This is a genomic window from Acidovorax sp. FG60 (genome assembly GCF_057808995.1).
The window spans coordinates 110,566-166,974 of sequence record NZ_JBMDJC010000008.1; the positions used below are offsets into that span (position 1 = coordinate 110,566).

General features: G+C 63.8%; 54 protein-coding genes (2 of these 54 cut by a window edge). 35 read left to right on the plus strand and 19 right to left on the minus strand.

Annotation, left to right across the window (positions count from 1 at the left end; translation table 11 throughout):
* On the minus strand, positions 1-495 hold the 5' portion of the coding sequence (locus ACODS0_RS13710; protein ID WP_199726992.1) for a TetR/AcrR family transcriptional regulator. The gene continues 45 nt to the left of window position 1, outside the view; the window shows 495 of its 540 coding nt (coding positions 1-495); its start codon is at positions 493-495; its stop codon lies beyond the left edge, outside the window.
* A gap of 382 nt (positions 496-877) precedes the next feature.
* On the opposite strand from ACODS0_RS13710, the gene ACODS0_RS13715 reads away from it, so the two are divergent.
* The 9 genes from ACODS0_RS13715 to ACODS0_RS13755 all read left to right on the plus strand — a co-directional run bounded on the left by ACODS0_RS13715 (position 878) and on the right by ACODS0_RS13755 (position 11,735).
* A complete protein-coding gene (locus ACODS0_RS13715; protein ID WP_488835533.1) occupies positions 878-2,623 on the plus strand; it encodes a DUF1302 domain-containing protein in 1,746 nt (581 codons plus the stop codon).
* An 18-nt stretch (positions 2,624-2,641) separates the two neighbouring features.
* On the plus strand, positions 2,642-4,006 hold the full coding sequence (locus ACODS0_RS13720) for a DUF1329 domain-containing protein (RefSeq protein WP_121506340.1): 1,365 nt from the start codon (positions 2,642-2,644) through the stop codon (positions 4,004-4,006).
* A gap of 38 nt (positions 4,007-4,044) precedes the next feature.
* Entirely contained in the window at positions 4,045-5,142 is a 1,098-nt protein-coding gene (locus ACODS0_RS13725) for a WD40/YVTN/BNR-like repeat-containing protein (protein ID WP_121506341.1), read from the plus strand.
* 66 nt (positions 5,143-5,208) lie between these two features.
* Positions 5,209-7,620 carry an efflux RND transporter permease subunit gene (locus tag ACODS0_RS13730; RefSeq protein WP_242421856.1) on the plus strand — a complete coding sequence of 804 codons (2,412 nt, stop codon included), beginning with the start codon at positions 5,209-5,211 and terminating at the stop codon, positions 7,618-7,620.
* Between the two features lie 27 nt (positions 7,621-7,647).
* A complete protein-coding gene (locus tag ACODS0_RS13735; RefSeq protein WP_063460678.1) occupies positions 7,648-8,613 on the plus strand; it encodes a VOC family protein in 966 nt (321 codons plus the stop codon).
* Positions 8,614-8,617: 4 nt separating this feature from the next.
* On the plus strand, positions 8,618-9,457 hold the full coding sequence (locus ACODS0_RS13740; protein WP_488835537.1) for an enoyl-CoA hydratase/isomerase family protein: 840 nt from the start codon (positions 8,618-8,620) through the stop codon (positions 9,455-9,457).
* Positions 9,458-9,487: 30 nt separating this feature from the next.
* The gene (locus ACODS0_RS13745; protein WP_121506342.1) at positions 9,488-10,318 is read left to right on the plus strand and encodes an SDR family NAD(P)-dependent oxidoreductase; all 831 of its coding nucleotides are present in this window, start codon (positions 9,488-9,490) and stop codon (positions 10,316-10,318) included.
* Positions 10,319-10,340: 22 nt separating this feature from the next.
* On the plus strand, positions 10,341-10,853 hold the full coding sequence (locus ACODS0_RS13750; protein ID WP_063460676.1) for a DUF1993 domain-containing protein: 513 nt from the start codon (positions 10,341-10,343) through the stop codon (positions 10,851-10,853).
* Positions 10,854-11,378: 525 nt separating this feature from the next.
* On the plus strand, positions 11,379-11,735 hold the full coding sequence (locus ACODS0_RS13755) for a transposase (protein WP_348649990.1): 357 nt from the start codon (positions 11,379-11,381) through the stop codon (positions 11,733-11,735).
* Positions 11,736-11,748: 13 nt separating this feature from the next.
* On the opposite strand, the gene ACODS0_RS13760 is transcribed toward ACODS0_RS13755, so the two are convergent.
* From ACODS0_RS13760 to ACODS0_RS13780, 5 genes are all read right to left on the minus strand, one after another.
* Positions 11,749-13,383 carry a methyl-accepting chemotaxis protein gene (locus tag ACODS0_RS13760; RefSeq protein ID WP_082753448.1) on the minus strand — a complete coding sequence of 545 codons (1,635 nt, stop codon included), beginning with the start codon at positions 13,381-13,383 and terminating at the stop codon, positions 11,749-11,751.
* Positions 13,384-13,485: 102 nt separating this feature from the next.
* A complete protein-coding gene (locus ACODS0_RS13765; RefSeq protein ID WP_060987193.1) occupies positions 13,486-14,724 on the minus strand; it encodes an NAD(P)/FAD-dependent oxidoreductase in 1,239 nt (412 codons plus the stop codon).
* A gap of 11 nt (positions 14,725-14,735) precedes the next feature.
* A complete protein-coding gene (locus tag ACODS0_RS13770; RefSeq protein WP_060987192.1) occupies positions 14,736-16,037 on the minus strand; it encodes an MFS transporter in 1,302 nt (433 codons plus the stop codon).
* Positions 16,038-16,085: 48 nt separating this feature from the next.
* Positions 16,086-17,279, minus strand: a complete 1,194-nt coding sequence (locus ACODS0_RS13775; RefSeq protein WP_199726993.1) for a thiolase family protein — start codon at positions 17,277-17,279, stop codon at positions 16,086-16,088.
* Complete coding sequence (locus tag ACODS0_RS13780) at positions 17,276-17,674, minus strand: Zn-ribbon domain-containing OB-fold protein (protein WP_060987191.1); 399 nt, start codon at positions 17,672-17,674, stop codon at positions 17,276-17,278. Before ACODS0_RS13780 ends, ACODS0_RS13775 begins: the two co-directional genes overlap by 4 nt.
* A 138-nt stretch (positions 17,675-17,812) precedes the next feature.
* Here ACODS0_RS13780 and ACODS0_RS13785 point away from each other — a divergent pair, with 138 nt between their 5' ends.
* The 5 genes from ACODS0_RS13785 to ACODS0_RS13805 all read left to right on the plus strand — a co-directional run bounded on the left by ACODS0_RS13785 (position 17,813) and on the right by ACODS0_RS13805 (position 22,621).
* Positions 17,813-18,508 (plus strand): SDR family oxidoreductase, encoded by a 696-nt coding sequence (locus ACODS0_RS13785; RefSeq protein ID WP_060987190.1) that lies wholly within the window; start codon positions 17,813-17,815, stop codon positions 18,506-18,508.
* 110 nt (positions 18,509-18,618) lie between these two features.
* Entirely contained in the window at positions 18,619-19,032 is a 414-nt protein-coding gene (locus tag ACODS0_RS13790) for a bacteriohemerythrin (protein WP_233559581.1), read from the plus strand.
* A gap of 66 nt (positions 19,033-19,098) precedes the next feature.
* Positions 19,099-20,085, plus strand: coding sequence for a fumarylacetoacetate hydrolase family protein (locus tag ACODS0_RS13795; RefSeq protein ID WP_063460672.1), 987 nt, complete (start codon positions 19,099-19,101; stop codon positions 20,083-20,085).
* A 124-nt stretch (positions 20,086-20,209) separates the two neighbouring features.
* Positions 20,210-21,841 (plus strand): AMP-binding protein, encoded by a 1,632-nt coding sequence (locus ACODS0_RS13800; protein ID WP_488835542.1) that lies wholly within the window; start codon positions 20,210-20,212, stop codon positions 21,839-21,841.
* 12 nt (positions 21,842-21,853) lie between these two features.
* Positions 21,854-22,621 (plus strand): SDR family NAD(P)-dependent oxidoreductase, encoded by a 768-nt coding sequence (locus ACODS0_RS13805; RefSeq protein ID WP_488835544.1) that lies wholly within the window; start codon positions 21,854-21,856, stop codon positions 22,619-22,621.
* An 8-nt stretch (positions 22,622-22,629) separates the two neighbouring features.
* Here ACODS0_RS13805 and ACODS0_RS13810 read toward each other — a convergent pair whose 3' ends face one another.
* The 3 genes from ACODS0_RS13810 to ACODS0_RS13820 all read right to left on the minus strand — a co-directional run bounded on the left by ACODS0_RS13810 (position 22,630) and on the right by ACODS0_RS13820 (position 26,500).
* Entirely contained in the window at positions 22,630-24,267 is a 1,638-nt protein-coding gene (locus ACODS0_RS13810; protein ID WP_488835546.1) for an AMP-binding protein, read from the minus strand.
* Between the two features lie 3 nt (positions 24,268-24,270).
* Positions 24,271-25,254, minus strand: a complete 984-nt coding sequence (locus tag ACODS0_RS13815; protein WP_488835548.1) for a Bug family tripartite tricarboxylate transporter substrate binding protein — start codon at positions 25,252-25,254, stop codon at positions 24,271-24,273.
* Positions 25,255-25,387: 133 nt separating this feature from the next.
* The gene (locus ACODS0_RS13820) at positions 25,388-26,500 is read right to left on the minus strand and encodes an aldo/keto reductase (protein WP_488835550.1); all 1,113 of its coding nucleotides are present in this window, start codon (positions 26,498-26,500) and stop codon (positions 25,388-25,390) included.
* Positions 26,501-26,637: 137 nt separating this feature from the next.
* On the opposite strand from ACODS0_RS13820, the gene ACODS0_RS13825 reads away from it, so the two are divergent.
* From ACODS0_RS13825 to ACODS0_RS13865, 9 genes are all read left to right on the plus strand, one after another.
* Positions 26,638-27,657 carry an amidohydrolase family protein gene (locus tag ACODS0_RS13825; protein WP_488835552.1) on the plus strand — a complete coding sequence of 340 codons (1,020 nt, stop codon included), beginning with the start codon at positions 26,638-26,640 and terminating at the stop codon, positions 27,655-27,657.
* A complete protein-coding gene (locus ACODS0_RS13830; RefSeq protein ID WP_488835554.1) occupies positions 27,654-28,547 on the plus strand; it encodes a DMT family transporter in 894 nt (297 codons plus the stop codon). Before ACODS0_RS13825 ends, ACODS0_RS13830 begins: the two co-directional genes overlap by 4 nt.
* A 159-nt stretch (positions 28,548-28,706) precedes the next feature.
* Entirely contained in the window at positions 28,707-30,107 is a 1,401-nt protein-coding gene (locus ACODS0_RS13835) for an aromatic ring-hydroxylating dioxygenase subunit alpha (protein WP_060987182.1), read from the plus strand.
* 37 nt (positions 30,108-30,144) lie between these two features.
* Positions 30,145-30,714: an aromatic-ring-hydroxylating dioxygenase subunit beta gene (locus tag ACODS0_RS13840; RefSeq protein ID WP_063460664.1), complete on the plus strand. Its 570-nt coding sequence runs from the start codon at positions 30,145-30,147 to the stop codon at positions 30,712-30,714.
* 33 nt (positions 30,715-30,747) lie between these two features.
* Complete coding sequence (locus ACODS0_RS13845; RefSeq protein WP_060987181.1) at positions 30,748-32,028, plus strand: cytochrome P450; 1,281 nt, start codon at positions 30,748-30,750, stop codon at positions 32,026-32,028.
* Positions 32,029-32,181: 153 nt separating this feature from the next.
* On the plus strand, positions 32,182-33,492 hold the full coding sequence (locus ACODS0_RS13850) for an amidohydrolase family protein (protein WP_060987180.1): 1,311 nt from the start codon (positions 32,182-32,184) through the stop codon (positions 33,490-33,492).
* Between the two features lie 132 nt (positions 33,493-33,624).
* Positions 33,625-34,467: a zinc-binding dehydrogenase gene (locus ACODS0_RS13855; RefSeq protein ID WP_488835558.1), complete on the plus strand. Its 843-nt coding sequence runs from the start codon at positions 33,625-33,627 to the stop codon at positions 34,465-34,467.
* 184 nt (positions 34,468-34,651) lie between these two features.
* The gene (locus ACODS0_RS13860) at positions 34,652-36,052 is read left to right on the plus strand and encodes an aromatic ring-hydroxylating dioxygenase subunit alpha (protein ID WP_063460928.1); all 1,401 of its coding nucleotides are present in this window, start codon (positions 34,652-34,654) and stop codon (positions 36,050-36,052) included.
* A 42-nt stretch (positions 36,053-36,094) separates the two neighbouring features.
* Positions 36,095-36,631, plus strand: coding sequence for a 3-phenylpropionate/cinnamic acid dioxygenase subunit beta (locus tag ACODS0_RS13865; protein WP_063460663.1), 537 nt, complete (start codon positions 36,095-36,097; stop codon positions 36,629-36,631).
* Between the two features lie 14 nt (positions 36,632-36,645).
* On the opposite strand, the gene ACODS0_RS13870 is transcribed toward ACODS0_RS13865, so the two are convergent.
* Entirely contained in the window at positions 36,646-37,386 is a 741-nt protein-coding gene (locus ACODS0_RS13870) for a DUF2889 domain-containing protein (RefSeq protein ID WP_063460662.1), read from the minus strand.
* Positions 37,387-37,508: 122 nt separating this feature from the next.
* Between ACODS0_RS13870 and ACODS0_RS13875 the strand changes: the two genes are divergently transcribed.
* A complete protein-coding gene (locus tag ACODS0_RS13875) occupies positions 37,509-38,309 on the plus strand; it encodes an SDR family NAD(P)-dependent oxidoreductase (protein ID WP_060987175.1) in 801 nt (266 codons plus the stop codon).
* Positions 38,310-38,326: 17 nt separating this feature from the next.
* On the opposite strand, the gene ACODS0_RS13880 is transcribed toward ACODS0_RS13875, so the two are convergent.
* The gene (locus tag ACODS0_RS13880; RefSeq protein WP_060987174.1) at positions 38,327-39,958 is read right to left on the minus strand and encodes an ATP-dependent acyl-CoA ligase; all 1,632 of its coding nucleotides are present in this window, start codon (positions 39,956-39,958) and stop codon (positions 38,327-38,329) included.
* A gap of 143 nt (positions 39,959-40,101) precedes the next feature.
* On the opposite strand from ACODS0_RS13880, the gene ACODS0_RS13885 reads away from it, so the two are divergent.
* Positions 40,102-40,881, plus strand: coding sequence for a TetR/AcrR family transcriptional regulator (locus ACODS0_RS13885; protein ID WP_199726994.1), 780 nt, complete (start codon positions 40,102-40,104; stop codon positions 40,879-40,881).
* 35 nt (positions 40,882-40,916) lie between these two features.
* On the opposite strand, the gene ACODS0_RS13890 is transcribed toward ACODS0_RS13885, so the two are convergent.
* Positions 40,917-41,936, minus strand: a complete 1,020-nt coding sequence (locus ACODS0_RS13890) for a universal stress protein (protein WP_207373863.1) — start codon at positions 41,934-41,936, stop codon at positions 40,917-40,919.
* 218 nt (positions 41,937-42,154) lie between these two features.
* Between ACODS0_RS13890 and ACODS0_RS13895 the strand changes: the two genes are divergently transcribed.
* The 10 genes from ACODS0_RS13895 to ACODS0_RS13940 all read left to right on the plus strand — a co-directional run bounded on the left by ACODS0_RS13895 (position 42,155) and on the right by ACODS0_RS13940 (position 50,353).
* Positions 42,155-43,243 carry an amidohydrolase family protein gene (locus tag ACODS0_RS13895; RefSeq protein WP_119014728.1) on the plus strand — a complete coding sequence of 363 codons (1,089 nt, stop codon included), beginning with the start codon at positions 42,155-42,157 and terminating at the stop codon, positions 43,241-43,243.
* Positions 43,240-44,085: a fumarylacetoacetate hydrolase family protein gene (locus ACODS0_RS13900; RefSeq protein WP_060987171.1), complete on the plus strand. Its 846-nt coding sequence runs from the start codon at positions 43,240-43,242 to the stop codon at positions 44,083-44,085. The genes ACODS0_RS13895 and ACODS0_RS13900 overlap by 4 nt, the downstream gene beginning before the upstream one ends.
* A 19-nt stretch (positions 44,086-44,104) precedes the next feature.
* Positions 44,105-45,010, plus strand: a complete 906-nt coding sequence (locus ACODS0_RS13905) for a 3-hydroxyacyl-CoA dehydrogenase (protein ID WP_119014729.1) — start codon at positions 44,105-44,107, stop codon at positions 45,008-45,010.
* Positions 45,007-46,182 (plus strand): thiolase family protein, encoded by a 1,176-nt coding sequence (locus tag ACODS0_RS13910; RefSeq protein WP_121506352.1) that lies wholly within the window; start codon positions 45,007-45,009, stop codon positions 46,180-46,182. Before ACODS0_RS13905 ends, ACODS0_RS13910 begins: the two co-directional genes overlap by 4 nt.
* Positions 46,179-46,712 carry a carboxymuconolactone decarboxylase family protein gene (locus ACODS0_RS13915; RefSeq protein WP_294639179.1) on the plus strand — a complete coding sequence of 178 codons (534 nt, stop codon included), beginning with the start codon at positions 46,179-46,181 and terminating at the stop codon, positions 46,710-46,712. Before ACODS0_RS13910 ends, ACODS0_RS13915 begins: the two co-directional genes overlap by 4 nt.
* On the plus strand, positions 46,709-47,257 hold the full coding sequence (locus tag ACODS0_RS13920; protein WP_060987168.1) for a glutathione peroxidase: 549 nt from the start codon (positions 46,709-46,711) through the stop codon (positions 47,255-47,257). Before ACODS0_RS13915 ends, ACODS0_RS13920 begins: the two co-directional genes overlap by 4 nt.
* A gap of 4 nt (positions 47,258-47,261) precedes the next feature.
* Complete coding sequence (locus ACODS0_RS13925) at positions 47,262-48,440, plus strand: MFS transporter (protein ID WP_121508678.1); 1,179 nt, start codon at positions 47,262-47,264, stop codon at positions 48,438-48,440.
* Between the two features lie 67 nt (positions 48,441-48,507).
* The gene (locus ACODS0_RS13930) at positions 48,508-49,086 is read left to right on the plus strand and encodes a glutathione S-transferase family protein (protein WP_060987195.1); all 579 of its coding nucleotides are present in this window, start codon (positions 48,508-48,510) and stop codon (positions 49,084-49,086) included.
* Between the two features lie 60 nt (positions 49,087-49,146).
* Positions 49,147-49,923, plus strand: a complete 777-nt coding sequence (locus ACODS0_RS13935) for an SDR family oxidoreductase (protein WP_060987167.1) — start codon at positions 49,147-49,149, stop codon at positions 49,921-49,923.
* 1 nt (position 49,924) lies between these two features.
* On the plus strand, positions 49,925-50,353 hold the full coding sequence (locus ACODS0_RS13940; protein WP_060987166.1) for a dihydroneopterin aldolase: 429 nt from the start codon (positions 49,925-49,927) through the stop codon (positions 50,351-50,353).
* Here ACODS0_RS13940 and ACODS0_RS13945 read toward each other — a convergent pair.
* The 7 genes from ACODS0_RS13945 to ACODS0_RS13975 all read right to left on the minus strand — a co-directional run.
* A complete protein-coding gene (locus ACODS0_RS13945) occupies positions 50,347-51,573 on the minus strand; it encodes an MFS transporter (protein WP_060987165.1) in 1,227 nt (408 codons plus the stop codon). The two genes, ACODS0_RS13940 and ACODS0_RS13945, sit on opposite strands and share 7 nt — an antisense overlap.
* Positions 51,574-51,628: 55 nt before the next feature.
* Complete coding sequence (locus ACODS0_RS13950) at positions 51,629-52,465, minus strand: SDR family NAD(P)-dependent oxidoreductase (protein WP_060987164.1); 837 nt, start codon at positions 52,463-52,465, stop codon at positions 51,629-51,631.
* Positions 52,462-52,887 carry a hypothetical protein gene (locus ACODS0_RS13955; RefSeq protein ID WP_063460654.1) on the minus strand — a complete coding sequence of 142 codons (426 nt, stop codon included), beginning with the start codon at positions 52,885-52,887 and terminating at the stop codon, positions 52,462-52,464. The genes ACODS0_RS13950 and ACODS0_RS13955 overlap by 4 nt, the downstream gene beginning before the upstream one ends.
* 259 nt (positions 52,888-53,146) lie before the next feature.
* Entirely contained in the window at positions 53,147-53,497 is a 351-nt protein-coding gene (locus ACODS0_RS13960) for a nuclear transport factor 2 family protein (protein WP_060987163.1), read from the minus strand.
* Between the two features lie 15 nt (positions 53,498-53,512).
* Complete coding sequence (locus ACODS0_RS13965; protein ID WP_060987162.1) at positions 53,513-54,544, minus strand: hypothetical protein; 1,032 nt, start codon at positions 54,542-54,544, stop codon at positions 53,513-53,515.
* A gap of 20 nt (positions 54,545-54,564) precedes the next feature.
* Complete coding sequence (locus tag ACODS0_RS13970; RefSeq protein WP_060987161.1) at positions 54,565-55,854, minus strand: cytochrome P450; 1,290 nt, start codon at positions 55,852-55,854, stop codon at positions 54,565-54,567.
* A gap of 47 nt (positions 55,855-55,901) precedes the next feature.
* Positions 55,902-56,409, minus strand: partial view of a phytoene desaturase family protein gene (locus tag ACODS0_RS13975; protein WP_488835569.1) — the 3' end only. The gene runs 1,070 nt beyond the window's last position; 508 of the gene's 1,578 nt are visible here — the last part of the coding sequence; the start codon falls outside the window, past its right edge — the gene reads right to left on this strand; it ends in the stop codon at positions 55,902-55,904.

Below are 56,409 nucleotides of genomic sequence, written 5' to 3' on the forward strand. Positions count from 1 at the left end.
GCGCTCGACAACTTGCATGCGGCTGGCGCTTGTTTCGCCAGTCAAGGCGTCACCGACAACACCACGGAGCCCTCCAAGCAGAAAGTCGGCGGTGACTCCTGGATCGACGACGAACCAGGCACCCGCTTCTGTGCCAGCCCCGAGCAATTCCTCGAGATGCTTGCCGATCGCGTTTGGCCTTTTGTCCGGAATGTGCGGGAGAGCATCGAAAAACATGCTAACCAACGGCCCATCGTCAAGAAATCCCGTTGCGGCAGCCTTGACCCAAGCGCCGAGCTTGCCGCCCCAATCTGTTCCAGGCCATTGCCCAGTCGCCCGATCCAGGTTGCCCACATGCAGGGCATGGAACCGCTCGGCCAATGCGATATGGATGTCTTCCTTGGATGAGAAGTACAGGTAGAACGAGCCCTTCGCCACTTCCGCGCTATCAGTGATCTCCCTGATCACGGTAGCGCCCACCCCCTTCTTCAGGAACAACGCCTGGGCGGCATTCATGAGTTCTTCTCGCCGTGCTTCCGGCGGTTTCGTTCGTGGACGTGGCTGAGCTTGTATCTGCATCAAAGGGTACGTTTCGTGGACTGGCGACCGAGGCGGACCCCATCCCTGATGCTCGACGCTGGATAGCGGCTTCGCCGCCACGCTGGATGCCGCCTGCACCGCCTCCATCGGTCTTATTTTAGACGGTATGGATAAATTTGTTCAAATTAGGTGAAAACCCGGAACCGAGAAAAAAATTCTAAATGCAGAATTGCAAGCGGCATACAGAATGAAGACGAGCTGCGCTGGCCAGCCCTGGCACCTCAGGGGGACGCATGGGAGGGCTGACTGAAGCTTGTGTCAAGTAGCAGGTAAACCCCCAACTGATGGAGACAAACTCATGAAAAATCGACAAACGAGGACGGCTCCCTCCCGGGCCGCAGTGCACATGATTGCCGCTGCAGTGGCATTGGTCGCAACCAGTGGTGCACACGCACTGGAGCTTGACACTGGCAATCCCGACTTCAAGGTGCGTGCCGATGCGACGGTTCGATACAACTTGGGGGTTCGTACCGAGGCACAAGACCAGCGACTGTTGAATTTTGCCACCACCGACGAAGGCAACGCCAAGTTCGGCCGTGGAGATATCGTGTCCAACCGGCTCGATCTTTTGGGGGAACTTGACCTTAACTACAAAGGGATCTTTGGGGCGCGGATCAGTGCCGCAAGCTGGTACGACCATGCGTATCGCGATAGGTCGGTGTCTTCGCCTGCTGGTTCCGCGACGTCGTACAACAACAACCGGTTCAACGACGAGGTCAACCGCTTTGTACATGGCCCGTCCGGTGAAATCCTGGATGCGTTCGTCTGGTCCAACTTCGATCTCGGTTCTGTTCCCGTCAACGTCAAGTTGGGCCGCCACACGGTGGTTTGGGGTGAAGGCATGTTCATCGGCGCCCATGCCATTTCCTATGGCCAGTCGCCCGTGGATGGCATGAAGGCTGTTTCCAGCCCGGGCATTGAGACCAAGGAAACTTTCTTGCCCATCAACCAGTTGACCTTCAAGGCGCAGGTGACCGACAAGCTCTCTCTTGCAGGCCAATATGCGCTGGACTGGAAGGCGACGCGCGTACCGTATGCCGGAACGTATCTGATGGGCGCCGACAACGCGCCCGGGGTCGATCGTTTTGCCCTGACGCCCTGCAACCCGGCACTGGGTCCTTATTCCTGCCTGGCTATGGCCAACACGGCAGTCAAGACCTCGGGCGACAAGAATTGGGGGCTTTCCGCGCGTCTGGATGTGGATGCCATCGATTCCACACTGGGTGCCTACTACCGGCAGTTCAACGATACCAATCCGGAAACGGGCATTCAACTCACCAGTTTCGCTCCAGTGTCGGCACCCTACAACGCTATCTTGGGGCCTGCGTTGCCGGGTACCTTCAGGTTTGTCTATCCGGCCGCTACCAAGCTCTGGGGCCTGAGTCTCTCCAAGTCTGTGGGCCCGGTGAGCGTTGGCTCCGAAGTGTCCTGGCGCAAGAACGCGCACCTCAATTCGGTTGCCAGCTATACCGCTACCAGCACGGGGGCGACGGGAGACACTTTCCATGCCGTGGTGAATGGCACCTACGGGCTGCCCAAGACACCCCTCTGGGATACCGGTACGCTGATCGGCGAACTCGCGTACAGCCGCCTGCTGAAGGTCACGGGTAACGAGCAGTTGTATCGCGGTGTCGGGTATGCCGGTTGCGTGAGGCTCGGAACGAGCGGTGCCACCGCCCAGCCGGGGGACGTGACCGACACCTGCTCGACCAAGAACTATTGGGAGCTTGCGCTGCGCTTCACGCCCCAATACCTGGGCGTGCTGCCGTCCCTGGATGTGTCGGTTCCAGTAACCGTCAGCTACGGACTCAAGGGTTCGGCCGCCACCGGCGGTGGCGGCTTTGAAGGCCTCCTCAAGTGGTCAATCGGCATTGCTGCCACCTACGCAAGCAAGCATGAATTCAGCCTGACCTATGCGGACATGTCCGTGCCAACCAAATACAACGCTGCCGGTACGGCCGCCATTGGTGGCAACGCACTCAACAGCAGCGTGGGCGCAACCGATCGTGGTCGCCTGTTTTTCACCTATAAGACCTCTTTCTGATTCCCTGGAGCCGCAATCATGAAATTCCACAACATCCTTTCGCTGGTTGCCATTGGCCTTGCCACGCCAGCTTTCGCGGCCGTGACAGCGGAGGAGGCCAAGCAACTGGGCACCACCCTGACCCCGTTCGGAGCGGTCAAGGCAGCCAATGCCGATGGCAGCATCCCGGCCTACACCGGGGGGTTGACCAAGGCTCCTGAGGGCTTCAAGCCAGATAGCGGCTTCTGGACCGATCCGTTCAAAGACGAAAAGCCCGTGCTGCGCATAGACAGCAAGAACATGGCACAGCATGCAGCCTTGCTGAGCGAAGGGCAGAAGCACCTGCTGTCCAAGTACCCAGGGTACTACCTCAATGTGTATCCCACGCACAGAACGGCGGCCTATCCCAAGAAGATTCTGGATGCGACCGTCCGCAATGCGACCACGTGCAAGGCAACCAAAGAGGGCCTTGCCATTGAAAAAGCCTGCCGCGGTGGCATCCCGTTCCCCATTCCGAAGACCGGATACGAGGTGATGTGGAACCAAATCCTGCGTTACCAGGGAGAGACCGCGATCACCACTGCGGCCTCCCGCTCCTGGGTGATTGATACTTCGGGCAAGGCCGTGGTGACGGCGGAGCAAGCGACGTTCCAGGACTTTGTGTACTACCAGACTGACGTGGCAGATCGCGATCCGGACATGGCGTGGCGGGTGTATTCGATCAGCAAGGTGCCGGCACGGCGTGCAGGAGAAATGACAGGCTTGGCCGACTATCTCGATCCGGTGGCTCGTCCGCGCAAGGCATGGAGCTACACCCCGGGCTTGCGCCGCGTGAAGCTCTCGCCGGAGTTCGCGTATGACACTCCCGTGGCAAGCATGGGGGGCGTGACCTTGTTCGACGAACTGTTCGTGTTCTCTGGGACCATGGATCGATTCGATTTCAAGCTCATCGGCAAGAAGGAGATGTACATCCAGTACAACGCCTACAAGAATCTGTACGATTGCCCGACGGCCGAAAAGGCTTTGCTGCCGAACCACGTCAATCCGGAGTGCGAGCGCTGGGAAAAGCACCGTGTCTGGGCCGTGGAAGCCACGCTCAAGCCGGGCCAGCGTCATGCGTATTCCAAGCGCATCTACTACTTTGATGAAGATTTGACCGGCGCCGCCAACTACGATGCCTTTGACCAGAATGGTCAGTTGTACCGTAGTCTGTTTCAGGCTGCTTCGCCGATGTACGACAAGCAGATCCCCTTTGCTGCGAAGAACGTGGTGTACGACTTCAACAAGGGCATGTACGCCTATGTCAACGATGTGATGGTGGGAGGCTACAAGGTGCTTCCGTCCGCGCGCAGCGAGCGCGAGATGAATCCTGAAGCCATCGTGTCGCGTGAATCGGCTCGCTGAACCTCGTGCATGACGAACCTCGATCGGATCCCCGGGCCATGACTTTCCTGCATCCTTTCCTGCGGTTGCGTTGGGCTTGCGCCGCGCTCGTTGGCGTGTGTGTACTGCTGCCGGTGCCGTGGGTGATCGCAGCGCAAGGCGCAGCCCGCCTGGATCTGATCGACGCGCCATCACGAGCCCTTGTGGCGGCGCAGCGGGCGATGGTCAGCGGGGTGGCGAGCCAAGGCGGGCGCACCATTGCGGTGGGTCCGCGCGGTTTGATCCTGCTGTCCGAAGATGGTGGGGTATCGTGGCGCCAGGTCGGCAGCCCGGTCTCCACCGACCTCACCACGGTGCGCTTCGCCAGTTCCGGCGTGGCGTGGGCCGTGGGGCACGATGCCGTGGCCCTGAGGTCGCCCGATGGCGGCGCCTCGTGGACGCGGGTGCTGGACGGGCGTGCGGTACTGATGCTGCTGCGCGATTCCGCCAAAGGCTCCGAAGAGAGGGAGGCGGAGATCCAGCGGACAGTTGGGCAATCGGCCACGGCGGACGTCTGGCCCGCGCCGTTGCTCGACATTTGGTTCGCTCCCGATGGCCTCACCGGCTTTGCCGTGGGCGGTTTCGGCTTGATCCTGAAAACCAGCGATGCCGGCAACACGTGGCAACCCTGGCTATGGAAAACCGACAATGACCAGCGGTACCACCTCTATGCACTGGCAGGTGGGGAAGGGGGCGTCTTCGTCGCAGGTGAGCAGGGCCTGGTGATGCATCTCGATGCAACAACCCAGCGCTTCAAACGTGTGCAGACGCCTTACAACGGCAGCTTCTTCGGGATCTCGCAGTTCGGTGCCCGCTTGGTGGCCTACGGCCTGCGTGGCAATGCCTTTGTCAGCGAGGACGCTGGGCATGCGTGGAAAAAGATCGAGACCGGTCTTGATGCCAACCTGGTAAGTGCGGTCACCCTTGAGGATTCCGCTTTTCTAGTGTCGCAGCAAGGGAGTGTGCTCGCCGTGGATTTCGCTGCCGCTCGCGCCACGGTATATGACCAGGCACCAGGTGCTGAGGTCTATGACGCCGCGATGACCGACCCCCATCGTCTGGCTCTGGCACGCCTGAACGGTGTCGGAGTCATCGCGCTCCCCACGCAAGGTAAATGAAGGCCGCAGATCCCATGGATCTCCCTCACGAAAGTTTTGATGTCTGCTCATTCCCAGCAACCCGCCATGCCGGTCGTTCGCGATCCGGCACAGTTCGACCGCAAGTCAGGCAGCCGCCTGGAGCAACTGGTGTTCAACAACCGGCTGTTGGTGTTGCTCCTGTGCCTTGCGGCTACCGCAGTGCTGGGCTACTTCGCTCTGAAGCTGGAAGTCAATGCCAGCTTTGAGCGGATGATCCCATCCTCCAGCCCGTACATTCAGACCTACTTTGCCTATCGGGAGGAACTCCCCGGGTTGGGAAACACGGTGCGGGTCGTCGTGGAGAACAAGAGCGGTGATGTCTACGACGCAGCCTACCTGGAAAAACTGCGCAAGGTCAATGACGCTCTCTACCTGATTCCAGGGGTCGACCGCTCGTGGATGAAATCGCTCTGGATGCCCATCGTGCGCTGGCGGCAGGTGACGGAGGAGGGCGTGGTGGGGGGGCCTGTCATGCCGCCGGACTACAGCGGCAGCCAGGAATCGATCGGCAAGCTCAAGGAAAACGTTGGGCGGTCAGGCATTGTTGGAAGCCTGGTGGCCAATGACGCGCGCTCTACGATGATCATCGTGCCGTTGCTGGATCGGCATCCCAAGACGGGCGAGCCGTTGAACTATGGCGAGTTCTCCCGCATCCTGGAGAAGGAGATCCGGTCGTTCGAGGACGAGAGCACCGGCATTTACATGGTCGGGTTTGCAAAGATCGTCGGCGATCTGATCGCAGGGCTCCATGAGGTGATGCTCTTTTTCGGACTCTCGGTGGCGGTCGCCGCGCTGTTTGTCTACCTCTATACCCGGTGCATCCGCAGCACCGTGCTGCTGGTGAGCGTGGCCGTTGCCGGGGTGGTGTGGCTGCTGGGGTTGATGAACCTGCTGGGCTACGAGCTGGACCCCTACTCGATCCTGGTCCCATTCCTGATTTTCGCGATTGGGCTCTCGCACGGTGCCCAGAAGATGAACGGCATCCTGCAGGACGTGGGCCGTGGGACGCACAAATACGTTGCCGCGCGCTACACCTTCCGGCGCCTCTTCATGGCGGGCCTGACGGCGCTTTTGACGAACATTGTCGGCTTCGCCGTGCTGGTGATCATCGATATCCCGGTTATTCGCGATCTGGCCCTGACCACCAGCATCGGGATCACGGTGCTGGTCTTCACCAAGCTCGTGCTGATCCCGGTGACCTTGTCCTACATCGGCGTGAGCGAGGCTGCGGCGCGCCGCGCCCTCGCCGAGGACACGACGCGCAAGCAAGGATGGCTCGGACGCACCTGGAGTGCGCTGGATCGCCTGACGGAGCGTCGCGCGGCCACGGTGACGGTGGCGCTTGCCGCCGTGATGACCGCGGTCTGCACGGTCGTGATGTTCGACCTGCGCATCGGCGACCTGGATCCGGGGGCGCCCGAATTGAGGCAGGACTCGCGCTACAACCGCGACAGTGCCTATATCACGGCCCACTACGGGCTGTCGAATGATCAGTTCGTGGTCATCATGACCAATCCTGACGATGGCTGCCGGCTGTACGGCACCTTGCAGTTGATGGACCAACTGGCCCAGGCACTGCGCCAGACCGAGGGCGTGCAGGCCACCAGTTCGCTGGCGGAGTCCACGCGCTTCATCACTGCAGCCTTGAATGAGGGCAGTGGCAAGTGGCTCACCATCAGCCGGGACCAGGGCATCACGAATGCGGCGGTGGGGGCCGCCATGATTGCGAGTCCGGACATCACCAATACCTCGTGTTCCGTCTCGCCACTGATTGCCTATCTGGCCGATCACAAGGCGGACACGCTCAAGCGCGTGCTTCAGGTGAGTGAGGCCTTTGCCGCGGAGCACAACAGTGCTTCTGCCGACGGCGGGCCGCGCTTTTTGCTCGCGGCGGGTTCCGCGGGAATCGAGGCGGCGACCAACATTGAGGTCGAGCGCGGCATCTTGCTGATGTACCTGGCCGTGTATGGCGCCACGGCGCTGCTGTGCCTGCTGACCTTCCGCAGCCTGCGCGCCACCATCGTGGCGATGGTTCCCTTGGTGATCACCACCATCATCTGCAAGGCCTTGATGGTGTGGATGGGCATCGGGCTCAAGGTGGCCACGTTGCCAGTGATCGCGGTGGGTGTCGGCGTCGGGGTGGACTACGCCCTGTACCTGCTGAGTGTGCAGATTGCGATGCAGCGCCGTGGCTCGACGCTCGCCGAGGCATACCGGAGGTCGCTCGACTTCACGGGACGCGTGGTGGCGCTGGTGGGGCTGACCATGGCCGCGGGCGTGATCACCTGGGCGTTTTCGCCGATCAAGTTCCAGGCGGACATGGGCATTTTGCTGACCTTCATGTTCCTGTGGAACATGGTGGGTGCCCTGGTGCTGATTCCCGCCTTGTCCCATTTCCTGCTCAATCCACGGCAGACCAAGTCTGCACTGCCCGCGGATGGCGCACTTCCTCTTTGACTTTTTCCTTCTCTTGGAGCAACGCCTGTGTTTGATCTGTTGATGAGTGCCGACATGATGCTGTCCGACCCGGACGGCATGGCGCAACTGTTGGTGACGAAGCTGGGCCTCCACGGCCATCCCAACTGGCGCCAAGCGTTCGATGGCCATCCCTACATTGCCCATTTCCTGCGGGTTCACAAATCGTTGGCGGTCGCCCCCACCCGCATCGAGCCGCAGTGCCACTTGGACCAACCAAACCCGGGCGATCCGATGTTCCACGACTTCCTGGAGAGCCTCAAGGCTTACCAGGGCGCGCACCGGCCCATGGTGACCCACTCGATCGTGCTGGCCGCGCGCGGCGACAAGTTCGACCTGCTGGTCGAGAAGCTCATGCGCCGGCGCCTGCGGTTCCGCATGGCACAACGCACCCCCGACATGCCGTTCGACCGGCTCTGGCTGGGCGCGACGCCCGAGGATCCCCGCTACCACCCATCGGTGGACGGCGGTCTGTGCATCGAGGTCATGCCCCTAGAGCCGCTGCAGATGCCGGCCGACACCTTCAGCGTGCCCCCGCCCGAGCCGCGCGATCCCAAGCCGGGCGACATGGTGCGAGTCACCTCGCGCGGCTACATCGTCCGCAATCTGGACGAAACCCTGCGCACGGTATCGGCCAACCTCGATTGGGAGCCTGGCAGCCCTGTGGAGTCTCTGGACAAGGAGGGGTACCGCCGCGCCCGCATGGAATTCACGGTGCCGCACAGCGCTTCGCTGGACGTGATCGAGGCGACCCGCTGGAACGGTGATGCCGGCGTCTACCTGAATTCCTGGGGGCCCGGCCCCTACTACATCCGCATCGCGGTGAACGGTCTCCAGGCCAAGGCCGAGGACCTGAAGGCACGCGGTACCCGTTTCACCTGGATCGACGAATGCGAGGCCGTGGGTGGGAAGCCGCTGATCCGGGTCGATCCGGCCGACGTGCGGGGGCAACTGTTTGAGTTCGAGGAGTATTGAACCGATGATGGAAACCTCCTTTCACAAGCCGGCCACCCCGACGCGTGACGAAGCTGCGGCCCCCGGGAATGCCGTCGAGGTGGAGCGCCGGGGAGGCGTTGGCTGGATCGTGCTCAATCGCCCGGACCAGATCAATGCGATCAACGACGACATCCGCCGTGGTGTACCCGCGGCGCTGGCCGAGCTCGATAGCGATCCGTCCGTTCGGGTGATCGTGATACGCGGCGCGGGCGCGCGCGGGTTTTGCGCCGGAGCCGACATCAAGGAACGGCGGGCGACGGAAACATCGGTGCAGGTGCGTCGGCGCATGCAGAAGTCGCGTTGGATCGAGGCGCTGGATCGCACCGAGAAACCTGTGATCGCCGCCATTCATGGCTATTGCATGGGCGGGGGCATGGAACTGGCCTTGGCTTGCGATCTGCGTTTCGCGGCCCCGGACGCCGTGTTTGCCCTTCCCGAAACGGGGCTGGGCCTGATCCCCGGAGGGGGAGGAACCCAGCGCCTTGGAGCCGTGGTCGGCCCGGGGCGTGCTCTGGACTTGCTCCTGACCGGTGATCGCGTCGACGCACGCCGGGCATTCGACATCGGCCTGATCACCCGCATGGCCGACAGCGCTGACTCGCTGCTCGCGGAGGTCACTGCCCTGGCCGAACGCATTGCCCAGAAGCCGCCCACGGCAACGCTGTTCGCCAAGCAGGCTGCACGCGCGGCCTGCCACCTTGACCTCAAGAGTGGCCTGGACCTGGAATTGGATCTGTTCGCCATGCTGGTTCCAATGAACGACGTCAAGGAAGCCGCGCTGGCGTTTCGCGAGAAACGGGCGCCCTGTTTTTCTGGTGAATGAATTTCAAAACATCGCTTTTCTGGAGATGCAATGAGCGAACGCAAACTGGATGGAAAGGTCGGCATCGTGACCGGTGCGGGGGCGGGTCTTGGGGCTGAATGTGCGCGTTCGCTGGCCCGGCATGGAGCCCGTGTCGCGGTGGTGGACATCAACTTGGAGGGCGCTCAGTCGGTGGCCGCCGAAATCGAGGCGGGGGGTGGCAAGGCTCTGGCCATCCAAACCGACCTGACTTCCGAGGAGGGGGTCGCGGCGATGGTTTCCGCCGTGCTCGACCACTTTGGGCGGATCGATGTCCTGCACAACAATGCGGCCGCGTTGGATCCGGCGCAGCGTGCCGGTGACCGCGATGTCTGCAACGTGGACCTTTCCGCATGGGACAGGGCCATGAACGTCAATGCGCGCGGCGCCATGCTGTGCTGCAAGCACGCCATCCCGCACATGCTCAAGGTCGGCGGTGGATCGATCATCTTTGCGACGTCGGGCTTCGGGCTGCTGGGTGATGCAACGCTGACCGCCTATGCCGCCTCCAAGGCGGCCCTGATGGCGCTGGCACGTTCCGTGGCCGCTCAGTACGGCAAGGAGGGTATCCGATCCAATGCCATCATGATTGGCTTTGTGCTCAACGAGCACGCGCAGAAGGGCGTTCCGCAGGAGATCAAGCAGATCCTCCTGGATCAGCACCTGACGCCCCAGCTCGGTTCGCCAAAGCAGATTGCCGACGTGGTGAGCTTCCTGGCCAGCGACGAGTCCTCATTCATCACGGGGGCGGTGATTCCAGTGGATGGCGGCTTCACCAGCCACGCTCCGTCCATGGTGCCCATGCGCGAGTTCTTCGCACGCATGGGATCCAACAAACTCTGAACCCAACCAACCATATCCGACCATGTCTTTATCCATGCATGCCGCCAGCGCGGAAATCTATGCCCGCATGCTGCGCAACCTGCTGACCTGGCTTGACAAAGCCGAAGGCCATGCCCAGGCCAGAAGTTTTGACAGCGCGGCCTTCCTGAATACGAAGCTGTCGCCCGACATGCTGACCTTTGGCAAGCAAGTTGCCATTGCCAGCGAGGTGGCGCGGCTCGCCGTCGCGCGCCTGGGTGCCGTGGAACTGCCTGCCGCTCAAGGCTCCGACGAGAGCTTCGAAGGGTTGCGTGTCCGCGTCCGGGACGCCATCGGCTTCGTGGAAGGCGTTTCGCCGCAGCAATTGGCCGGGAGCGCCGAGCGGCCCCTGGTCGTGCCGCAGCGGCAAGGCGATCCGCTGCACTTCACGGGGCAGACCTTCTTACAGCAGTGGTCGCTGCCGAATTTCTTCTTTCATGTGACCACGGCCTATGCGTTGCTCCGCCAGGCAGGCGTGGAGCTGGGCAAGGCTGACTTTCTGGGAGCCATGGCCTGACCGGGCCGGACCTGGACACGTTCTCCAAGGTGCAAGTACCGGAGGCAAGGCCGGTGATTGACACAGTACCCCGTGGAATCCGGGGTTTTGAACCCCCTGGCAGACCTTCACGGCTTGTACCAGGGGGTGTTTTTTTGCGGGTGGATGTCCACGCGCTCCGAGTGCGCGTGGCACGTTCGTCACCAGCGGTCCAGGTTGGCGCTGTGGCGGGGCTGATCTCATCTTCAGTGCAGGGCAATACTTTCGCAGGGGCCCGGACGCGTGCACGGAAGATACGGGCCAAATTGGCCTCAAGCGCCCATTCAGAACGCGCAAGCAGCTATCAAAACTTCATAGAGGACGTGTTCACCGCTCAGGCAGATCCCGCGCCAATGAACGGGGCATTCATTCGCGTGCTGATTTCCCGCCGAAGAGTCCAGACCGCCGGAAACTCAGATGCGCTTCCAATCGCCCCCACTGCCCATGGCGGGCGGCGCGCTTTCGTGTGAGACGGGCGCGGCATGGCGGCTGGGCCTTGCCGCTCTGATGCTTGCGGCCCTAGGCTTAATCGATATTCATTCTCTAAGCTCGGAGGATGGTCACCCAGACCCGCGCCCTGGTGGATGGGTTCAAGCCCAGCTACGTGCTGGCCGGCAAGGGCTACGACAGCCCGGAATTGATACAGGCCATCGAGCAGCAAGGGGCGCAGGCCGTGATCCCGCCTCGCAATTGCGAGCGGCCGCGCGCCCCTATGACAAGGCTCGCTACCGCCTGCGCAGTCGAATCGAGCGCTGCTTTGCCAAGCTCAAACAATGGCGGCGTGTGGCCACCCGCTACGACCGCAAGCCCGCCAACTTCATGGCAGCGGTCTTGGCTGCTTCAATCTGGCTATGGCTACAGTGAATGTCGATTCAGCCTAGTGCTCGCTGGCGAGCAGGATGGCTTTTATCGGCGCGCTTGCGTGGAGCGTGCGAGGCACGGGCACGGCACTGATGGTGCGCACGGCCTCTCCGTCCGACAGCTTGAATACCGCCACAGCTTCCACCAGCGCCTGGGACTGGCTGCTCAGGCTGCTGGCGGCCGCGGCCATTTCTTCGACCAGCGCGGCATTTCGCTGCGTGGTCTGGTCCATCTGCGCGACCGCTTCTCCGATTTGTCCCATGTCCTGGCTCTGTGCGCTGCTCGCGGCGCTGATTTCGCCCATGATGTCCGTTACACGGCGGATGGCGGTGACGACCTCCGTCATCGTGGCACCGGCCTTGCCCACGAGCTGCGACCCCTGCTCCACGCGCTCCACGCTGTCGGTGATAAGCCGCTTGATTTCCTTGGCTGCTTCGGCGCTGCGGCCTGCGAGGCTGCGCACCTCGCTGGCTACCACAGCAAAGCCGCGGCCTTGCTCGCCCGCGCGGGCGGCTTCCACTGCGGCGTTCAGGGCCAGGATGTTGGTCTGGAAAGCGATGCCGTCGATCACACTGATGATGTCGGCAATCTTGTGGCTGCTGTCGTCGATGCCCTTCATGGTTTTGACCACTTCGGCGACCACTTCGCCGCCTTGGGTGGCCACGGTGGAGGCACTCAGGGCGAGCTGGTTGGCCTGGCGCGCGTTGTCGGCGTTCTGCTTCACCGTGGAGCCCAGTTGTTCCATCGACGCGGCGGTTTGCTGCAGTGCGCTGGCCTGCTCTTCGGTGCGGCCCGACAGGTCATGGTTGCCCGCCGCGATCTCGGTGCTGGCCGAGGCGACGCCCTGTGCATTGCTGCGCACCGCCGTGACCGTCTGCGCCAGGCTGTGCTGCATGCGCTGCAGCGTCTCCAGCAGGTGGCCCATTTCGTCCTGGGACTGCACGGTGATGTGCCCGCTCAGATCGCCGCTGGCGACGCGGTCGGCCACTGAAACGGCCTGCATCAGCGGGCGAGTGATCGAGCGGATGATGGTGATAGCGAGGAACAGGGCCAGAGCAATGGTCACGGCGCTCGCGACCAGGAGCCCCCGCGTCAAATTGCGGGTGGCCGACTCGGCCCGATGGCCGGCTTCGGCCATGACCTGCGCCTGGAGTTCCGCTTGCTTGCGGATCGCGTTCTGGTATTCGATCTGCGCGGGGCGCTGTTTGCTCTCCAGCAAGGCCAGCGCCTCCACCCATTGTTCCTTGGCAAACAGTTCAAGAAACTGATTGCCCAATGCAAGGTCCTTGGCGCGCAGAGGCTTGATGCTCTGGTGCAAGGCCTTACCTTCGTCGGATTCGATGAGCTGATCCAGAATTTGCGTCTGTGCGGCGATGTTGCCGCGTTCGACCTTGATCTGGGCCAGCGCCGCCTGCTGAATGTCCGGGGACGAGAACAAGGCCAGATTGCGGAACTGGATGGTTTCCATGTTCGACCCGTCGATCACCGCACTCAATGCCTTGGTGATGGGGTTGCTCCTTTGAACGATGTCTTCCATCGCCTCACGCTGCGCGGCGGACAGGAACAGCACCATTGCGCCCTGCGCGACCAGCAGCAGCACCATGGTGGAGAACGAAATGGCAAGCCGGGTGGAGATTTTTAAGCGATTCATGGCGCGGGGTAGTTGGCAGTGGCGGGCGTGGGCGTGGGTGGGGGTGGGGTCGCCGCGCAGGGCCGCTGAAAGCCCGGCGGAAGCCGCTGGATCGGCGCGTTTTCAGGCGGTCTCGCGTGTCGAGACTTCGAACGCCTTGAGATCGAAGCCTGGAGCGGCCGCCTCGGCAGGACTGAGCGGCGTGTTGCGTGCAATGAGCTTGCGCGCCGCCATGTGGTCGGCTGGCCGATTGCATGATTCCACTGCCACCAAACGGCCGGCGCGGAAGCAAAGGACGCTGATCTGGTGCTGCTCGACGGAGCCGAGCACGACGGTTTCATCGTGCCCGTCGGCGAGGCCGGCGATTTGCAGCTTGAGTTCTCCCTGGTCGGTCCAGAACCAGGGCAGGGCGGCATAGCCGGCGGGCTTGCCCATGAGCCGGGCCGCCACGGCCTTGGCCTGGTCCACGGCATTCTGAACCGACTCGAGCCGGATGGCCTGTGGTGACCAGGGGCTGGGAAAGCTGACCACGTCGCCGATGGCGGAAATGGCCGGGTCGCTGGTGAGCAGATGGGCGTCGACAACGATGCCGTTGTTGACGGTCAACTGTGCCTGAGCAGCGAGTTCCGCGTTGGGCAGCACGCCGATGCCATAGACCACCAGATCCGCCGGCAGGACTTCGCCGCTGGCCAGCTCCACGCTGCGCACCTGGCCGCCATCGCCGTGGATTGCGGCGAGGCTCTGGCCATAGTGGATTCGCACACCCCACCGGGCGTGGGCGTGATCGAATACCTGGGACGTGACCGCAGAGAGGGCTCGGGCCATTGGCCGCGTGCCCAGCTCCAGCACGTCCACCGCGATGCCGCGTGCGGCTGCGACGGCCGCGAACTCCAGGCCGATGAAGCCCGCGCCAATGACCACTGCGCGCTTCGCGCTGCCCAGGCGCTGTGACAGCCCGTCGGCATCTGCCAGGTTGCGCAAGCCGAATACGCCGCCGAGCTCGATGCCCGCGACCGCCGGCACACGGTTGCGCGCGCCGGTTGCCAGCACCAGGTGCTCGTAGGCGAGTCTTTCGCCGCTGGCGAGGACAAGCTCGCGGCGTTCCCGGTCGATGGCAGTGGCACTGCCCTGTATGCGCGTGATGCGGTGCTCGTCAAAGTACTCGGGGGGGCGAAAGCGTAGCGCCGCCACGCCAACCTTTCCTAGCAGATAGGCCTTGGACAGTGGTGGACGCTGGTAGGGAACGCCAGGTTCGTCGCCAATGAGGGTGATCGCGCCTTCAAATCCCTCCTGCCGCAGCGATGCTGCAACCTGATAGCCGGCTTGGCCGGCACCGACGATGACAATGGAATTGTGGGACATAGAGTTCTGCTTCAAAGAGTTTGGTCAGGGGCGGTCTTGCGCTCGAAGATCGGATAACGGCCCAACGAGAGCAACGCGAGGCCACCAAAGAGAAACATGGGCCCGCAGACCCACAACGTCGCCTGGTACGAGCCGGTGCTCCGGTAGAGTTGCCCGAAGAGCCATGGGGCCAGCGTGGAAGCCAGCGTGATCAGCCCGAGGTGGATGCCGAACAGGCGGCCGTAGTCGCGCATGCCGAAATACCGCGAGACGAGAAAGGCCGCCAGGTCGAACTCGGCACCCGCGCCGATGCCCACCAGCATGACACCCAGCACGAGCCAGCCGGTATCGTTCGCGCCGCTGATACCCAGGAGCAGGCACCCCAGGGCCGGCAGCCCCAGGGCGACGGCGGCCACGCCAGGCGCCCAGAGGCGGTCCACCAGGTAGCCCACGACGACCCGCCCCAATATCAGCGACAAGCCAAAGCTGCCGAAGATGCGCGCTGCATCCCCTGCCTCCAGGCCTTTGTCGCGCAACAGGGGGACACCATTCGTGACCAGCGTCACCACGCAGGCCACAACCATGGACAAGGCGATGTTCAGAAGCCAGAAGCGGGGATTGCGCAGGCCTTCGCGCAGCGAGGCACCCGTGATCACGGCACCTGCTGACGATGCTGACTCGCTGTGCTTGCGGGCCGGGGCGCGGGCAGGCTCTTTCATCCAGGCCAGCACCAGGGGCAGCACCAGGATCATTGGCAGGGCCGCCAGAAGCCAGAAGGCCGCCTGCCAGTTCCATTGCGAGATCACGGCGCTCACCGCCGAGGGAATGAGCATGGCGGCTAGACCGGTGCCGGAAAGAACCAGCGCGAGAGCCAGGCCGCGGTTGCGCTCGAACCACAGGTTCACCAGATGGGTCCAGGTGACGTGCATGGTGCCCATGCTGGCCATGGACATCAGGAAAAAGCCCAGGTAGAGCGTCACGATCGAAGGCCCCAAGCGCGTCATGGCGATGAAGGCCAGGGAAAGCATGCACAGCGAGATCACCGTGACGCGCTTCATGCCAAAGCGCAGATTGAGCCAGCCCACGATCTGGGATGCGACCACCGATCCCAGAAACATGAAGCTCACTGCCGACTGAAGATCCGCGCGGGCCCAGTCAAAGGTCTGCTGCAGCGGAACCATCATCGCGCCGTAGGCATACAGCATGGATGAGTTGGAGTTGATCGCCAGTCCCAGCGTGGCCAGAATCACGATGCGCCACGCGCTCTTGAACTCGGTCAGATCGATGCCCAGGCCATGCGCGGTATGTGAAGAGGTGGGGAGAGGTTGTGTCATAGGGTGCCGGCAATGGGGAAGGGAAGGGCAGGTAGGGCCAGGGCCGGTTCACTCGCGCACGAGCAGAAGCGAGCCGGCCAGCGGGCCTCCGCCGGCCGCCGCGACCGCTACCTGGTGCGGCGCGATCTGGCGCTGTCCGGCGCGCCCCCAGAGTTGGGTGCAAGCCTCGTGCACATACCCAAGGCCGTGGGTTCTTCCCCCCGAGAGCTGGCCGCCATTGGTGTTCACCGGCAGGGCGCCGTCGCGGGCGATCCGCGTGCCGCCTTCGACGAAGCGGCCGCTTTCGCCCGCCGGGCACAGGCCCAAGGCCTCCAGCCAGAGCAGGGTCAGGATGGAAAAGCCGTCGTACAACTGGGCGCTGCGGACATCAGCCGGCTTGAGATCGGTTCGCTGCCACATCATGCGTGCCGCGTCGATGCTGGCCCCGCCGGTCAGGGAAACCTGATCCCAGGACCAGGGCTGGTGCAATGCCGAACCGATGGCCTCCAGGCGGATGGGGGGATTCGGTCCATGGCGCGCCGCATCCATGCGCGAGAGCACGATGGCCGTCGCCCCGTCGCAGTGCACGTCGCAATCGAACATGCGCAGGGGCGTCGAGATCATGCGGGAGGCCAAGTAGTCGTCCATGGTCATGGGCGTGCGGTACACAGCCTTGGGATTGAGCTCGGCGTTGGCACGGCAGGTCAGGGCGATTTGCGCCAACTGATCGGGGGTGGTCCCGTATTCGTGGAAGTGCCGCTGCGCGTACATGGCCATCAGGTTGATGGCCGAGTGCACTTCATAGGGGGTGTACCACTGCCAGAAGAAGCTGCTGTCGCGCCCGGCGGTCTTGTTGCTCAAGGCGTTGGCATTCTTGTCGAGCCGCCGCGCGCTCGCTTCGGTGATCGTGCGGAACACCAGCACATGGCGGCACAGGCCCGCGGCAATGGCCATCGCGCCGTTGATCACGCCGGCCAGTGGCCCCGGCCCTTCGTAGCCGCCGCCATACCAGTTGACGTGGAGCCCCATCGTGCCGATCAGCGCATTGGGGCCCACCGGGGAAAAGCTGTTGCCATTGTTGTTGTCGCCTGGCCAGCAAGCCACGCCGTCGATGTCCTTTCGCGTGAGACCCGCATCGGCAATGGCTTCCAGACATGCGTCCAGGGTCAGGCGCATGGCGGACTTGTCGGATGGGCGGGCCACTTCGGATTGGCCTACGCCGGCGATCGCCACGTTTTTTTCGTACAGATGGTCGAACATCATTCGGCTTTCTTGAACAGAGGGAGCCAGACGTCTTCGTGCTGCTCGAAAGTGACATGCACCGGCATGCCGATTCGCACCTGATCGGGCACTAATTCCACGACGTTGCTGAGCAGGCGCAGGCCGGGCTGATCGTCGAGCTCGACGATGGCCACGACGTAGGGGGTGGCCAGCTCGGGCTTCCACGCCTGGTGGTTGATGGTGTAGGTGGCGATGCGGCCGCGGCCGCTTGTGGCCTGCGGCGCCACATCCAGCGAACCACAGAATGGGCAGATCGGAGCGGGTGGATGAAAGAACCGCCGGCAGGTGCTGCAGCGATGGATCATCAGTCGGCCCGATTCCCCTCCCTGCCAAAAGGCCGATGAGTCGCTGGTGATCTGGGGCAGTTTTCGTGGCATGAACGCGGGGTATGTCGGGCTGGCAGTGGGTTGAATCAGGGCCGCTACGAATTGACGCAGGCGGGTTGAGAGAGTTTAATATCTGAACAAATTGCGTCAATGTGTCTAACTAATGGTTTCTACCAACCATCTGCATCTATGAGTGAACATTCTTTGGCGAACCGCCATATCGTTGTGACCGGCGGCCTGGGCGTGCTGGGCCGTGCCGTGGGGGCCGTGCTGGTCGAGCAGGGAGCCCGCGTTGTCCTGCTCGATCGTGTTGCGGCCCAGGATGTGCCTGGGATCACGGCGGTGATCGGCGGCATTGACCTGACCGACCCGGATGCCACACGGTCCGCATTCCAGCAGGCAAGCGAGCGGCTCCAGGGCTTCGATGGCCTGGTGAACGCCGCCGGGGGGTTCCGATGGGAAACGCTGGAGAGCGGAACCCTGGAGTCGTGGGATGCGCTCTATGCGATGAATCTGCGCAGTACCGTGGTGGCGTGCCGGGAGGCTCTGCCACGGCTGTTGGCGGCCGATGGCTCAGGCATCGTCAACGTGGGAGCGCTGGCTGCACAGAAGGCCGGAATGGGAATGGGGGCTTATGCGGCGTCCAAGGCTGGCGTCGCGCGGCTAACCGAAGCGCTTGCCGAGGAGGTCAAGGATCGTGGCGTGCGTGTGAACGCTGTGTGCCCCAGCATTCTGGACACGCCTGCCAACCGGGCCGATATGCCCGATGCCGACACCGCGCGCTGGGTATCGCCGCGCTCGCTGGCCGCCGTCATCGCGTTTCTGTTGTCGGACGATGCCAGCGCCGTCACAGGCGCGTGCATTCCGGTGGCCGGTCGGGTGTGATCATGGAAGACATGCGCTTGTCCCAGGAGCACTCGTCACCCGGGGCCGTTGGAGAGGGCGGCGGCAATGCCATGGCTTGGTCCGATCGCTACTTGCTTGGGCACGGTGACATGGATGGCACCCATCGCGAATTTGTCGCGTGCGTGGCGGCCCTTCAAACAGCGAAAGATGTCGATCTTGCGGGGTGCCTTGCCGCTTTCGAAGCACATGCCGTCGAGCATTTCGAGCAGGAGCGGCGCTGGATGGACTCCACCGGGTTTCCTGCCGCACAGTGCCATGTGGACGAACATACGGCGGTTCTGCGTTCCGTGCACGAGGTGCAGGAGATTCTGCGCAATGGCGGTCCAGGGCAGATAGCCCGCGATCTCGCCCATGCGCTCGCGAATTGGTTCCCAGGACACGCTGATTACATGGATGCTTCGCTTGCCCAATGGCTGGTCAAGCGCAGCCATGGTGGAGCGCCGGTGGTGCTTCGCCGCCGGCTGGAGCCCGCTGACGCGCCGCCTCTGCCGCCGGCCAACTGAGTCTTCGTTCCCGCTAGAGGCGCTTTGCCCCTGGTTTTCAATCCCCCCACAAGAGAAACGATCAATATGAGACTGGTAACATTTCAGGCTGCAGGCGAAGCCGCCCGCGCAGGCGCATTCATCGAGGGCGACCAAGCGGTGCTTGACTTGCGGCAGGCGGCGCAGACCGTGCATGGCGGCAGCGCGGACGCACTGGCGAGCATCCTCGCGCTGATCGAAGCGGGGCCCGCTGCCTCCGAGCTTGCGCGCGACCTGATCGCGCGCGCGCCCCGTGCGGCCGTCCGGGAGCGCAGCGCGGTCAGAATCCTGGCGCCCATCCAACCGCCACCGCAAATGCGCGATGCCTCTTGCTTCGAGCTGCATCTGCGCCAGAGCTATGCGGCAGCACGGCGGGCACGCGCGGCGCGCACACCGGATCCGGAGGCCACACTGAAGGCCATGAACACCCGCTCAGACGAGCGCGCGATCGAGACCTTCCTGCGCCAGCCCATCTACTACAAATGCAACCGTTTTGCGACCATCGGCGTGGACGACGATGTCGTGTGGCCCGGCTACAGCAAGGCGCTCGATTTTGAGCTCGAGTTCGGCTTCTACCTAGGCGCGCGGGCCAAGGACGTGCCCAAAGAGAAGGCGCGCGAGTACATCTTTGGCTACACGATCTTCAATGACATCAGCGCGCGTGATGCCCAGGCCGTGGAAATGGGCGGCATGCTGGGGCCGGCCAAGGGCAAAGACTTCGATACCAGCAACGTGATGGGGCCCTGCCTGGTCACTGCCGATGAGCTCCCCGATCCCTACAACCTGAACATGGTCGCCCGTGTCAATGGCGAGGAATGGGGGCGCGGCAATTCGCGCGACATGTATTGGAAGTTCGAGGATGTGATCGCGCATGTCTCGCGCTCCGAAACCCTGCATCCCGGTGAGTTCATCGGGTCGGGAACGGTGGGCAATGGCTGTGGCCTGGAGCAGATGCGCTACCTCAAGCCTGACGATGTCGTGGAACTAGAGGTGGAGGGCATCGGCCTGCTGCGTACGCGCATCACGCAGCCTTGATGGGCGTCCTCCACCCACGGGCGGGCGCCCTGGTTCCGTCGCCGCGGTGGCATGCAGCATGCTTCCGATCGGCGCCTTCACACAACGCAAAAAATCTGCCGCCGGTCGCGGCAGGGCACATCGAATGAGCAAAGACATTGATAGCGCACCTGGCTGGACGCCGGGACTGCGCGACACTCCCGTGGCGGCCTTGGCCCGCGCGGTTCTCGCGCATCCGGACAAAATCCTGTTCGATTTCAGTGGCGAGAAAACCACCTACGCCGAGTTTGACGCTCTCAGCAACCGCATGGCCCATGCGCTGCAGGCATTGGGGGTGAAGGCCGGCGCCACCGTCACTTCGCTGTTCGACAACCACCTTGACGCCGTGGTTCTCTGGATCGCGCTCAACAAGCTGTCGGCCGTGAGCGTTCCGTTGAACACGGCGCTCAAGGGCGAGTTCCTGCGCCACCAGGTGGCCGACTCGGGGGCCGAGATCGTGGTGTGCGATGCGGCCTACGCTCCGCGCCTGTTCGAGGTGGCCGGGCACCTTCAAGGCATTAGGCGTCTGTTGGTGCGCGGGGTTGTGGAGAATGGCTGTCCAGACGTTGGTTTTGCAATCGAAAGCCTTGACGAACACCGGGGGCACGACACCACGCCCCTGGCCGAGCTGCCCGACCCGGCCGCGCTCAACGCCCTTATCTACACGTCCGGGACAACGGGGCCTTCCAAGGGCTGCATGATCAGCGGCAACCAGATGTGCCATGTGGCGCGCCTGCTCCTGCGGGCTGCGCCGTTCGGCCCGAAAGACGTGCTGTGGACCCCGTTGCCGCTGTTCCACATGAACGCGATCGCGACCGGCGTGGTGTCCACGCTGCTGGTGGGTGGAACGATCTCGATCGCCCCACGGTTCTCGGTCAGCGGCTTCTGGCCGGCCGTGGAGGCATCCGGGGCCACCGTGGTGTCCATCCTGGGCGCCTTGGGTACGCTGCTGGCCCAGGCACCGGACAATGACGCGATGAGGCGCTGCTTCGGCCAGATCCACACGGTCAAGGGCAATCCGTTCACGGAAGACATCAAGGCGATCTGGCGCATCCGCTTCGGCGCGCGCCACATCGGCTCCAACGCCTACGGCCTGACGGAGGCGCTGATCACGTCGGTGCCAGCCGGCGAGCCGGTTCCTCCAGGCTCGTCGGGGCGGTGCGCTCCCGAGTTCGACGTGCGCATTTTCGACGACCAGGACAATCCGCTGCCGCCCGGGCAGGCCGGCGAGGTCGTGTGCCGGCCCCTTCATCCCGACATCATGTTCAAGGGCTACTGGCGCCGGGCCGAGGACACGCAGAAGGTGATGGGGAACATGTGGTTCCACACGGGAGACATTGGCAAGTTCGACGAGGCCGGGTTCTTCTACTTCGTGGACCGCAAGAAGGACTATCTGCGCCGGCGGGGGGAGAACATCTCCAGCTTCGAGATGGAATCGGCGATCCTGCAGCACCCCGACATCGAGCAGGTCGCGGTTCATGCCGTGCGGTCGAACCTGGGCGAGGACGACCTGAAGGTCACAGCCAAGCGGGTGGCGGGTGCCCAACTCACCGAAGAGGCCCTGTGCCGCTGGATGGTGGATCGGGTGCCTTATTACGCCGTGCCCCGTTACATCGAGTTCCGGGTCGAACTGCCGGTCAATCCGCAGGGGCGGGTTCTGAAATACCAGCTGCGCGATGAAGGGGTGACGCCTGCCACCTGGGACATCGAGTCCTCCACCATCAAAGTGCAGCGTTAGAGGAGCGCCACCATGTCCGTTTCAGAATTGGCCGGCCGCCGCATCCTCATCACCGGAGGGGCCAGTGGCATGGGCGAGGGCCTTGTGCGCTCGCTGACGGGCATGGGGGCGCTGGTCGTGTCCATGGACCTGAACCGCGAACGCGGCGAAGCCGTTGCCACGGCGGCGGGAGCATGGGGCTTCATGGAGGTCGATGTGGCCGACGAGGGCTCGGTTGCGCGCGCGGTCGATGCCGCCTGCACCCGCCTGGGCGGCCTGGATGTGCTGATCCATGCCGCGGGCATCGCGCCGTCTTCGCCGGCGCAAGGGACCAGTCTGGCGTTGTGGGAAAAGGTCTTTGCTGTCAATGCCACGGGTACCTTCCTGATGAACCGGGCGGTGTTTCCTCATATGAGGGAGCAGGGCGGCAGCATCATCAACTTCGCTTCCGCAGCTGGCGCGCTGGGGCTTCCCAACAAGTCTGCCTATTCGGCCGCCAAAGGGGCTGTCCTGGCCTGGACCCGCACCGTGGCCCAGGAATGGGGGCCCTACAACATCCGCGTGAATGCGATCGCCCCGGCCATCTGGACGCCCATGTATGACCAGACCCGTTCCGAAATGAGCCCGGAGCAACTGAGCGCGCACGATGCACTGATGGCCAGGGTGATCCCGCTGGGCGGCAAGCTGGGCGACCTGGCGCAGGATCTGGTGCCGGTGCTCGCCTTCCTGGCATCTCCCGGGGCGCGTTTCATGACCGGCCAGATCTTTGCCGTCGATGGCGGGACGCTGATGGTGCGCTGAGCCGGTGGTCAGGCAGGAGCGGCACCTGCCAGCGGACGCAGTTCTCCCGCCAGCAGCGCTTGCCGGACTGCAGCGCGGCCAACTTTGCCGGCATCGGTGCGCGGGACGTGCGCGAGGAGGAGGTGCCTGGGCCGCTTGAAGGAAGCCAGGTGCTGCCCGCAGTACGCCATCAGCTCGGCACGCAACGCCTCCAGCGCGTGCGATGGGGCCGGCTCGCGGGGTTGGACCAATGCGCAGACACTCTGGCCCCATTCGGGATCCGGCAGTCCCACGACGACTGCGTCGGATACCGCAGGATGCTGCATCAGAACGGCCTCGATCTCGGCAGGGTAGATGTTGACGCCGCCGGAAAGAATGAGATCGGAGCGGCGGTCGCAAAGGTAAAGCCAGCCTTCCTCATCGAGGTATCCATAGTCTCCTGCGGTGAACAGGTCACCGCGCTTGACGGAACGGGTCTTCTGCGGATCGTTGAAATACTCGAAATCGAAGCCATCATTCATGTAGATCAACCCGGGCTCGCCGGCAGGAAGCTCGGCTCCGCCCTCATCCAGGATGGCGAGCTTGCTGAACGGATACCGGCGGCCCACTGTCCCGGGGCGCCGCAGCCAGTCGTCGCTGCCGACATAGGTGCCCCCTCCCTCGCTGCACGCGTAGTACTCGTGCAGAGCAGGGCCAAGCCACTCGATCATCCGGCGCTTGGTCTCCGGCGGGCATGGGGCAGCCGCGTGAATGACGGTTCTGAGGCTCGAAAGGTCGTAGCGCTGCCGGATAGCCTGCGGAAGTTGCAGCAGGCGGTGGAACAGGATCGGCACCAGTTGCACGCTGTCGATGCGTTCGCTTTCGATCAGGGCGAGCACGCGTTCGCTGTCCCATTTTTCCAGCAGCACGATCCGATGCCCGAGATGCAGCATCTGGATGGCGCGGGAGCCGGGAGCCGCGTGGTAGAGCGGTGTGCAGACCAGGTGCGCCCCATTGCCCGCGCGCAGGCCGAACATGCCCGAATAGAGCGGAAGGGTGCGCGCCAGTGCCCCTTCGGGGGGCAATCCTGTGAGCGGCCGCCGAATTCCCTTGGGGCGTCCCGTGGTGCCGGAGGAATAGAACATGATGCTGCCTGCCAGCCGGTCGCCAAGAGGGCCATCGGGCTGCGCGTCCAGCAAGGACTGCAGATCGCGAAAACCCGGTATGTCTCCGGCAACCGCCAGGCGCCCTTGCTCGGGGAGCGCCGCCTGTCGGGCCGCTTGGCTGGCCGTGGAGGCAAAGCGATGATCGGCAATCAGCACGCGGCTCATGCTGTTGGACAACAGGTAGGCCAATTCTTCGGCCGTCAGGTGCCAATTCAACGGCACCAGGTAGGCGCCTATTTGCGAGATGGCGAGCGCGCTCGCCAGCCAGTCGCTGGAGTTCGGCAACAACACCGCGACGGCGTCGCCGGTCTTCGCACCGCAGCCGCGCAGCGCATGGGACAGGCGATCGACGCGGTCGCGCAGCTCGCCGAACGTGCTGCAGCCGCCATTGGATTCCGTGATCGCGATGCGGCTGGGCTGTCGCTCGGCAATTTGCCAGAAGCCCAACGCACCCTCGCAAAGGTAAACGGGATCGACTGCCGACATGGGGTTGGCGTTGGCCGGGGAACTGATTTCAGGCATGGACTATTCGATCGTGATGCCTGCCGCCCGGATGGCCTGTGCCCAGGCCAGCGTATCGCGCTTTTGCAGGGCGGCAAGCTGGTCGGGCTTGCCAAGCAGTGGCTGCAGCCCGATGCTGGTAAGGAATGCCTGGCCCTCGGGCGCTTCCAGCACCTCGTTGATCAACTGGTTGAAGCGTTGGATTGCGAAGGCTGGCATCCCGGCCTTCCCGTAGAGAGCCAGCCACGCGGAGACGTCGAAATCAGCGACGCCCGACTCCGCGAGGGTAGGAATGTCGCTGGCGGCGGCGATGCGCGCGCGCGTCGTCACGGCAATTGCACGCAGGCGGCCGGAGCGCACATGTGGCAGGTAGCCCTGAGGGTCGCCAAAGGCGTAGTCAAGATGGCCGCCGATGATGTCGGAAACCACCTGGGCCAAGGTCTTGTACGGCACGAAGGTCGCCTGCAATCCCGTGCGCTGCTTGAGAATCTCGCCAGCGAGCCTTCCGGTGATCGCCGAACTGGCGTAGCTCAACTGGCCCGGCCTGGATTTGACGAAGGCGACGAACTCCTGAAACGTGCTGACCGGCACGCGCGCGGGGTTGACCACCAGGATGTAAGGCACGGTGGCCATGGAGGCGATCGGCGCGAAATCCTTTTCCGGATCGAATGGGAGGGTCTTGTACAAGCTGACGTTGGCCGCCTGGGTCGAGGACCCTGTCATCAGGAACTGATGCCCATCGCCTTTCATGCGGGCGACAGCGTCCGCCGCAATGTTGCCGCCTGCACCAGGCTTGTACTCGATGACGAACACGATCTCGGGATGGCGCTTTTGAATCTGCTCGGTGCAGTAGCGAATCAGCCCGTCGATGGCACCGCCACCGGCGTATGCCACCGTGATCGAGACAGGCTTGGTGGGCCAGGTGGTTTGGGCGTAGCCAGGAGCTGCCCATGTCGGGAGTGCACTGGCCGCGAGGCCAAGCATCTGACGCCGGGTCCAGAAAATCATATGGATGTCTCCGTTTCGATTGGCCGGGAGGCCATGTCTGCCATTTTCACGGGTTCCTCCGAGGCTCTTTCGTGCGAGTTTCCCGGACATTTGCCATGGATGGGCGGGTTCTCCAGGGGCGCTGGTCTGTCGCTCAGCGCCAGCCGCCACTGCGAGCCGCAGGAGGTTCGTCAAAGTGGGGAGGGTGGGGCGACACGCTGGCTCCCCCGTGCATGCGCGGCTGAATGGCGCTCAGAAAGTTGTAGGGAAACAGCGGTGGCAACGCGCTCACCTGATCAAGCCGGGTACGGAGTTCGGAAGGCAACTCGAAGTCCAGCGCGCCCAAGCTGTCCTGCAGCTGTTCGAGCCGGGTGGCGCCCAGGATCACCGAGCTGAGCGCCGGGCGGCCCGACAGCCAGTTGATGGCCACCCTGGCCATGGGCTGCCCCAATTCATTGGCGACGGATTCGAGCGCCGCGACGATCTCCCAGTTGCGCGGCGTCAGCTTGTTCAGCGCGGGTGTCGCCACCGCGGCGGTGGCCTTGATGCGCCCAGCCTGCTGTGCTTGTGCCTCCACATTGGGCTGGTACTTGCCGGACAGCAGGCCGCCGCCCAAAGGACTCCAGGCCACCAGCCCGAGGCCCACTTCCTGGCACATGGCGGGAAACTCGTACTCGATGCCGCGCTGCACCAGCGAATACTCGAGCTGCACCGCGCAAGGACCTTCGAGGCCATGGTATTGCGCCAGGGTGGTGATGCGCGCGCCATACCAGGCGGGCACGTCCGAGAGCGCCCAGTGGCGGATCTTGCCGGCGCGCACCAACTGATCCATGCTGCGCAGAACCTCCTCCGCCGGCGTGATGCCATCCCATGCATGGAGGTAGTAGAGATCCACATAGTCCGTCTTCAGCCGCGCCAGCGAGGCATCCAGGGAACGGATCAGATTCTTGCGGCCGTTGCCCGCGGCGTTCGGGTTACCTTGCGGGTTCTGGTGATTGAAGCTGTACTTGGTGGCCAGAACGACGCGATCGCGCATACCCGTTTCCGACATGAATTCGCCCAGCCAGGTCTCGGCGGTGCCTTGCGTGTAGATGTCCGCCGAATCGATGAAATTCCCCCCGGATGCCAGGTAGGCGCCGAACATCGCGCGCGCTGTCTCCCGGTCGCAGCCCCAACCGTTCTCGGTGCCAAAGGTCATGGTGCCCAGGGACAGGCGCGAGACGCGCAAACCGGTACGGCCAAGCAGGTGGTATGTGGTGGATTGCATCGGGTCTTTCAGGTTTTTACTGAAATTGAAACACATTGACAATAAGTGTTCAATCATTAGACTGTGCTGGCTCGGCTGATGTCAAGTCCGGGCGGCTGTCCCGGGGGCCATTCCCCGTCCCATCACCCTGACGACCTATGCTGATCGACGCCCACGCCCACCTGCTGACTCCTGGAATGCTCAACCGCCACGATTTCTGGGGGCCTTTCATGAAGATGCAGGGGTTCACCGTCGGGCACTTCGCGCTGGGAACCAAGCAAAAATCGAAGGCCACCTCGGACCAGCAGGCGGAGGCGAACCTGCTGGCAAAGATGACGCATGCCGCGCGCCGCGAACTGATGGCCCAGCGCGGCGTGGACCAGATAGTGGTGTCCACGCCCTCGCATGCATTCATGTACTGGGCGGACGACTTCGGAAGCGAATACGCGCGCATCTGCAATGACGAGATGTCCGCCTACTGCGCCCAGGACCCGGCGCACTTTGCTTTCTGGGCACACGCCAACCTGGCCGATCCGGTGGCGGCTGCACGCGAGATCGAGCGCGCCGTCACGCAACTCGGGGCCAAGGGGGTCTGCGTGGGGGGCGCCAATTTCAAGGGCCTGCAGGCCTACAGCGAGGAATTGTTCCCCGTTTGGGAGGCTGTCACGCGGCTGGATGTGCCACTGATGGTGCATGGTTACAACCAGTCCGTATGGTGGGGCGACAAGCATGCGGAAGACCGTTTCGAGACCACCTCGATCGTGGGCGATTGCGTCGATGAAACCCTGTTCTTCTGGTACCTGATCTGCGGCGGCGCGCTGGACGTGTTCCCCGCACTGAAAACCTACATCAACCACGCCGGTGGCATGGCGGTGTTCCAGCTCGGGCGCCTGGCCGAGCTGAACAAGTCGATGGCGCCCGACGCACGCAACAAGCGCCCGTTCATGGACTACCTGTCCAACTTCTGGTTCGACCTGGACGTGCACCATCCGGCGCTGCGCCGCGCCGTGGTGGAGGTGGTGGGCGCCGACCAGGTTCTCTATGGCACCAACTTCGGGGGCGCCTACGACAATGGCGACCTGACCGCCGGACTGGGCCTTTCTGACGCCGACGTGGCCAAGATCCGCAGCGGGAATGCGCGCCGCCTGCTGAAACTCGATACCTCCGTCGCGGCATGACGGGTTTTGTCCTGAGCCGACGCCAGGTCTGGCTGCTCGTGTTCGTCACCCTGTTCTGGGGGGTGAACTGGCCCATCATGAAATCAGCCGTCAGCGCCTATCCCGCGATGGCATTCCGGGCCTGGTCCATGGTACTGGGCCTGCCGTGCCTGTGGGTGGGGCTGAAGCTGCTGCGGGTTCCCCTGCAGCTGCCACGACGGTACTGGGGCGAGTTGCTGCTGCTGGCAACCACCAACATGGTGGCCTGGCACCTGTGCCTGATGTGGGCACTGCCGGGCCTGAGTTCCGGGCGGGCGGCGATCATCGGCTACACCATGCCCGTGTTTTCGGCGCTCTGGGGCATGTTGCTGTATCGCCAGCGCCTGTCCCGGCCGCAATGGGTGGGCGTGGGGAGCGCGACTTCAGGCGTGGTGTTGCTGCTGTGGCATGAGTTCTCGCGCCTCAGCGGGGTTCCCTTGGCCGGGCTCACCCTGCTGGCCGGAACCGCGGTGTGGGCCCTGGGAACCCAGCAACTGCGGCGTAGCGCCATGGATGTGCCTGTGCTCGCGATCGGGTTCTGGATGACGGCGATCACGACAGTCGCGGTTCTGCTGTATGTGGGGATCACCGATGGCCTGCCCGCGAACCAGCCCTCGCCAGGGGTCTGGGCAGCGATCGCCTACAACGCACTGTTGATTTTTGGGTTTTGCCACGTGGCGTGGTTCGCCTTGGCCCGCGCCTTGCCGCCAGTCGCAGCGAGTGTCAGCATTTCCCTGATCCCCGTGCTCGGGCTGCTGTCGGGCGCGCTGTGGCTGAACGAGGCGCTGCATTGGCAAGACGGGGCCGCGGTGCTCTTGATCATGCTGGCGATTGGCGTTGCCTTGCATCCGGCGGGAACGGAGACTTCTTGAAGGCGCCTTTCATGGCCAGTCCCCCCTGGTAATTTGCGATAGATCAACAGGGCAGGCGTTTCGGCTTCGGGTAAACCTCTAGAAGTTGAACACAAATAGAAAAACTGTCCTAAATTGTCTCCATGCCGGCAATCGTGCCGGTCCCAAGGAGACGATGAAATGTTGACGCGTAGCAATCCGGTGTTGTCCGACGGAACCAGAATCTCGGACCTCATCAACCTGGATACCCGTGAAGTGAAGATGCGGGTCTTGTCCGATGCCGAGCTGTACCAGCTCGAGATGGAAAAGATCTTCGCCAAGACCTGGGTCTTCCTGGCCCATGAAACGGAAATACCCAACTCGGGAGATTTCGTCCAGCGGGACATGGGTTCGGATTCGGTCCTCGTCACGCGTGACCGCGAGGGCCAGGTGCACGTGGTGCTCAACGTCTGCACCCACCGGGGCATGAAGGTCTCCACGCTGGACGTGGGCAACACCCAGGCCCACATGTGCATCTACCACGGCTGGGCCTTCAAGCCCAATGGGGACTTCATCGGCGCCCCCGTCGACAAGGAGTGCATGCACGGGAAGATGATGAGCAAAGAGCAACTCTCGCTCACCAAGGCCCGCGTGGCGGTCTACGGCGGCATGATTTTCGCCACCTGGAACCTCGACGGCCCTTCCTTCGACGAGTTCCTGGGAGACGCAAAGTTTTACTACGACACCATGTGGTGCCGTACCACCAGTGGCATGGAGGTTTTGGGGCCGCCGCAGCGCTTCATCATCAAGGCCAATTGGAAGACAGCTGCCGAGCAGGGGGCATGCGATGGCTATCACACGCTGACCCTGCACCGCTGGCTGGGTGAGATCGGCCCCTATGCGAAGAAGCCCAATGCCGAAGGGGGTGGGGCGGACCTGACACCGGAAATGTATGGCGTTGAAGTCTGGACTGACCATGGCCACACCATGCGTTGTATCGATCTGGGCCGCAAGGTTCACCGGATCACGGGCAGGGATCCAGCCGAGCTTTCGCCCCAGGAAAAGCTCACTGTCCTGCCCCCCCCGGGCTTGACGGCCGAGATGATCCCCGACGTGGTGAGCCGCCTCTCGCCTGAGCAGATCGAGATCATGAGCTCCAACCCGCCGCAAGTGGGCAACTTCTTTCCCAACGGACTGTTCGAGTTCATCTACCTGCCGACGGCCGATGGCAAGGTGACGGGCGCGATGGCCCTGCACACCTATGTGCCCATGGGGCCGGATAAGTTCATGTTCATGAACTGGATCCTGGCAGAAAAGGATACGCCGCCCGAGCAGAAGGCCGCGATGCTGCGCATTTCCTGCCAGTTCCTGGGCACTTCCGGCATGGTGGAGCAGGACGACTCGGACACCTGGCCGCACCAGACCATCGTCTCCAAAGGGGCGATGAGCAAGAACATCACGCTCAAATACCAAGCCAAGTATGAGACCGGCAAGCCTGACGGCTGGCCGGGTCCCGGTCATGTTGGCAGCGGCTTCACCAAGGACGACACCAACTGGAGCTTCTGGCAGTACTGGCACGAGCTGATGACTCGCGAGTCTTGAGCCGCCGATGCCAACCCTTCACCACCAGGAGATCACCATGCTTGCCAACCTGCTCGAACCCACACCTCTGCCATCCACCGTGCGCGGCAACCGCATGCCTGTCGGCAGTCCCCTTTACAACGAATGCGTCGAATTCCTCATTGACGAGGCGGAGATGCTCGATGAACTGCGCTTTGACGAATGGCGCGCGCTGCTGGCGCAGGACATCGAATACAACGTCCCGCAGCGCTTGACACGCCCTGTGCGCATGCAGGACGGCACGACCATTCGAACCGTTCAGCACATGCACGACAACTATGCCTCGTTGATGCTGCGCGTGCGCCGTATCACGGAAACCCGCAGCGCCTGGTGCGAAGACCCTCCCTCGCGCACGCGCCGGATGGTCAGCAACGTGCGCGTCTACAAGACCGACAAGCCGAATGAATTCAAGGTGCAGAGCTACATGCTTCTCACCCGGAACCGATTCGATTTTGACTATTTTGACCTGATCCCCTGCGACCGCCATGACGTGTTGCGCAAGGAGGGCGGCGCCTTGCAACTGGCGCGGCGCGAGGTCCTGATTGACCAATCCGTGCTCGGCACGCCCAACCTCGGCATTTTTCTGTGACCTGCGGTGTCGCCTTCCACCTTTGAGGAAAAAATGAAAACCACCTATCGTTCCGAGAAGCTCGAAGAGGCTTTCGCTGCACTTTCGGCCAACTACCGAGGGACCGACATCGACCTGTACGCGGTGTGCCGCGACAGGCGCGCGACGTCGCCGGTCGCGACCGGCGACTTCATGAACAGCATCGGCGTGCCCACGCATGCCGGTGCCAACCACGGCCACCCGACCTTCACCCTGTTCAAGTACAACGACGTCAAGAACGTGCTGCAGGACTCCGCCACCTTCAACAGCCGCTTCATGGCCAAGGGCTTCGGCAGCTTTTTCAGTGCCGACGGACTGGTCATCACGGCCATGGATGGCGAGGCGCACCGCAAGGCCCGCGGGCTGCTGCAGCCGGTGTTTGCACCCGATGCCGTGCTGCCCTGGCGCGCCGCGATAGAGCACCAGATTCGCGACGAGTTCATCCTGCCCCTGGTGCCCGACAAGCGCGCCGACCTGCTGGACTTCGGCCTGTACTTCCCGATCCGCGTCATCTACGGATTGATCGGCTTTCCCGACGAGGAACTGGGCAATTTCTACGAGTACGCGGCGATGGGCCTGACCGTGCTGGCTGGCCCGAAGATCGACCCGGCCGAGGAGGCCGCGTCCCGCGAGCGCGCGATGAAGGCCACCAACACCTTGTATGAGACCGTGATGGCGCTGGTCAAGCGCCGCCGCGCCGAAGGAGCTCCCGGAGACGACCTGGTGTGCCGCCTGCTGCGCGCCGAATTCGAGGGGCGCAAGCTCGACGACCACGAAATCACGACCTTCGCGCGTTCGATGGTGGCCGCCGGCGGCGAAACCACCACCCGGACCTTCAGCTCAATCATGACGCTGCTGCTGCAGCGTCCCGCCCTGGTCGAACGGGTCCGCAACGATCGCAGCCTGGTGTCCAAGCTGATCGACGAGGGGGTGCGCTTCGAGCCCGTGTCCACCGTCAAGGTGCGCCAGGCCGTTCGCGATGTCGAGATCCGGGGCGTGCAGATCCCAAGGGATGCGATGGTGCAGTGCGTGGTCGCCTCCGCCAACCGCGACGAAGAGATCTTCGATAACAGCGACACCTTCGACATCGACCGCCGCCAGAAGCCGTCCTTCACCTTCGGCTTCGGCCCGCACATGTGCATCGGCCAGTACCTGGCGAAGATGGAGCTTTCCATCGCCATCAACGCGGTGCTCGACCTGTTCCCCAACATCCGGCTCGATCCGGATCGCCCCGCGCCCGTGATCGCCGGCAGCATGCTGCGCGGCGCGTCCTCTGTGCCCGTGATCTGGGACTGAAGCCCCAGGCCGTCAAATCAGCCGCACGGTATTCCCCGCCGGACGTGCCCGCCGCGATGTGCGGCGCGGCCGGCGCGGCGCAGATTCCCGATCGTCCCAGGCGCGATCGGGGTTTCATCTTTTGTTTGCATATTCCTTTATCTGGAGTCCATCATGAAACTCGACGACCTCATTCTTGTCAGCGTTGACGACCACGCGATCGAGCCGCGCGGGGCTTTTGATCGCCACATGCCAGCCAAATTCAAGGGCCGCCAGCCCAAGGTGGTTCAAAGCAGGGGCCGTGACGTCTGGGTCTTCGAAGACCGCGCGACAGGCTACATGGGCCTGAACTCCGTGGTGGGGCGCCCCAAGGACGAATACGGCATGGAGCCTTTGGGCTACGAGCACATGCGCCGCGGGACGTGGGACATCAAGGCCCGGGTGGACGATATGAACGCCAATGGTGTGCTGGGCTCCATCTGCTTCCCGACCTTTCCCGGTTTCGCGGGGCAGCGCTTCCAGCAGTACAGGGATGCGCGGGAGGTTTCGTTCGCCGCCATCCAGGCCTACAACGACTGGCACCTGCACGACTGGTGCAATGCAGCGCCGGGGCGGTTCATTCCGCTGAGCCTGATTCCATGGTGGGATGGTGAACTGGCTGCCCAGGAGATCCGCCGCATGGCCAAGCTGGGGGTTCACGCGATCTCCCTCTCGGACAACCCCGCGCTGCATGGGTTCCCCTCGATCCACTCCGACCATTGGGATCCGGTGTGGAAGGCTTGCGCGGACAATGACGTGGTGATCTGCTGCCACATCGGCACCGGCGTCAAGGCCGAGCATGCCTCGGACCTCACGCCGATCGATGCCTGGATCACCTCGATGCCGATCTCGATCGCCAACTCGGCCGCCGACTGGATATGGGCCCCCATGTGGAAGAAGTACCCCAATCTGCGCATGGCCCTCTCCGAGGGCAGCATCGGATGGATTCCATACCTGCTGGAGCGTGCCGACTTCACCTACCGGCACCATCACGAGTGGACCATGACGGACTTCGGCGGCGGCAAGCCCAGCGACGTCTTCAGGCAGCACATCATCACCTGCTTCATCGAAGACGAGTTCGGCTTGCGCAATCTGGCCGACATCGGCGAAGACAAGGTGACCTGGGAGTGCGACTACCCGCACTCCGACTGCACCTGGCCGGGTTCGCCGGAGATCTTCCATGCGCAGACCCGGCACCTGACGGACGCGCAGATCGACAAGATCGGCCACCTCAACGCCATGCGCGAGTTCTCCTACGACCCGTTCTCCATCCTGGGACGCGAGAACTGCACCGTGGGAGCGCTGCGGGCGCAGGCCAAGCACGTGAGTGTCGAACCGATGCTGGGCATGGGGGGGGCCAAGCCGGTGCGGCAGACGGGCAAGCCGGTGACCTCGGGCGACATCAACAAGATGTTCGCTGATGCGGACGCAGAGACCGCGCTGTAGCCTTTGGGAGCATCAGATGAGCCATCTCTACGATCTGGGGGCTGCATGATGCGGGCGGCCGTGATTGCCGAGCGCGGACTGCCGCCGGTTCTGCAGGACTTTCCCGAACCACAGGCTCGCGAGGGCGCGACCTTGATCAAGGTCGATACCGCGGGGCTGGGAGGCTGGGATGTTCTGGGGGCCTACCGCCTGGGCGTGCAATTCCCGTGCGTGATTCGGGGCGAGGGGGTAGGCCACGCCCCGGACGGGCGCCGGGTCTATTTCGGCGAGCGCTCGGTGGCGCCCTTCGGGGCCTGGGCCGAACGCACCTTGGTACCTACCGAAGAGGTGTGGGACGTTCCCGACGATGTCGACGATGCGCTGGCCATCACCATGGGCATCGCGGGCACCGGCGCACTGCTGCCGCTGGAACAGGCCCGCATCCAGCCTGGCGAAACCGTGCTGATCTTGGGGGCCACGGGAACGCTCGGGCAGCTCGCCCTGCAGCTCGCGCGCATTCTGGGCGCTGGCCGTGTGGTGGGGGCGGCCCGCGATGCGGCCGCCCTGGAGCGCTTGCGCGCGCGGGGCCTGGCCGACGCGGTGGTGGCCCTGGGCGGCACCGACGATGCCGTGGCCCTGAAGGCCGTGGCGGGCGAGGGGTTCGACGTGGTTCTCGACGGCGTATGCGGTGCGCCCATGCTCGCGGCGCTGAAGGCCACGCGCTGGGGCGCGCGCATCCTCACCGTCGGCACGGGGGGCGGGCGCGAAGTGAAGCTCGATATCGCCGACCTGCTGTTCCGCACGCTCAGTTGCGTGGGTACGGGGCAGCGCTCGGCCAGCGATCGCGAGGCCACCTGGCGCCGGCTCCTGCGGATGGCGCACGAGCATCGCATCACCTTTGACCATGTCGGGTATCGCTTCGACCAGATGCCGGACGCCTGGGCAAGCCAGGTGGCGGGGCCACATGCCAAGATCACCGCTTCTCTCAAGGCCTGATCGGAATTCGGCACGAACCAGAAGGATGGCGCGGATGCCAGGCTGGGAGGGTATGCGCGAACCTAGTGTTAACCCTGGTTTTTGGCCGCATTTGGGCCACTGGAACGGGCTTTATATGTACAGACTTTGCTAGGTTGTTTATATTTCGTCCCCACAGCTGCCCAAACAGATGAAGGAGACGCGCATGCTAAGCCCCACCCCCCCCACGCTTTCCGATGGAACCAAGGTCGTTGATCTGGTCAATGTGAACACACGGGAGGTGCAGATGCGCGCGCTCTCGGACCCCGAGCTCTACGAGCTGGAGATGGAGCGGATCTTCGGCAAGATCTGGGTTTTCCTCGGCCATGAGTCCGAGATTCCCAACTCGGGGGACTTCGTCACTCGCGACATGGGTTCCGACTCGGTGCTGGTCACGCGCGATAAGTCGGGCGAGGTTCACGTGCTTCTCAACCTGTGCACGCACCGGGGCATGCGGGTTTCGACCCTGGATGCGGGCAACACGCAGATCCACACCTGCATCTACCATGGCTGGGCTTTCCGTCCGAACGGAGCCTTTCTCGGCGCGCCGGTCGAGAAGGAGACGATGCACGGCAAGATGATGAGCAAGGAGGAACTGGGGTTGAAGAAGGCCCGGGTCACCTTGTATGGCGGGCTGATCTTTGCAACCTGGAACATCGATGGCCCCTCGTTCGAGGAATTCCTTGGCGACGCCAAGTGGTACTACGACATCCTTTTCAAGCGCACCGACAAAGGCATGGAAGTGCTGGGGCCGCCGCAGCGCTTCACGGTGCGTGCCAACTGGAAGGCAGCAGGGGAGCAGTCTGCCGCCGACGGCTACCACACGCTGACCCTGCACCGCTGGCTTGGCGAGGTCGGCAACTATTCCAAGAAGGGCGAAGGGGAGGGCAGCGGTGGCGACCTGAGCCCAGAGATGTACGGGGTGGAAGTCAGTTCGCCGCACGGGCACGCGTTGCGATGCATCGACCTGGGGCGGAAGATTCGCCGCATGACCGGGCTCGATCCCGACGTGCTGAGCGTGGACGAAAAGCTCAATGCGCTCCCGCCAGCCGGCATGACGAAGGAGATGGTCGAGCAGCTCAAGCGCAACCTCACGCCCGAACAGCTGCATGTGCAGACCAGCATGCCGCCGCAGGTCGGCGGCATCTTCCCGAACGTGCTGTTTGGCTTCGTCTACATCCCACAGGCCGATGGCTCGGTGGTCGGCTCGATGACCATGCATGCCTACGTCCCGAAGGGGCCCGACAAGCTGGAGTTCGTGAACTGGATCTTTGCGGAAAAGGACGCCCCGCAGGAGTTGCGCGACAAGATGCTCAGGCAGACCATCCAGCTGTTTGGCACATCAGGCATGGTGGAGCAGGACGACTCCGACACCTGGCCGCACATGACCCTGGCCGCCAAGGGCGCGCAGGGCAAGAAGATGACCCTGAAGTACCAGGCTGTCTATGAAACCGGGGCGCCCAAAGGCTGGCCCGGCCCGGGCATCGTCAACGAAGGCTTCACCAAGGACGACACGCAGTGGCACTGGTGGTTGTACTGGCGCCAGCTCATGGGCGACGCGGTCTGATCCTTCCTTGCAACTCGATACCATCCAATCTCGGAGACTCCCATGAGTGAAGCCCAAGGCGCCCTGGTGCCTATCGGATCGCCGGTTTACAACCAGATCCTTCAATTTCTGTACGTCGAGGCGCGCCTGCTTGACGAAATCCGCCTCAAGGAATGGGGCGCCCTGCTCGCGCAAGACCTGATCTACTCCGCTCCCTTGAGGGAAACACGGCCGGTCAACCAGCAGGCGGCATCGGTGGTGCGCACCATGCAGCACTACCACGACGATTGGCGCTCCGTGATGGGGCGCATCGTGCGCCTTACCGGCACCAAGAGCGCCTGGGCGGAAGATCCACCATCGCGCACGCGCCGACTCGTGACCAACGTTCTGGTCGAAGAGACGGACAAGCCCCAGGAATACAGTGTGCGCAGCTATCTGCTAGTGACGCGCAGCCGGTTCAACTTCGATGAATACGACCTGATCAGCGCGGAACGCAGGGACATCCTGCGGGCTGATGGCGAGGGGTTCAAGCTGGCCAAGCGCGAGATCCTGCTGGACCAGGCCGTGCTGGGTACGCCGAATCTGGCCATCTTCCTTTGACCTCGCGCTTGCCTTCAAGCCTTGAACGCGAGCCATTCCTGGTCATCGCGGCATAGCTGGCCGGGCTGCCACGTGAAATTCCAGGTCGAGCCCACTTGGCGCAAAGCCAGAGGGGCTCTTCCAGGCTGCTGCGCATAGCAGGCCCCGGTCGTTCTGGCATGGCGCTGTGCATCGAGGGGACGATTCTTCCCCATGGAAATCACGGCACATCGCCGCAATACCAGTGCTGCTTCGGCCATGTCTTCGGTCAGGTGGGCAAACGCCCAGCGCGCCATGCCCTGGCGCAACCCGATGCCTTCGTAAGGGGGAGGCCCTACGATGTCCAGGTCCTGGATATCCCAGGCCAGCAGCCGGATGCCGTCGCGATCGAGGGTCGCGTATGTGCGTCCTTCGATTCTCAGTGGCACCTCGATGTCATAACGGCGTCGCGGCAGGGCCCGGGACGCGGCGGCCGCGGCCAGGCCGCTGAGTTCCAGCATGTGGGTGCATTGCTCGCTGGGATCGACTTGGCGCATCACGCCGTGAGCGCTTGTCGCAGGGGGAGTGCCGACCAGCTGTTGGAGTTGGCCAGCCGCCGAAGGACACAGGCTGTAAGGGTGGCGAGGAGCTTCGCCACGCACGAAGGCGATGAGCCCATCCCGGACGACGAGTTCGACCCGGAAATGATGGAAGTCATCCTCCAGCGCGGCCCGGCAGCGAAAGCCGGCTTCCACGGGATCGGTTGCGATCAGAATGCGGCGTCGGAATACAGGCATGGGAACTTTCTTTCGGGGCCTCTGCCGTCGGCTGGCAACGCGCGAAGCCTGATTTTTCCGGCTGACACGAAGTGTCTTAAAGTGTACGATAAAAAGAATTCTGTCTAATATAAGGAGATTCAATGGGCTTGCTGAAAGACAAGGTGGCGCTGATCACCGGAGCGGGCGGTGGTATCGGACGCGGCATTGCACGCTGCTATGCGCGAGAAGGCGCTGCGGTACTGATTGCCGAGCTCGATCCCGTGACCGGCGCCGAGGCCGAGGCCGAACTCCAGCAGATGGGCGCGCGCGCCCTGTTCGTGCCCACCGACGTGCTCCGCAAGGACAGCGTGGAAGCCGCTATTCAGGCCGCAGCGGATAGCTTTGGCGGGCTCGACATTCTCATCAACAATGCCTTCGTCCCATCCGAGAACGTGTTGCTGGAGGACAAGACGGATGCGATGCTGGAGCGTACGCTGACATCTACCGTCTGGGCGTCCTGGTGGGCCATGCGCGCTGCCTTGCCGCACATGCGTGCGCGCGGTGGTGGGCGCATCATCAATTTCACGTCGATCGACGTGGACATCGGAGCCTGGCAGCATGCCGACTACAACACGGGCAAATCCGGTGTCGTCGGACTGACGCGCAGCGCGGCGGCCGAATGGGGCCGGTTCAACATCACTTGCAACGCCATTGCACCGACAGCCATGGGGGCGACATTCCATAAGCTGGCCGCCGAAATCCCCGGTTTCGCCGAGCGCTCGGCCGCCGCCCGGCCCATGGGTCGCTCGGGTGATCCGGAACTGGATATCGGGCCAGTGGCCGTCTTTCTGGGCTCGGAGATGGCGCGGTTCGTGACCGGAATCACCATGCACGTGGACGGTGGGCTGCATTTGCCAGGCTACAACTCGCGCCCGGCCCATGTGCCGGTGCGCGAATACTGATGCACCGGAGACAGGCTTCAGCGCTTGGTGACCTGTATGCCGCTGGTTTCCTGGTCCCAGGTGGCCGGTGTGCAACCTTGGTCGCGCAGTTCATACTTCAGAACCCGCCCCTGGGGGTTCTTGGGAAGGCTGTCGCGGAATTCGATGTAACGCGGCAGGGCGTAGTAGGGGACGGCGTCGATGGCCCACTGGAAAAGATCCTCGGGCGCCAGCGCCATGCCAGGGCGCAGCATGGCGGTCACCTTGACGTCGTCTTCCCCCTTGTCGGACGGGACGGCGTGCACGGCGACTTCGGCCAGGGCCGGGTGGCGGGCGAAGGCAGCCTCCATCTCGAAGCTGGAGATGTTTTCGCCGCGTCTGCGCAGGTAGTCTTTCTTGCGATCAACGAAATAGAAAAAGCCTTGCTCGTCGAACTTGCCAATATCCCCGGTGTGCAGCCAGAGGTTGCGCATGATCTTCAGCGTGTCTTCCGGCCTGCGCCAGTAGCCCATGAACATGATGTCCGGGCGCAGCGGCCGCACCACGATTTCGCCAGAAGTCCCGGTCGGCACTTCCCGGTCGAGGTCGTCCACGATGCGCACGTCGAAATCGGGAATGCGCTTTCCAGACGAACCGGGTGCGGCATACTCGCCACCGGCCAGCGAAGTGATCACTGCCGCTTCGGTGAGGCCATAGCCGTTGCCGCCCACCTGTTTCGCGCCGAAGCGTTCGCGCCAGATGGATTTGACTTCCTCCGTGAACGGATTGCCCCGCACTGTATGGATCTGCCCCTTGCAGCGCCGCCCGGCCTCGGTATCCGGCGCGTTGGCCAGCATCGCCCCCATGCTGCCCAGGATGGAGGCGATGGTGGCACCGCTGCGCTCCACTTCGGGCCAGAAGTTCGACACCGAAAAACGCGGAACGAAAGCGACGCGGGCGCCGACCAGAATCGATGCCAGCACGCCCACGCACATGGCGTTCATGTGGAACAGCGGCAGGGGCGTGATCGTGACGTCGTTTTCGTTGGCCGGCCCGGCGCGCAGTTGCAGACGCGCCAGATTGCACATGTAGTTGTAGCTGATCATGCAGCCCTTGGACGGTCCGGTCGTGCCCGAGGTGTAGATGAGGCAGGCCAGTTCCCAGGGCTGGGGTTTGCGCTCGAACGCGCTGTCATCGCTGCCGCGGTGTTCGTCGAGCGAGGCCAGGGGCAGGGTGCCGCACTGCCTGTCGCCGGGCGTTCCCCGGGTCAGGACCTGCTGCACGTCCGGCAACCCGTCCGAAACCGCCGCGATGCGTTCGGCATACGCAGCCTCGCAGACCACGAGCGCCGCGCCAGCATCGGCAATCTGGTGGCGCAGGAATTCACCCTTGAGCGCGGTGTTGATGGGTACGCTGACGGCGCAGAGCTTATTGATGGCGAACCAGCACAGCACGGCATCGATGTTGTTGTCGAGCATCGTCACGACCGTCTGGCCGGGTTGCACGCCCAGCGCCGCGAACGCATGGGCCAAACGGGTCGACTGGCGATCCACTTCGCCGTAGGTATGGAGTTCACCCGAGAAGTCGAGCAACACCCGGTCGGAATGTTTGGCTACCGCGCGTTCGAGCGCCGCAATGACCGTATCTTGTTGACCGAGGGACCACGTGTCGGGATTGCCGATTCCTGCCATGCAAAACGCTCCAAGCCACACCCAAGGATGCAAAAAATTCTAGATAAAGATGAGAATTCTATATTTAGATTTTTCACCGCGCGTGCTGGTAAACCCTTGGCCGCATCGCCAAGCGCCGAATCTCTCACTGAACCTCAGAAAGCATGGAAATGACCCTCAAGAGCACGAACAAGCAAGCCGCAGTCGCATCGAAAGCGGTTGGCAAGCCCCGTCGCAGGGTGGTGGATCGTGGCGTTGCGGCGCCTGTTGTGCAGAAACCTGCGGCGGCTGTCGCCATGGTGGAGAAGAAGAGCCCGGTGGCCGCAGAGACAGGGCCGGTTGGCGTACGCCGTGGGCGCAGCAACCGGCGTTCCGAGCAAACGATTGCGAACATCCTGATGGTCACCGAGAACATCGTGCTGAAATCTGGCGCCGAGCGGATCTCGATACTCGATGTCTGCCGCGAGGCGGGTATTTCCCGCGGCACGTTCTATCGCTATTTCGCGTCTCAGGATGAACTGCTGGATGCGTTTGCCCGTCACAAACGCGAGCAGTTCCATGTCACCTTGGCAGAGGCCGTCCAACCCTACCAGGACCCCGACGAGCGCTTCGACGCGTTGATTCGCTACCTGGACCACTACTTGGAGCATGGCCGCGCGCGCCGGTTGCTGGTCGCCGCACCGGAATACGCCCTTGGTTTCTTTCGCCGCATCTTCCACGACTCGGTGGTCCGGTTCCAGGACGTTCTCGGCTCTGTTTTCGATGCCTGGGAGGCTCGTTTTGGCGTCAAGGTGGATCGGGAACTGGTATGCGAACTCCTGATCCGCTATGTGTTGAGCGAGCAACTGGTGCCGGGGGATGCTGATCGCAAGACGTTGCCCCGGCGCATTGGCCGAATGGTGGAGGCCCTGGCCACAGGTGCACCCCCCCGCGCTAGGCGGTGAATTGTCTCCTGCGGCAGTGGCATGCACCCGTCACCCTATTGCAGGGCGGTAGCGATGCGCGCGAACAATTGCCTCATCGGCATCTCGGGGGAGTGGCTGAAAAGGGGGTCGTGGTGCGCGGAAAAGGCTTTGTAGACAACTGACCAGTCGGCGCTGGTCAGATGCCGGCGTGCAGCCGGGAAAATGACGGTCTCCTCCAGGGACATGTGCTCCCAGACCGCGCCGCTCAGGCGCTGGACGGCAGCGGTGACTGCTTCCGCGGCGTCTGCATCTCCATGCCCGTGACGGGCGAGGGCGGTGAACAAGGCATCGATCAAGGTGTTTTCCAGCACATGCTGCCGTTCCAGTTCGTCCAGCACTGCATTGTGTTCGCTCGTGCGCTGCCGGAGCAGGCGGAAGATGAAGGCCTCTTCCTTGGGGTGGTGCAGCCTCGTCGGAAACTGGCGCAGGTAGTCAGCCATTTGCCGCATCAGCGCCACGTCGGGAATCGTGCCATCGATACGCCCTGCGCGATCCAATTGCTGCAGGCCGGTGAGTACCGCAGCGATGGAACGATGTTCTCCCGCCACGATGGCGAGCGCGCGGTTCGCGTCGGCCTGCTCGTCATTCGACTCGATGCTGGCCACATGCACGGGAAGGTTGGCGATTTGCAGCAGCTGGCGGGTCACGCTGCTGTGCAGCCAACCCCGCAAGCCAGGCACGCGGCCGTGGGAACTCACGAAGAGCAGATCGCAGGCGTGCCGTTGCGCCGCTTCGAGAATGGCTTGGGCCGGATGGTCGCTGACGAGCGCATCCGTCGAGCATTCGACGCCGCCGATCCTCGCGGCCGTGGCCGCCTTGAGCAGCACCGCATGTCGGGGCATGTCGCTTTCGGCGGTGAAGGCTTGGCGGTCGAGCGAATGCAGCATGGAGCCTTCGCCGGTGGCGGCCAGATCGGGGGCCGCGTGGAAAAAGGTGATCCGAGCCCCCAGGGCCCGCGCAAAGCTGACCGAATGGGTGACGGTTGCCATTCCCAGCGGGGTGTCGTCCAGGGCGACGAGCAGGTGTTTGTACATAAAGAGCTCCATGCAAGACAGTCTTCAGGGTGTCTGTAGCGGCTGTGTCGTCGCCTCAGTGTTTTCGATAACTTGAACAGAATCGCTGTTTTTGATTAATATCGCATTGACGCAGTGCAAACGCATGCCGGATTTCTGGCGGCTGTCACTGCTTCAGTAGCACGCGAACGACATCTGCACCGGCCCTTGGGGCCGTGCCCGAACCTGAAAGAATCACCATGCTGATCGACCTCCACGCCCATGCCCCGCTACCGGGGTACTACAACCAGCATCCGTTTTGGGGGCCGTTCTTTGAGCGGCACCCGGATGGCGACGTCAAGCTTCGCGTTGGCCATTGGGTGCTGCGCCTGGGCTCGCCCGAACGCAAGGCAGCGGTTCGTGCCGGGAAGGGACCGAGCGTCGAGGAATACATGGCCCGTTGGGCGGATCCGAAGAACCGCCTCAATGGCATGGATGCCGCAGGGCAGAATGCGCAGGTGCTGTCGGTGCCTTCGCACTGCTACATGTACTGGGCCGACCCCGAGTTCTCGGTGCGCTTCGCCACCAAGGTCAACGACATCCTGGCCGACTACTGCTCGGCCGCGCCGGATCGCCTGATGTTCTGGGCCCATGCGCCGCTGAATGCGCCGCACGACGCAGCCAAGGAAATCCGCCGCGCCTGCACCGAACTCGGCGCGAAGGGCCTGGTGGCCGGCGGCGCGAACTTCGGCGGGCTGGAGGCGGATTCGCCGCAGCTCGACGTCGTCTGGAAAACGATGTGCGACCTCGATCTGCCGATCTTCATCCACGGCTACAACCAATCGGTCACCTGGGGCATGCAGGCCGACCATGACCAGTACGAAACCACGGCCATCGTCGGCATGAACTACGACGAGACGCGATTCTTCTGGTACCTTATCAATGGCGGCGTTCTGGATCGCTTCCCCAATCTCAAGGTCTACATCACCCATGGCGGCGGGTACATCCCGTACCAGCTCGGCCGTCTGGCCCAGACCAACCGCAATCTCGACGTGGCGTTCAACAAGAAGCCGGTCGAGGAGTATCTGAAGAACTTCTGGTTCGACGTCGAATTGCACGAGGTGCCGATGCGCCAGGCACTGGTTGACATCATTGGTGCCGATCGCGTTCTGTATGGCAGCAACTTCGGCGGCAGCGATGCCGTTCGCCACGACCTGACCGATGGCCTGCGCCTGTCGGACGACGATCTGCAGAAGATTCGCTGGAAGAATGCGTGCGAGCTGCTGCACCTGGATCCTGCCAAGCTGGGCAAGCCCGCCGTCCAACCTGCTGCCAGAGTCGCCGCATGAAGCTCGCACGCTGCACCGATGGCGGTGCCCCGTTCTGGGCGCTGGTCGATACCGAACGCGACGAACTGCGCCCGATCGAGGGCGGGGTCTCCGATTGGGGCCCGGCTATCACGCGCGGCGAGGGGGAGGCTGCGCTGCGCTTCCGTGGCGCCGTGCGCGCGCTCGACTCGGTGCGGCTTCTGCCACCCATCGAGAAGACCAACCGGGTGGTGGTCGCTGGGGCCAACTACGCCAAGCACCTCGCGGCCGACTTCGGCATCAAGAGCCACAGCCAGCCTATCGCCTTCCTGAAGGCCCATGGCGCGCTCATCGGGGCGAACGACGCATTGCGCTACCCGCCCCTGACGCAGGAGCTGGATCACGAGGTGGAACTGGTGGCCGTGATCGGCGACACGGTCAACCGCGATGACCCCATCTCCAGCGTGCTGGGATACACCGTGGGCAACGACGTGAGCTCGCGCGATCTGCAGCGCAGCGGACCGCCCGGTGTCGGAATGGATCTATTTGCGGCCAAGAGCGGTGACCAGACCACGGGCCTCGGCCCGTGGATCGTGACGCGCGATGAGTTTGCGCGCGAGGGAAAGCTGTCGCTGCGCCTGCTGCTGCGCGTGAATGGGGAAATTCGCCAGGACGGCGACACGGCTGAGATGACCTGGGATGTCGCGGAACTGGTGAAGTTCGTGGACGAGCGCTCGCGTTTCGAGAGCGGCGATGTCATGTTCACCGGCTCGCCGGCCGGCACGGGGCAGGGTTCCGGCAAGTTTCTCAAGCCCGGTGACGTGGTCGAGGCCGAGATTCCCGGCATCGGTCTGTTGCGCAACATCGTCACGACAGCCCAATAAGCAATCAGGGAGACAGTACATGAGCATTACGCAAAACAAGGTGGTCGTCGCCGGTGGCGGCCTGATGGGAACCGGCATCGCCCATGCCTTCGCCAGCTCCGGCTTCGTCACCGTGCTGGTGGACAGCAACGAGGCTGCGGCCGCCAAGGCACTCTCCGCCGTGGCCAAGATCCTGGACGACGGGGTTCGCCTCGGCAAGCTCGATGCGGCGGTGGCCGAGGCGGCGAAATCCAGGCTCACGACGCAAGCCGATCTCGCTGCCGCATCCGCGGGGGCCGCACTGCTGGTCGAGACCGTCACCGAGAACATCGCGGTGAAGAAGCAGGTGGTGGCCACGGCCGCCGCCCACATGCTGCCCGACGCCATCATCGCCACGAACACCTCCGCGCTGAGCGTGACCGAGATCGCCACGGCCGTGCCCCAGCCTGAACGGGTGGTGGGCATGCACTTCTTCAATCCGGTGCACAAAATGAAGCTGGTCGAGCTGGTGCGCGGCATCGCCACCAGCGACGAGACCGTGGCCAGAACCCGCGAATACAGCGACGCGCTGGGCAAGACGTCGATCATCGTCAACGAGTCCCCGGGCCTGACCACCAGCCGGATGTCGGCCATGCTGGGCAACGAAGCGATGTGGATGCTGCAGGAGGGCGTGGCCACTGCCGAGGACATCGACACGGCGCTGCGCATGGGCTTCAACCATCCGATGGGGCCCCTCGAACTCGGAGACCTGACCGGATGGGATACCCGGCTGTCGGTGCTTCGTTACCTGCACTCGACGCTGGGCGACAAGTTCCGTCCCTGCCCTCTGATCATCAAGATGGTGGCCTCCGGCCGCCATGGGCGCAAGACCGGCGCGGGCGTGTACCAGTACGACGAAAAAGGCCAGCGCATTCCTGGCTCCGGCCTGAAAGCGAGCGTTCTGTGAGCCGCCCGGATGTGGTGATCGTCGGGGCGGTTCGCACGCCCGTCGGAAAATTCAAAGGCAGCCTGGCGCCCGTGCGCGCCGATCACCTGGGTGCCGTCGTCCTGGACGAGCTCATTACCCGTTCGGGGCTTGAGCCGGAATTGGTGGACGATGTCATCTTCGGCTGCGTCACCCAGGTCGGTGAGCAGTCGGCCAATATCGCGCGCACTTCACTGCTGGGGGCCGGCTGGCCCTGCACGATTCCTGGCCTGACGATCGACCGCAAATGCGGTTCGGGTGAAGAGGCCGTGCACGTGGCTGCGGGCCTGATTGCGTTCGGGTCGGCCGAGGTGGTCGTGGCCGGCGGTGCCGAGAACATGAGCCGGGTGCCCATGGGCAGCAACCGCAGCATCCATGGGGAGGCCTTTGGCTGGATGGTCGCCGAGCGCTACGAAATGACGAGCCAGGGTGAAGCGGCCGAGCGCTTGTGCGACCAGTGGGAGCTGGGCCGGGAAGACCTCGATGCGTTCGCCGCGGAAAGCCATCGGCGCGCTTGCGCGGCTGCCTCTGCCGGCCATTTCGAGAAAGAAATCGTGCCGGTGCCCGTTATGCAGGTGCGCGAGAAGGGCGCAGAGGGCGAGGCGCACTTGTTCTCCGCAGACGAAACGATCCGTCCCGGTACGGCCGTCGAGAAGCTGGCGACCCTCAAAACCAGCTTCCGCGCGGACGGTCGCCTGACTGCCGGGAACTCTTCGCAGATCTCGGATGGGGCGGCGGGTTTGCTGCTGATGTCTTCGGTCAAGGCCCGATCGCTGGGCCTCAAGCCCCGCGCGCGCATTCTCGCCATGACCACGGTGGGCTCCGATCCCACGCTGATGCTTACCGGGCCGGTCGCGGCCACCCGCAAAGTGCTGGCGCAGGCGGGGCTCACACTGGACGACATCGACCTCTTCGAGATCAACGAGGCGTTTGCCTCGGTTCCCCTGGTCTGGATGAAAGAGCTGGGCGTGTCTTCCGAGCGTTTGAACGTCAACGGCGGCGCCATCGCGCTGGGGCACCCCTTGGGGGCGAGCGGAGCGCGCATCATGACGTCGATGCTGCACGAGCTGGAGCGCCGGGGCGGACGTTATGCGCTGCAGGCGATCTGCTGCGCCGGCGGCATGGGGACCGCCACCCTCATCGAGCGGCTGTGACCGTGGCGCGCCTGCCGCTGGTGCCGCTGGCCGATTTTCCGGCGCCGCTGGACGAGGCCATGCGGCGGGGCGTCGAGACACGCATGCTCAGTTCCACCGTGCCGGTGCAGGTCTGGGCCCATCGGCCACAGGCCGCGCTGGCATGGCTGGCGCTGCTGGACCAGTTCTACAACCACGGCGTGCTGGACGGGCGGCTGCGGGAACTGGTGCGGCTGCGCATCGCCAGCATCACGCAGTGCCAAGCCTGCCAGTTGGCGCGCAAGAGCGACCGCGTGGACGTGCAAGACCTGGAAGCCCTCAATTGCCAGCAGATCGGCAGCGCCCACTTTTCGCCCGCCGAGCGGGCCGCGCTGGCGTATGCCGAGCTGTTCGCAGCCGATGCGCATGCCGTTGGAGAAGGGCATTTCGCAGCGCTGGCCGAGCACTTTTCGACCGCCGAGACCGTTGAACTGCAGATGTTCTGCGCTTTGATGCTGGCGGGCGGCCGCATGACTTTGGTTCAACAAGCCTACCAGGAGGTATCACCGTGAGCACATCGATCTTCGACATTCCCCTTCAGGCCCTGAACGGCTCCGATACGAGCCTTGCCCCCTTCAAGGGACAGGTGATGCTGGTTGTCAACGTGGCTTCCCAATGCGGGCTGACCCCGCAGTACGCCGGCCTGCAGTCCCTGTACGACCGCTTTCGCGACCGTGGCCTGCACGTGCTGGGATTTCCGTGCAACGATTTTGCGGGCCAGGAGCCGGGAAGCGAGGACGAGATCCGCGACTTCTGCGACACCAACTACCGCGTGAGCTTTCCGCTTTTCACCAAATTGCGGATCAACAGTGAGCCCAGACACCCGCTCTATGCCGCCCTGATCGCTGCGCAGCCTCATGCCGTCGCGTCCGGCGATCCACGGCTGCGCGACACCTTGTCCAAGCATCAACTGCTGCCCAAGGCAGATACCGATGTGATGTGGAACTTCGAGAAATTCCTGATTGGCCGTGATGGGGCCGTGGTGGCCCGTTTCGCTCCCGACGTGGCACCCGATGATGCAAGGCTGATCGCGGCCATCGAGGATGCCCTCGGTTGATTCCATGGCACGCAGCGGGCGTTTCAGTTTCGGATGGACGCTGCTGACGCTGGTCGCCGCGCAGGTCGGATTGCATGGCTGCCTCAACGGCATGCGCATGACCGTCCCCTTGTTGGCGGTGAGCGAATCGCGGGGCCCTGCCGTGATCGGGTTGTTGATGGCGCTGTTTGCCGCCTTCCCCTTTGTGCTCGCCATTCCTGCCGGGCGCCTGGTGGATCGTCGGGGGTACCACCTGGGAACGCGCATTGGTGCCTTGCTGGCGCTGGCGGGGGCCGGTCTTGCCGCTTCGGCGTCCCATGTCTGGGCTCTGGGAGGCGCCGCGGCCCTGGTGGGGGCGGGCTCTGCGGTGGGCATGATTTCACTGCAGCGCACGGCAGGCCGGCTGGCCCGGGGCGAGGCGGAACGCCTGCGGATCTTCAGCTGGGTGGCACTCGCGCCGTCCATCGCGACTTTCATCGGCCCGGTCCTGGCGGGCATGCTGATCGACCATGTGAGCTATCGCGCGGCTTTCGTCGGACTGGCTCTGCTGCCTCTGGGGACGCTGCTCGCCACCACCCGAGTCCCTGCCGAGGCGCCTCGGGCGCCCGCGAAACGGACCGATACTCCCCCGAAGGCTTGGGACCTGCTGGGCGACCGCGATCTTCGGCGACTGTTCTTCATCAATTGGCTGATTGCCGCCTGCTGGGATGCCCACGCTTTTGCGTTGCCGATCCTGGGCCACGAGCGGGGCTTGAGCGCATCGGCCATCGGCACGGTGCTGGCCAGCTACGCCGTCACCTCAGCGGCCGTGCGGCTGGCGATCCCCTTTTTGGCGGAGCGTCTCCAGCCCCGGTGGGTGATGACCGGTGCGCTGACCTTGACGGCATCGGTTTTCCTGCTCTATCCCTGGTTGGACAGCACGTGGGCCATGGCGGCTTGCGCCGGCACCATAGGCCTGGGACTGGGGGCCATCCAGCCCGCTGTCATGTCCAGCCTGCACACCTTTGCACCGCCGGAGCGCCAAGGCGAGGCCCTTGGCCTGCGGTCCACCGTCATCCATTTCTCCACCTTGGTGATGCCCTTGGGTTTTGGCGCCGCCGGCGCCGCGTTGGGTGTTGCCCCGGTGTTCTGGATGACCGGTGCGGCGCTCTCCGCGGGTGCCTGGGCTGCTTTTGGGTTGCCGACCCAGGCCAGGCACGACTGACAAAGAACGATGACGCGGTTTTGCACGGGCGTCGATCACATCGCCTATCTCGCTACAAGGACACATGATGCTGAAGCTGTATCACGCACCCGGCTCCAATTCGGCGCGCATTCTGTGGCTGCTGGAGGAATTGGGCATGGAACGGGAGGTCGTGGTGGTGAAATACCCGCGCAACGATGGCAGTGAAGCCGATCCGCGCAATCCGCACCCGCATGGGTTCACGCCCGCGCTGGAGCACGATGGCCACTTGGTATCCGAGACGGCTGCCATTGCGCTTTACCTGACCGATCTGCATCCCGAGGCCGAGGTCGGCGTGCCGGCGGGGCATGCGTTGCGTGGAGCCTATCTCACCTGGCTCTTCTATCAGGTGGGTTTGACCGAACCCCTGGTCTACATGGAGGGGAAGGGCCTGCTGGCGCAGGATCCGGCGATGCGCGGCCTGAATCAATCAATGATGCAGCACATCCGGCACACGCTGTCACGCGGCCCCTACCTGCTCGGGCAGCGTTTCACCGCTGCGGACATCCTGTTCATGAGCTTGTTCGAGACTGCGCGCCCGCTGCTGGGCGGCTGCCCGGTCATCGAGGCCTATCTGGCCCGCGCCGATCGCCCTGCGCGGCGCCGGGCCTTGGCGCTGGATCGCTGAGCCGCGGTACGGCGGCCCGCCGCTTTTCTGCCTGGTATTTTTTATTGAGAGCCTGAACCGATGTCCCGTTCTGTCGTGCTTGTTACCGGCGGTGCTCGCCGCATTGGACGCGTGATCGCGCTTGATCTGGCTGCGGCTGGATGGAACGTGGCGATCACCTACCGGCACTCGTCGGAGGAAGCTCAGGACACGCTCAGGGAACTGCGCCGCAGTGAAGGACAAGCGGAAGCGCTCTACGCCGACTTGAGCGATGAGACCGGTTGCCGAGCGCTGGTGCCCGAGGTGGTGAGGCGATTCGGCCGCATCGATGCCGTGGTGAACAATGCGTCCGTTTTCGAGTACGACAACGCCGAGACCTGCGGATTGGCGGCGATGGAGCTTCACTGGAAGGCCAACACCGCGCCCGCCATCTTGCTGGCGCAGGCCTTGTACCAGCATCTGCTGGATACCGGGAGGACAGGGTGCGTGGTGAATCTGCTCGACCAGAAGCTGTGGAACCCGAACCCTGACTATTTTTCCTACACCCTGTCCAAGGCGGCGCTGGAAGCAGCCACAAAAATGTTGGCCATGGCCATGGCGCCGCGCTTGCGCGTAGGAGGTGTGGCCCCGGGGCTCGCCCTGCTGTCCGGGCCGATGAACGAGCGGGAGTTCGAGTTGGGCCAACGGCTCAATCCGCTGGGGCGAAGCTCCCCGCCGGAGGATATCGCCGACGCGGTCCGCTTCCTGCTGACATTCCCGGCTTCGACAGGCTCCACCATCCTTGTCGATGGAGGCCAGCACCTGACTCGCCAGCCGCGCGACGTGATGTTCCTGGCACGCGAGATGGGAGCCCGCTGAAATGTCCAACACCCTTCTGACTCCTGCATTGGCGCGGTGTCGCCGCCTTTTCCTGCGCAACCATGTGGTGGACATCAACATCGGGGCGCATGCCTTCGAGCAGGGTCATCCGCAGCGTGTGCGTATCAATGTGGATCTGTACGTTCCCCTGGCGTGCAGCACACCGGTGGATGACGATCTGGGGGAGGTCGTGGACTACGATTTCGTGCGTGAGGCGGTTCGGGAGCGCGTGGGCCGCGGGCATATCCAGCTTCAGGAGACGCTGGCGGATGATCTGCTGCGCGCGCTGCTCGCGCATCCCCAGGTACTGGCAGCACGCGTCTCGACCGAGAAACCCGATGTCTACCCCGACTGCGAAGCGGTCGGCGTCGAGGTGTTTGCATTCAAGGACGGCGTGACTGCTGGCACCCTGGGGCCGCAAGCTCAGTGACGGGCGCGCTCTTCCAGGCTGGCGCCACGGGTCCACAGCAGTAGCAGCAGGCTGGCAATCGCCGATGCCGCCAGGGATGCACCCACCGAGGTGCGTTCCGCGATGGTGCCCCACAGAATGGCCCCCGCCGCGCTGCCGCCCATGATGCTCATCTGGTAGATCGCCATGCCCCTTGCGCGCAAGGTGGCCGGCAATGCCAATTGCGCGCACATGGTGAGCGTGTTGGCCACACACAGCCAGACCGCACCGGACAGGGCGAGCGCTGGCGCGAGCGTCCACGCGCTGGGCGCCCAAACTGCGCCCAGCGTGGCCAGCGCGTGCAGCCACACGCCCCCATCGATGATCCGGTTGCGCGCCGCCAGTGCCGGGAGGCGGGGCAGGGCCATGGCGGCGAGCACGGCCCCCGCGCCCATGGAGGCCAGCAGGGTGGTGTAGGTGGTTTCGTTGGCGCCGATGTCCTTGGCGACCAGGGGCAGCAAGGCCACCAGCGCCACGGCCTGGGTGAAGAAGATGAAAGCGCGGAACAGCACCGCCCGCAGTATGGGAGAGGTCCGGGCATGGCTCACGCCATCGCGCATGGCCTGCAGCAGGCGCGGGCGTTCGGCGGGGGGAACATGGGGGACAATGGGAGCGCGCCAGATCAGTACGCCGGCCAATATGGACAGCACGGCGTTGAGTGCGAACACCATCGCCGTTCCCTGCCAGGCCAGGACGATGCCCGCGACGATAGGGCCCAGCACCCGCGTCAGGTTGATGGCCAGGGCGTTGAGGGTCAGGGCAGAGGCAAGCAGGCGCCGCTCCACCAGGTCCGGCACTAGGGCCGAGAACACCGGAAACCGCAACGCCAGTCCAACGCCATTGAGCAGGCACAGCAGCAACAGCGTTCCTGGGGTCAGGGCATCGGTGCCTGCGAGCGCCGCCAGCACGGCCGCCACAACGGCGATCCAGGCTTGCGCCACGGCGAGAAAACGCCTGCGGTTGAGCAGGTCGGCCAGCGCGCCGCTGGCCAGGCCCAGCACGAACAGCGGCAAGGTGCCGGCCGCCTGTACCCAGGCCACCCACGCGGGACTGTCGGTGAGCTGGGCCATGCGCCAGGCGGCGGTTACCTCGTGCATCCACATGGTCATGTTGCCGGACAGCCAGGCCAGCCACAGGTAACGGAAGCCCGACCCTCGGAACGGGGCGAGCAGCGAGTCGGCGTCGGCGGGGGTGTGTGGCATCAGGCCGATTTGTCCAACGCCTTGCGCCAGCCGCTATGGAAGAGGTTCACGTGGTTCAACTGCTCTTCTTGGACTTGGCCATGTCGACGAGGTCGGCCATGGTCGGGTTGTGCGCCAGCATGCCGCCGTCGGCGATGTACGTCTGCCCGTTGATGTAGCGCGCCTCGCCTGAGGCCAGGAAACACACCAGCGCTGCGATGTCCTCAGGCTCGCCGAACTCGGGCACCAGCAGGTGGCGCTGCATTACGTCGATCACGCTCGCGGCCGCGCCACGCGTGCCGGGAGTGAGCACCAGGCCGGGCGCGACGGCATTGCAGCGCACGCCCTGGGCGCCATGGTGGGTGGCAATCTGGCGGGTCAGGCCGATGATGGCTGCCTTCGACACGCTGTAGGCCATGCGCGTGATGTCGCCCGAGAAGCCGCCGGTCGACGCGGTGTTCACGATCGCGCCACCGCCTTGGGCGATCATGGTCGGCAGCGCGTACTTGCAACCCGCCAGGTAGCCGCGCAGGTTCACGGCCATGACCTGATCCCAGACCTCGAATTCGATGTCGATGGCGTTCTTGTCCTTGGCATGGATGACCGGAGAACTCAATGCGGCATTGTTATGCAGCACGTCCAGTCGCCCGAAGCGCTCGACCGTGCCCTGAACGAGTCGCTCGATGCTTCGCACGTCTGCGGCGTCGAAGACCTGCGCACTGGCACGTGGGCCCAGCTCCGAAGCCAGCGCTGCGGCCCGTTCGGCGTTGACGTCGGCCACGACCACGGTGGCGCCTTCGGCGACGAGGCGACGGCAGGTGGCCTCGCCGATGCCGGAAGCGCCACCGGTGACGATGGCAACCTGGTCCTTGAAGCGGCCCACGTGGGGGCCGGGAAGCGCGGGCTTGCTCATGGGGTGTCCTGCGACGGGGTGGCGGCGAAGCCGCGGAACTGTTCCAGGTTCACGACGGCATCCTCCGGAGGCTTGAGGAAGTAGCGCACGTGCAGGCTGCCGGGACCGAACCGGTAGGTCTCGATGCTCTCGATCACTTGGTTCGTGCCGAGGATGCAGTTGCGGTGGTGCACAGCGGCCTCGTTGCCGTTGATGATGGTGCTCACGACCTCTAGGCGGAACTGGTGGTTGTGCTTGTCGTACATCTCTTCGATGACGAGCCAACCATCGGCCTGCTGCGTGCGGCCCACGTATTCGATGTCGAGGAGGTCTGGGGCCGCTTCGCGGTACAGGGCCAGCAGGCCGGCCTTGTCGTGGTTGTTCCAGCAGCGGACTTGGCCGCTCATGAAGCGCTTGATCTGTTCTGAAGGGATCTGATGCATGGTGATTTATCTTTGTGAAGGCAGCACTCATGTCGGCAGCCCATGGAAACGGGATGAGATCGCAATGATTTCCGGGATCTGCAGTTTCGGCAGAGCACTTTCGCTATAGGCCCAGCGGGCAACCGTCACGCGCGGCTAACGGTCTGCCTCGCAGGGGCTCAAGCACCGGCCGTGGTGTTGCTCGTTCAGCGATGGCGGCAGAGCTGCGGAGCGCGCTTGCCAAGGCTTTCGGGTCGGGTGCAGGGCATCTTTCACTGCTTCAAGGCTGGTGAATGAAATAGCGCACGGTCAGCCTGCCATTGTCGAAGTGGTATAGCTCGATGGTCTCGATGGTCAGCGAATTGCCCCGCACCTTGTTCCGGTTGTGGCATGCGACCTCGCTCCCATTGATGATCAGGGCCACTTCTTCGATCTCGATCTTGGAATTTTGCTGCGCCCACATGCCTTCCAGGATCGTCCAGCCTTCGGCCGCAGGACCTCGACCGACATACTCGATTTGTAGGCTCTCGGGCGCTACGGAGCGGTAGGCAGCGAAGAAGCCTTCCTTGTCGCCGGCGTTCCAGGCCCGCACCTGGGCGTGCAGGAAGTGTTCGATGGTGGTTTTGTCCATGACATGGTCTCCAGTTCAGATTTCGGTGCCACGGACGTTGCGTGCCGTGCCATTGCGCTTGTCGCTTTCGCCCCAGGCCATCCAGCGGTCGGGCTCGCGCGTATCGCCTACCCGGCGCCATCGCCCTTCCTGCTGGGCTGTGATGGGAAAACCGCCCACGAAGTCGAGCATCCGGCCTTTGGGGTCGGGCAGGAACTCCCATTCCTCTTTGCCTTCCAGGATGATGCGCGCGTCCTCGGCGAACCAGCCGTCCTTTTCATGGCGTACCGTGCCTTCGATATCCGTGGTGCAGCGAACTTCGCCCTTTTCGTTCTGGACAATGGCGTAGCCCAGTTTGTCGTGGCCGACCAGGAAGGAGCCGACATCCCAGCTCCCGTCCTTGTAGATCGTGGCAAAGTTCCACCAGATGACGTGCATCTTGTTGTTGACGACCAGGTCCTTGTGCATGTGGATGGCGCCGCCTTCCGCCATCCAGGCCTGGTCTAGGGAAATCATGCCCTTGACCTTTCTGCCCTCGCAGGTGCCCTGCACGTCGTAGAGCTGTGCGACGTAGAAGGTGCCCCAGTCCACCCCGGGCAAATACCACTGCATGCCATTGCCGATGAGTTGGCCGGTGAGGTCGAGCAAGCCTTCTTCCCGCCAACTGAACCCGGTGCCAGAGGCGGTCAGCCGCCAGGGCTGACCGGGATCCTCTGGATGGCTGGACCACCAGGCGGTGTCGCCATCGAGCCCGCGTGCGGGAAACAGGGTGAGCGCTCTGGGGGCGATCTTTTCCTTGTCGATGCGGATGTTCTGGCCATCCAGGCGGGTGCTCTGGTAGATGAACTTGGTGGGGTTGGGCGTGCTGTCCGGCGCGTTGAGAGCCCGCACCACCGAGTAGATGTGGCCTTCATCGTCGCGCACGCTGCCAAACGGCATGTGCTTGGTGAGCTTGAGGCCGAAGTGGTCGCGCAGATCGGCCAGCCTGGCGCCGCTGACCTTTTGCGGGCCGACCAGGCATTGGTAGGCGAAGTCGGAGCGCTCGGGGATCGTGTCGAAGGTTCGCATGATCGGAGGGGCCTTCCTGATCAATCCCAGATGACGTGCACGCTCTTGGCCCCGCGCAGATGGGCGCCTTCGATTTTGGGCGCGGGTTGCTCGGGGTCGAGCCGCACGTTGGGCATGAGGTCCAGAATCCCGTTGATCGCGCAGTTCAGTTCGAGCTTGGCCACGAACTGGCCAATGCACATGTGCGGGCCAAAGCCGAAGCCGAACGACGGCTTCTGGCGTCGATCGATGTCGAACACGTCGGGATTCTCGAAGGCGCTTTCGTCGCGGTTGGCCGAGGCGACCATGCACTGGACGAAGGAGCCCTTGGGGATCGTCACGTCACCGATCTGTACGTCGGCGGAAGTCTCGCGCACCTTGAACGTGGAGGAGGGCTCGAAACGCACGGCTTCGTCGATCAGCTTGGGCACCAGATTGCGGTCGTTGCGCACGCGGTCGAGCAGGCCGGGGATGGTCAGCAGGAACGTCATCGCCGCACTGAAGGTTCGTGTGGTGGTCTCACCGGCAGCGGGCAGCAGCGAGCGGGCGAAGGTCGCGACCTCGTGGTCGTCGAGCTTGTGGCCCTCGTATTCGGCGTTCATCAGGCGGGTAATGAGGTCATCGCCCGTTGCGCCTTCGGCGCGGCGCCGCTGGACCTGCTCCATGAGCGCGTCGTACAGGCTCTTGACCGCAATGGCGGCGACCCGGCGGCCTTCCTCGGCCTTGGCTTTGTCAAGCTGGTTGGCCGCCAGCATCGATAGCGCCCAGACTGCATATTGGTTGTACTGATCGGGGTTGTCTTCCGGGAAGCCTACGAGGGCATACATGGCACGCACCGGAAAGTTCAGGCCCATTTCCATGAGGTCGGCTTTCTTGTCGGGCAGCAGAGGCATGATGAAATCCTCGCGCGCGACGCGGTCGATCTTCGGGCGCCACTTGTTCACGTTTTCCGGCATGAACGCCGGCTGCAGCAGGGCGCGCACCTTGCGGTGGGCCTCGCCGTCCATGCCCAGGATCATCAGGCCATCCCACACCTTGCCCATGCCTTCGAGGATGAATCCGCTGGTGAAGGTGTTGGCGTCTTTGAGCACATTCATCACGTCCTGATACTGGAACACGGCGTAGGTCGGCCGGGTCTGCAACCCGGCGTTGGTCGGAACCCCAAGGAACTTGGCAATGAAGTCGCCTTCGTAGACGCGTGTGGTCTTGCGCATCTCGCGGCAGGCGGCATACAGGTCGTCCGTTTTGCCGCGATAGAGGTCGGACACGCTGGCATAGGCCGCTTCGAGCTTCTGGGCGTTCTCGGTGGTGGTTTTGGTCGTGGTATTCATGGTGCGTCTCCTTTAGGGATGGATATGGGAAAGTGGGGATAACGGACTTACTTCAGATAGCGTTTCACGCGGCCAGCGGCTATGCGGCCCGGCAGCCCATTGATGCCACCGCCGGGATGGATGCCGGCGCCGCCGAAGAACAGCCCCTTCACCGGCAACGTGTCGCCGCCGAGCCCGAAGGCCGGCCGCATGAGCCCTGTGCGCGAGGCACCGGTGTCGATGTGCACCACGCAGCCGTTGGGAACATTCAGCCGACTGGCGAAGTCGGGTGCTGCTTCGGCGCGGCGGCCAATCTCCTGTGACTTGAGCCCTGGCAGGTACGCGTCCGTTTGGTCGATGACCATTTGTGTCACCGGGGCACGGATGGCATCCCATCCTTCGCGTGGTTCGAGGGGCATGGCGATCGGATACAGGTAGGCGATGTCCTGGCCTTCGGGGGCCTGCGTGGGGTCCACGGCACTCGGTGCCGTGGCCCACAGATAGGGCAGTCGGGAGACATCGCCACGCGCTGCGCATTTGAAGTTGTCGAGCACCGCTTCCACGGTGCCGATCAGC

Bases quoted from the DNA above. Each gene is read 5' to 3' on its own strand.
- ACODS0_RS13715 (WP_488835533.1), top strand. From the start codon at position 878: ATGAAAAATCGACAAACGAGGACGGCTCCCTCCCGGGCCGCAGTGCAC.
- ACODS0_RS13720 (WP_121506340.1), top strand. From the start codon at position 2,642: ATGAAATTCCACAACATCCTTTCGCTGGTTGCCATTGGCCTTGCCACG.
- ACODS0_RS13725 (WP_121506341.1), top strand. From the start codon at position 4,045: ATGACTTTCCTGCATCCTTTCCTGCGGTTGCGTTGGGCTTGCGCCGCG.
- ACODS0_RS13730 (WP_242421856.1), top strand. From the start codon at position 5,209: ATGCCGGTCGTTCGCGATCCGGCACAGTTCGACCGCAAGTCAGGCAGC.
- ACODS0_RS13740 (WP_488835537.1), top strand. From the start codon at position 8,618: ATGATGGAAACCTCCTTTCACAAGCCGGCCACCCCGACGCGTGACGAA.
- ACODS0_RS13745 (WP_121506342.1), top strand. From the start codon at position 9,488: ATGAGCGAACGCAAACTGGATGGAAAGGTCGGCATCGTGACCGGTGCG.
- ACODS0_RS13750 (WP_063460676.1), top strand. From the start codon at position 10,341: ATGTCTTTATCCATGCATGCCGCCAGCGCGGAAATCTATGCCCGCATG.
- ACODS0_RS13755 (WP_348649990.1), top strand. From the start codon at position 11,379: ATGCTTGCGGCCCTAGGCTTAATCGATATTCATTCTCTAAGCTCGGAG.
- ACODS0_RS13760 (WP_082753448.1), bottom strand. From the start codon at position 13,383: ATGAATCGCTTAAAAATCTCCACCCGGCTTGCCATTTCGTTCTCCACC.
- ACODS0_RS13765 (WP_060987193.1), bottom strand. From the start codon at position 14,724: ATGTCCCACAATTCCATTGTCATCGTCGGTGCCGGCCAAGCCGGCTAT.
- ACODS0_RS13770 (WP_060987192.1), bottom strand. From the start codon at position 16,037: ATGACACAACCTCTCCCCACCTCTTCACATACCGCGCATGGCCTGGGC.
- ACODS0_RS13775 (WP_199726993.1), bottom strand. From the start codon at position 17,279: ATGATGTTCGACCATCTGTACGAAAAAAACGTGGCGATCGCCGGCGTA.
- ACODS0_RS13780 (WP_060987191.1), bottom strand. From the start codon at position 17,674: ATGCCACGAAAACTGCCCCAGATCACCAGCGACTCATCGGCCTTTTGG.
- ACODS0_RS13785 (WP_060987190.1), top strand. From the start codon at position 17,813: ATGAGTGAACATTCTTTGGCGAACCGCCATATCGTTGTGACCGGCGGC.
- ACODS0_RS13790 (WP_233559581.1), top strand. From the start codon at position 18,619: ATGGATGGCACCCATCGCGAATTTGTCGCGTGCGTGGCGGCCCTTCAA.
- ACODS0_RS13795 (WP_063460672.1), top strand. From the start codon at position 19,099: ATGAGACTGGTAACATTTCAGGCTGCAGGCGAAGCCGCCCGCGCAGGC.
- ACODS0_RS13800 (WP_488835542.1), top strand. From the start codon at position 20,210: ATGAGCAAAGACATTGATAGCGCACCTGGCTGGACGCCGGGACTGCGC.
- ACODS0_RS13805 (WP_488835544.1), top strand. From the start codon at position 21,854: ATGTCCGTTTCAGAATTGGCCGGCCGCCGCATCCTCATCACCGGAGGG.
- ACODS0_RS13810 (WP_488835546.1), bottom strand. From the start codon at position 24,267: ATGCCTGAAATCAGTTCCCCGGCCAACGCCAACCCCATGTCGGCAGTC.
- ACODS0_RS13815 (WP_488835548.1), bottom strand. From the start codon at position 25,254: ATGATTTTCTGGACCCGGCGTCAGATGCTTGGCCTCGCGGCCAGTGCA.
- ACODS0_RS13820 (WP_488835550.1), bottom strand. From the start codon at position 26,500: ATGCAATCCACCACATACCACCTGCTTGGCCGTACCGGTTTGCGCGTC.
- ACODS0_RS13825 (WP_488835552.1), top strand. From the start codon at position 26,638: ATGCTGATCGACGCCCACGCCCACCTGCTGACTCCTGGAATGCTCAAC.
- ACODS0_RS13830 (WP_488835554.1), top strand. From the start codon at position 27,654: ATGACGGGTTTTGTCCTGAGCCGACGCCAGGTCTGGCTGCTCGTGTTC.
- ACODS0_RS13835 (WP_060987182.1), top strand. From the start codon at position 28,707: ATGTTGACGCGTAGCAATCCGGTGTTGTCCGACGGAACCAGAATCTCG.
- ACODS0_RS13840 (WP_063460664.1), top strand. From the start codon at position 30,145: ATGCTTGCCAACCTGCTCGAACCCACACCTCTGCCATCCACCGTGCGC.
- ACODS0_RS13845 (WP_060987181.1), top strand. From the start codon at position 30,748: ATGAAAACCACCTATCGTTCCGAGAAGCTCGAAGAGGCTTTCGCTGCA.
- ACODS0_RS13850 (WP_060987180.1), top strand. From the start codon at position 32,182: ATGAAACTCGACGACCTCATTCTTGTCAGCGTTGACGACCACGCGATC.
- ACODS0_RS13860 (WP_063460928.1), top strand. From the start codon at position 34,652: ATGCTAAGCCCCACCCCCCCCACGCTTTCCGATGGAACCAAGGTCGTT.
- ACODS0_RS13865 (WP_063460663.1), top strand. From the start codon at position 36,095: ATGAGTGAAGCCCAAGGCGCCCTGGTGCCTATCGGATCGCCGGTTTAC.
- ACODS0_RS13870 (WP_063460662.1), bottom strand. From the start codon at position 37,386: ATGCCTGTATTCCGACGCCGCATTCTGATCGCAACCGATCCCGTGGAA.
- ACODS0_RS13875 (WP_060987175.1), top strand. From the start codon at position 37,509: ATGGGCTTGCTGAAAGACAAGGTGGCGCTGATCACCGGAGCGGGCGGT.
- ACODS0_RS13880 (WP_060987174.1), bottom strand. From the start codon at position 39,958: ATGGCAGGAATCGGCAATCCCGACACGTGGTCCCTCGGTCAACAAGAT.
- ACODS0_RS13885 (WP_199726994.1), top strand. From the start codon at position 40,102: ATGGAAATGACCCTCAAGAGCACGAACAAGCAAGCCGCAGTCGCATCG.
- ACODS0_RS13890 (WP_207373863.1), bottom strand. From the start codon at position 41,936: ATGTACAAACACCTGCTCGTCGCCCTGGACGACACCCCGCTGGGAATG.
- ACODS0_RS13895 (WP_119014728.1), top strand. From the start codon at position 42,155: ATGCTGATCGACCTCCACGCCCATGCCCCGCTACCGGGGTACTACAAC.
- ACODS0_RS13900 (WP_060987171.1), top strand. From the start codon at position 43,240: ATGAAGCTCGCACGCTGCACCGATGGCGGTGCCCCGTTCTGGGCGCTG.
- ACODS0_RS13905 (WP_119014729.1), top strand. From the start codon at position 44,105: ATGAGCATTACGCAAAACAAGGTGGTCGTCGCCGGTGGCGGCCTGATG.
- ACODS0_RS13925 (WP_121508678.1), top strand. From the start codon at position 47,262: ATGGCACGCAGCGGGCGTTTCAGTTTCGGATGGACGCTGCTGACGCTG.
- ACODS0_RS13930 (WP_060987195.1), top strand. From the start codon at position 48,508: ATGCTGAAGCTGTATCACGCACCCGGCTCCAATTCGGCGCGCATTCTG.
- ACODS0_RS13935 (WP_060987167.1), top strand. From the start codon at position 49,147: ATGTCCCGTTCTGTCGTGCTTGTTACCGGCGGTGCTCGCCGCATTGGA.
- ACODS0_RS13940 (WP_060987166.1), top strand. From the start codon at position 49,925: ATGTCCAACACCCTTCTGACTCCTGCATTGGCGCGGTGTCGCCGCCTT.
- ACODS0_RS13945 (WP_060987165.1), bottom strand. From the start codon at position 51,573: ATGCCACACACCCCCGCCGACGCCGACTCGCTGCTCGCCCCGTTCCGA.
- ACODS0_RS13950 (WP_060987164.1), bottom strand. From the start codon at position 52,465: ATGAGCAAGCCCGCGCTTCCCGGCCCCCACGTGGGCCGCTTCAAGGAC.
- ACODS0_RS13955 (WP_063460654.1), bottom strand. From the start codon at position 52,887: ATGCATCAGATCCCTTCAGAACAGATCAAGCGCTTCATGAGCGGCCAA.
- ACODS0_RS13960 (WP_060987163.1), bottom strand. From the start codon at position 53,497: ATGGACAAAACCACCATCGAACACTTCCTGCACGCCCAGGTGCGGGCC.
- ACODS0_RS13965 (WP_060987162.1), bottom strand. From the start codon at position 54,544: ATGCGAACCTTCGACACGATCCCCGAGCGCTCCGACTTCGCCTACCAA.
- ACODS0_RS13970 (WP_060987161.1), bottom strand. From the start codon at position 55,854: ATGAATACCACGACCAAAACCACCACCGAGAACGCCCAGAAGCTCGAA.